The 57,671-nt window shown below is 40.4% G+C and carries 51 protein-coding genes (2 of these 51 only partly in view); 5 read left to right on the top strand and 46 right to left on the bottom strand.

Annotated elements, in window-relative coordinates; genetic code table 11:
* A protein-coding gene (locus FCL54_RS05195) for an Lrp/AsnC family transcriptional regulator (RefSeq protein WP_246055143.1) crosses the window boundary here: on the bottom strand, window positions 1-201 show its 5' portion. Its footprint begins 261 nt before the window's first position; only the first 201 of its 462 coding nucleotides appear in the window; its start codon is at window positions 199-201; its stop codon lies beyond the left edge, outside the window.
* Between the two features lie 200 nt (window positions 202-401).
* On the opposite strand from FCL54_RS05195, the gene FCL54_RS05190 reads away from it, so the two are divergent.
* Window positions 402-1,556, top strand: a complete 1,155-nt coding sequence (locus FCL54_RS05190) for an amidohydrolase (protein ID WP_246055142.1) — start codon at window positions 402-404, stop codon at window positions 1,554-1,556.
* Between the two features lie 31 nt (window positions 1,557-1,587).
* Here the strand turns inward: FCL54_RS05190 and FCL54_RS05185 are convergent, their stop codons facing one another.
* The 13 genes from FCL54_RS05185 to uvrB form a co-directional block, all read right to left on the bottom strand.
* On the bottom strand, window positions 1,588-2,103 hold the full coding sequence (locus FCL54_RS05185) for an acyltransferase (protein ID WP_138123904.1): 516 nt from the start codon (window positions 2,101-2,103) through the stop codon (window positions 1,588-1,590).
* A gap of 3 nt (window positions 2,104-2,106) precedes the next feature.
* Complete coding sequence (gene ppaX / locus FCL54_RS05180) at window positions 2,107-2,748, bottom strand: pyrophosphatase PpaX (RefSeq protein WP_138123902.1); 642 nt, start codon at window positions 2,746-2,748, stop codon at window positions 2,107-2,109.
* Entirely contained in the window at window positions 2,738-3,685 is a 948-nt protein-coding gene (locus tag FCL54_RS05175) for a nucleoside recognition domain-containing protein (protein WP_138123900.1), read from the bottom strand. The genes ppaX and FCL54_RS05175 overlap by 11 nt, the downstream gene beginning before the upstream one ends.
* 24 nt (window positions 3,686-3,709) lie before the next feature.
* Window positions 3,710-4,519 carry a prolipoprotein diacylglyceryl transferase gene (gene lgt, locus FCL54_RS05170; RefSeq protein ID WP_138123898.1) on the bottom strand — a complete coding sequence of 270 codons (810 nt, stop codon included), beginning with the start codon at window positions 4,517-4,519 and terminating at the stop codon, window positions 3,710-3,712.
* Between the two features lie 23 nt (window positions 4,520-4,542).
* Entirely contained in the window at window positions 4,543-5,487 is a 945-nt protein-coding gene (hprK, locus tag FCL54_RS05165; protein WP_138123896.1) for an HPr(Ser) kinase/phosphatase, read from the bottom strand.
* A 324-nt stretch (window positions 5,488-5,811) separates the two neighbouring features.
* Window positions 5,812-7,485: a glycerol-3-phosphate dehydrogenase/oxidase gene (locus FCL54_RS05160; RefSeq protein WP_138123894.1), complete on the bottom strand. Its 1,674-nt coding sequence runs from the start codon at window positions 7,483-7,485 to the stop codon at window positions 5,812-5,814.
* A gap of 118 nt (window positions 7,486-7,603) precedes the next feature.
* Complete coding sequence (gene glpK / locus FCL54_RS05155) at window positions 7,604-9,100, bottom strand: glycerol kinase GlpK (RefSeq protein WP_138123892.1); 1,497 nt, start codon at window positions 9,098-9,100, stop codon at window positions 7,604-7,606.
* Window positions 9,101-9,320: 220 nt separating this feature from the next.
* Window positions 9,321-9,686 carry a phage holin family protein gene (locus FCL54_RS05150; RefSeq protein ID WP_138123889.1) on the bottom strand — a complete coding sequence of 122 codons (366 nt, stop codon included), beginning with the start codon at window positions 9,684-9,686 and terminating at the stop codon, window positions 9,321-9,323.
* A 3-nt stretch (window positions 9,687-9,689) separates the two neighbouring features.
* Window positions 9,690-9,884, bottom strand: a complete 195-nt coding sequence (locus tag FCL54_RS05145) for a PspC domain-containing protein (RefSeq protein ID WP_138123887.1) — start codon at window positions 9,882-9,884, stop codon at window positions 9,690-9,692.
* A gap of 39 nt (window positions 9,885-9,923) precedes the next feature.
* Window positions 9,924-11,015: a DUF4097 family beta strand repeat-containing protein gene (locus tag FCL54_RS05140; RefSeq protein WP_138123885.1), complete on the bottom strand. Its 1,092-nt coding sequence runs from the start codon at window positions 11,013-11,015 to the stop codon at window positions 9,924-9,926.
* Between the two features lie 361 nt (window positions 11,016-11,376).
* Window positions 11,377-11,670 carry a magnetosome magnetite crystal formation protein family gene (locus tag FCL54_RS05135; protein ID WP_425467100.1) on the bottom strand — a complete coding sequence of 98 codons (294 nt, stop codon included), beginning with the start codon at window positions 11,668-11,670 and terminating at the stop codon, window positions 11,377-11,379.
* 427 nt (window positions 11,671-12,097) lie between these two features.
* Window positions 12,098-14,968 (bottom strand): excinuclease ABC subunit UvrA, encoded by a 2,871-nt coding sequence (gene uvrA, locus FCL54_RS05130; RefSeq protein ID WP_138123881.1) that lies wholly within the window; start codon window positions 14,966-14,968, stop codon window positions 12,098-12,100.
* A 7-nt stretch (window positions 14,969-14,975) separates the two neighbouring features.
* Window positions 14,976-16,958: an excinuclease ABC subunit UvrB gene (gene uvrB, locus FCL54_RS05125; protein WP_246055141.1), complete on the bottom strand. Its 1,983-nt coding sequence runs from the start codon at window positions 16,956-16,958 to the stop codon at window positions 14,976-14,978.
* A 312-nt stretch (window positions 16,959-17,270) separates the two neighbouring features.
* On the opposite strand from uvrB, the gene FCL54_RS05120 reads away from it, so the two are divergent.
* On the top strand, window positions 17,271-18,119 hold the full coding sequence (locus FCL54_RS05120; protein ID WP_138124007.1) for a sulfite exporter TauE/SafE family protein: 849 nt from the start codon (window positions 17,271-17,273) through the stop codon (window positions 18,117-18,119).
* Window positions 18,120-18,206: 87 nt separating this feature from the next.
* Here the strand turns inward: FCL54_RS05120 and FCL54_RS05115 are convergent, their stop codons facing one another.
* The 16 genes from FCL54_RS05115 to FCL54_RS05040 form a co-directional block, all read right to left on the bottom strand.
* Complete coding sequence (locus FCL54_RS05115; RefSeq protein WP_138123877.1) at window positions 18,207-18,440, bottom strand: DUF2198 family protein; 234 nt, start codon at window positions 18,438-18,440, stop codon at window positions 18,207-18,209.
* A gap of 18 nt (window positions 18,441-18,458) precedes the next feature.
* On the bottom strand, window positions 18,459-19,649 hold the full coding sequence (locus FCL54_RS05110; protein ID WP_138123875.1) for a PDZ domain-containing protein: 1,191 nt from the start codon (window positions 19,647-19,649) through the stop codon (window positions 18,459-18,461).
* A 163-nt stretch (window positions 19,650-19,812) separates the two neighbouring features.
* A complete protein-coding gene (locus FCL54_RS05105; protein ID WP_138124005.1) occupies window positions 19,813-21,270 on the bottom strand; it encodes a S41 family peptidase in 1,458 nt (485 codons plus the stop codon).
* Window positions 21,271-21,420: 150 nt separating this feature from the next.
* Complete coding sequence (locus tag FCL54_RS05100) at window positions 21,421-22,731, bottom strand: murein hydrolase activator EnvC family protein (protein ID WP_246055140.1); 1,311 nt, start codon at window positions 22,729-22,731, stop codon at window positions 21,421-21,423.
* 60 nt (window positions 22,732-22,791) lie between these two features.
* Window positions 22,792-23,685, bottom strand: a complete 894-nt coding sequence (gene ftsX / locus FCL54_RS05095) for a permease-like cell division protein FtsX (protein ID WP_138123873.1) — start codon at window positions 23,683-23,685, stop codon at window positions 22,792-22,794.
* The gene (gene ftsE / locus FCL54_RS05090) at window positions 23,675-24,361 is read right to left on the bottom strand and encodes a cell division ATP-binding protein FtsE (protein WP_138123871.1); all 687 of its coding nucleotides are present in this window, start codon (window positions 24,359-24,361) and stop codon (window positions 23,675-23,677) included. Before ftsE ends, ftsX begins: the two co-directional genes overlap by 11 nt.
* A gap of 238 nt (window positions 24,362-24,599) precedes the next feature.
* Window positions 24,600-24,992 (bottom strand): cytochrome c551, encoded by a 393-nt coding sequence (cccB, locus tag FCL54_RS05085; RefSeq protein ID WP_138123869.1) that lies wholly within the window; start codon window positions 24,990-24,992, stop codon window positions 24,600-24,602.
* Between the two features lie 57 nt (window positions 24,993-25,049).
* Window positions 25,050-25,910, bottom strand: coding sequence for a YitT family protein (locus tag FCL54_RS05080; RefSeq protein ID WP_138123867.1), 861 nt, complete (start codon window positions 25,908-25,910; stop codon window positions 25,050-25,052).
* 226 nt (window positions 25,911-26,136) lie between these two features.
* Window positions 26,137-27,250 (bottom strand): peptide chain release factor 2 gene (gene prfB / locus FCL54_RS05075; protein ID WP_138123865.1). Its coding sequence is split into 2 segments (ribosomal slippage): window positions 26,137-27,177 and window positions 27,179-27,250, totalling 1,113 coding nucleotides; the frame shifts between segments, so codons are not numbered across the junction.
* A gap of 178 nt (window positions 27,251-27,428) precedes the next feature.
* A complete protein-coding gene (gene secA / locus FCL54_RS05070; protein ID WP_138123863.1) occupies window positions 27,429-29,942 on the bottom strand; it encodes a preprotein translocase subunit SecA in 2,514 nt (837 codons plus the stop codon).
* A 240-nt stretch (window positions 29,943-30,182) separates the two neighbouring features.
* Window positions 30,183-30,395, bottom strand: a complete 213-nt coding sequence (locus FCL54_RS05065; RefSeq protein ID WP_138123861.1) for a hypothetical protein — start codon at window positions 30,393-30,395, stop codon at window positions 30,183-30,185.
* 210 nt (window positions 30,396-30,605) lie between these two features.
* A complete protein-coding gene (gene hpf, locus FCL54_RS05060; protein ID WP_138124001.1) occupies window positions 30,606-31,148 on the bottom strand; it encodes a ribosome hibernation-promoting factor, HPF/YfiA family in 543 nt (180 codons plus the stop codon).
* A 556-nt stretch (window positions 31,149-31,704) separates the two neighbouring features.
* A complete protein-coding gene (locus FCL54_RS05055) occupies window positions 31,705-31,905 on the bottom strand; it encodes a cold shock domain-containing protein (RefSeq protein ID WP_171016687.1) in 201 nt (66 codons plus the stop codon).
* Between the two features lie 138 nt (window positions 31,906-32,043).
* Window positions 32,044-32,601, bottom strand: coding sequence for a ComF family protein (locus FCL54_RS05050; RefSeq protein ID WP_171016686.1), 558 nt, complete (start codon window positions 32,599-32,601; stop codon window positions 32,044-32,046).
* Window positions 32,602-32,768: 167 nt separating this feature from the next.
* Entirely contained in the window at window positions 32,769-34,286 is a 1,518-nt protein-coding gene (locus FCL54_RS05045) for an ATP-dependent helicase ComFA (protein ID WP_138123855.1), read from the bottom strand.
* A gap of 30 nt (window positions 34,287-34,316) precedes the next feature.
* Window positions 34,317-35,165, bottom strand: coding sequence for a DegV family protein (locus FCL54_RS05040; protein WP_138123853.1), 849 nt, complete (start codon window positions 35,163-35,165; stop codon window positions 34,317-34,319).
* A gap of 369 nt (window positions 35,166-35,534) precedes the next feature.
* Between FCL54_RS05040 and FCL54_RS05035 the strand changes: the two genes are divergently transcribed.
* On the top strand, window positions 35,535-36,473 hold the full coding sequence (locus FCL54_RS05035) for a C40 family peptidase (protein WP_138123851.1): 939 nt from the start codon (window positions 35,535-35,537) through the stop codon (window positions 36,471-36,473).
* 45 nt (window positions 36,474-36,518) lie between these two features.
* On the opposite strand, the gene FCL54_RS05030 is transcribed toward FCL54_RS05035, so the two are convergent.
* Both FCL54_RS05030 and FCL54_RS05025 read right to left on the bottom strand, forming a co-directional pair.
* Window positions 36,519-37,226, bottom strand: coding sequence for a response regulator (locus tag FCL54_RS05030; protein WP_138123849.1), 708 nt, complete (start codon window positions 37,224-37,226; stop codon window positions 36,519-36,521).
* A complete protein-coding gene (locus tag FCL54_RS05025) occupies window positions 37,223-38,377 on the bottom strand; it encodes a sensor histidine kinase (RefSeq protein WP_138123847.1) in 1,155 nt (384 codons plus the stop codon). Before FCL54_RS05025 ends, FCL54_RS05030 begins: the two co-directional genes overlap by 4 nt.
* Before the next feature lie 271 nt (window positions 38,378-38,648).
* On the opposite strand from FCL54_RS05025, the gene FCL54_RS05020 reads away from it, so the two are divergent.
* Window positions 38,649-39,290: a YigZ family protein gene (locus FCL54_RS05020; protein ID WP_138123845.1), complete on the top strand. Its 642-nt coding sequence runs from the start codon at window positions 38,649-38,651 to the stop codon at window positions 39,288-39,290.
* Between the two features lie 106 nt (window positions 39,291-39,396).
* Complete coding sequence (locus FCL54_RS05015) at window positions 39,397-40,416, top strand: LCP family protein (protein ID WP_171016685.1); 1,020 nt, start codon at window positions 39,397-39,399, stop codon at window positions 40,414-40,416.
* Window positions 40,417-40,432: 16 nt separating this feature from the next.
* On the opposite strand, the gene FCL54_RS05010 is transcribed toward FCL54_RS05015, so the two are convergent.
* The 14 genes from FCL54_RS05010 to FCL54_RS04945 form a co-directional block, all read right to left on the bottom strand.
* The gene (locus FCL54_RS05010) at window positions 40,433-41,131 is read right to left on the bottom strand and encodes a YveK family protein (RefSeq protein WP_138123841.1); all 699 of its coding nucleotides are present in this window, start codon (window positions 41,129-41,131) and stop codon (window positions 40,433-40,435) included.
* Window positions 41,121-42,638 carry an O-antigen ligase family protein gene (locus FCL54_RS05005; protein ID WP_138123839.1) on the bottom strand — a complete coding sequence of 506 codons (1,518 nt, stop codon included), beginning with the start codon at window positions 42,636-42,638 and terminating at the stop codon, window positions 41,121-41,123. Before FCL54_RS05005 ends, FCL54_RS05010 begins: the two co-directional genes overlap by 11 nt.
* Before the next feature lie 136 nt (window positions 42,639-42,774).
* Window positions 42,775-43,488 (bottom strand): N-acetyltransferase, encoded by a 714-nt coding sequence (locus FCL54_RS05000; protein ID WP_138123837.1) that lies wholly within the window; start codon window positions 43,486-43,488, stop codon window positions 42,775-42,777.
* A 25-nt stretch (window positions 43,489-43,513) separates the two neighbouring features.
* Entirely contained in the window at window positions 43,514-44,629 is a 1,116-nt protein-coding gene (locus FCL54_RS04995) for a DegT/DnrJ/EryC1/StrS family aminotransferase (protein WP_138123835.1), read from the bottom strand.
* A 1-nt stretch (window position 44,630) separates the two neighbouring features.
* Complete coding sequence (locus FCL54_RS04990; protein WP_138123833.1) at window positions 44,631-45,866, bottom strand: glycosyltransferase family 4 protein; 1,236 nt, start codon at window positions 45,864-45,866, stop codon at window positions 44,631-44,633.
* A gap of 28 nt (window positions 45,867-45,894) precedes the next feature.
* Entirely contained in the window at window positions 45,895-47,013 is a 1,119-nt protein-coding gene (locus FCL54_RS04985; protein WP_138123831.1) for a glycosyltransferase family 4 protein, read from the bottom strand.
* Window positions 47,014-47,167: 154 nt separating this feature from the next.
* The gene (locus FCL54_RS04980; protein WP_138123829.1) at window positions 47,168-48,511 is read right to left on the bottom strand and encodes a nucleotide sugar dehydrogenase; all 1,344 of its coding nucleotides are present in this window, start codon (window positions 48,509-48,511) and stop codon (window positions 47,168-47,170) included.
* Window positions 48,512-48,529: 18 nt separating this feature from the next.
* Entirely contained in the window at window positions 48,530-49,546 is a 1,017-nt protein-coding gene (locus FCL54_RS04975; protein WP_138123827.1) for a Gfo/Idh/MocA family protein, read from the bottom strand.
* Window positions 49,547-49,659: 113 nt separating this feature from the next.
* Complete coding sequence (locus FCL54_RS04970) at window positions 49,660-50,991, bottom strand: flippase (protein ID WP_138123825.1); 1,332 nt, start codon at window positions 50,989-50,991, stop codon at window positions 49,660-49,662.
* Window positions 50,981-52,231 (bottom strand): glycosyltransferase, encoded by a 1,251-nt coding sequence (locus tag FCL54_RS04965; protein WP_138123823.1) that lies wholly within the window; start codon window positions 52,229-52,231, stop codon window positions 50,981-50,983. The genes FCL54_RS04970 and FCL54_RS04965 overlap by 11 nt, the downstream gene beginning before the upstream one ends.
* 140 nt (window positions 52,232-52,371) lie before the next feature.
* Window positions 52,372-53,433, bottom strand: a complete 1,062-nt coding sequence (locus tag FCL54_RS04960; RefSeq protein ID WP_138123821.1) for a glycosyltransferase family 4 protein — start codon at window positions 53,431-53,433, stop codon at window positions 52,372-52,374.
* Window positions 53,434-53,720: 287 nt separating this feature from the next.
* Window positions 53,721-55,439: a cell wall-binding repeat-containing protein gene (locus FCL54_RS04955; protein ID WP_138123819.1), complete on the bottom strand. Its 1,719-nt coding sequence runs from the start codon at window positions 55,437-55,439 to the stop codon at window positions 53,721-53,723.
* Window positions 55,440-55,551: 112 nt separating this feature from the next.
* On the bottom strand, window positions 55,552-57,219 hold the full coding sequence (locus FCL54_RS04950) for an N-acetylmuramoyl-L-alanine amidase (RefSeq protein ID WP_171016684.1): 1,668 nt from the start codon (window positions 57,217-57,219) through the stop codon (window positions 55,552-55,554).
* A 12-nt stretch (window positions 57,220-57,231) separates the two neighbouring features.
* Window positions 57,232-57,671 carry the end of an N-acetylmuramoyl-L-alanine amidase gene (locus FCL54_RS04945; protein ID WP_138123815.1) on the bottom strand. Its footprint extends 1,054 nt past the window's final position, so the window shows 440 of its 1,494 coding nt (coding positions 1,055-1,494); its start codon lies off the right edge, out of view; its stop codon occupies window positions 57,232-57,234.

The following is a 57,671-nucleotide window of genomic DNA, read 5'->3' as shown; positions in this document are numbered from 1 at the left end:
GAGGGTAATTGGGTTTACAACTCCTACAACCTCAATAATATTGTTTTCAATCATATTGTTATAGCGTGTTCGAACCGTTTTTTCAGTCACCTCTAAATGTGAAGCGATTTCTGCAAAGGACATTCGCCCATTTTTGGATAAAAACTTTATGATCTTCTTATCCAGTTCATCAATTACTTCTTTTGACACTGTTATAGACAAATAAAATTACTCCTTTCAGTACCTATATAAAAATTAAATACCTTATATAGACCTATTTTTTGATATTATATCCTATTTACATTATTATTTTTATGTTTTACTATTGAAAAAAGTAATTGTTAACATTATAAATATTCAGTTATTTTTTTTCAAGGGTTTTTTGTTAAAAAAATCAGAAAACATCGAAAGGAGTCAGAAAATTGTTACTTATTGAAAACGCAACCATCGTTGTAGGAACAGGAAAAATGATTCAGGAAGGGAAAGTTTTAATCGATGAAGGAAAAATAAAAAAGGTTGGACATTTTTCAGTAGAGAGAGAAGATTTAGAAGTGATCGATGCCTTCGGAAAGTTTGTCAGCCCTGGCTTGATCGACGTACATACCCACTTAGGTGTGCATGAAGAAGGGATTGGCAATGAAGGACACGACTTTAATGAAACGAGTGATCCGATTACTCCGGAAGTAAGAGCGTTAGATGGAATTAATCCTGAAGAAAAAGGATTCGAGGATGCTAGAAGAGCAGGTGTTACAACCGTACAGGTATTGCCTGGGAGTGCGAATGTCATCGGTGGTGAAATGGTAACATTAAAGACTTTCGGAAATATCGTCGATCGGATGGTCATTCGCCAGCCATCCGGCATGAAGGCAGCATTCGGTGAAAACCCAAAACGAATCCATGGTACTAAAGGAAGAGCCCCGATTACCAGGATGGGAGTTGCTGCATTATTCAGAAAAGAAATGCGAAAAGCACAGCAATATTTGGATAAAAAACAGCGGGGAATTACGGTTGAAGATGAGCTTGGACTTGAAAACTTGTGTAAAGTGCTCCGAAAAGAGATCCCAATCCGTGCCCATGCACACCGAGCTGATGATATCGTCACATTGCTCAGGCTTGCCGAAGAATTCGACATTGACATAACGATCGAGCATTGTACCGAAGGACATCGAATTCCCGAGTATATTGCAGAAAAGGGCTTCCATGCTTCAGTAGGACCGACAATGTCTACTAGAGCCAAAGTTGAGCTGTCCGATAAAGGATGGAATACTCCAAGAATACTTGCTGAAGCAGGTGTTCCAATATCGATTACAACAGATCACCCGGTTATCGGAATCGAAAACCTGCTTTCAAGTGCTGCAATGGCAGTCAAGCATGGACTGGATGAAAAAGAAGCCTGGAAATCAGTTACCCTTACAGCTGCACAACACCTTGGAGTGGAAGATCGAGTTGGTTCAATCGAAGAAGGAAAAGATGCCGATATCGTGATCTGGAGCGGTGATCCTTTCGATTTAAGGAACACTGTTGAAACGACGATAATCAACGGGCAGATAGTATACAATAAGAATGGAACATGTTAAACCGCCTTGACATACATAAAGCCGAACTCTCCTAGAGTTCGGCTCCTTCTGTCTTCTCTCGTTCTTCTTTTGTATAAATAACCTGCATCGGATTGCCTCCGACAAATGCCCCGGCAGGCACATCTTTATGGACAAGTGTTCCAGCCGAAACGATAGCCCCGTCCCCAATCGTAACACCAGGAAGAATCGTGCTGTTCGCACCGACCATCACTCCATCGCCGATCACAACATCCCCAAGCCGATATTCGTCGATCAGGTATTCATGCGCTAAAATCGTTGTATTATAACCGACGATGGAATTGCGTCCAACTTTGATCCGTTCCGGGAACATAATATCCATCATCACCATCAGGGCAAACGCCGTCTGCTCTCCTACCTCCATGCCGAGGAAAGTCCGGTACAGCCAGTTTTTCATTTTTAAATATGGAGTATAGCGTGCGATCTGAATAACGATAAAATTCTTAACCACTTTCCAGAAGGGGACGGTCTTGTAAATTTGCCAGAGAGCGTTGCTTCCTTTTACCGGGTATCGCTCCGTGTTTCTCATCCGCTACTTCACTCCCAAAATATCCAGTAAATCAGCCATATTCTCTAAGAGGTAATCAGGATTTTGTTTTTCAATAAAGTCTCTTCCCTTGATCGACCAGCTGACAGCAGCTGTTTTAACGCCAGCATTTTTTCCCGCCTGGATATCAAACTGGCTGTCTCCGACCATCATCGCCTGTTCCGGGCTGGAACCAAGCTGCTCCATCGCCTTGTTAAGCTGCTCGGGATTAGGCTTTGGATTTTCTACGTCGTCAACTGTCACAACAACATCGAAGAATTGGTCAAGGTTCGTCAGCTTTAACCCCATCTCTACCGTGTTACGCATTTTAGAAGTTACAATGGCAAGTTTAAATCCATTTTCTTGGAGCGTTTTTATCGTTTCGAACACACCTTCATACTCAGTGACGAGCAGGTCGTGATTTTCAACGTTATGTTTGCGGTAAACTTCAACCATTTCTTCCGCGCGCTCTTCATCCACACTCGCAAAGCTTTCAACAAGCGGCTCTCCGATAAAGCCGATAATATCTTCCCTGGAATATTTCTCTGGATAGTATTGTCCAAGCGTATGTGTAAATGATGCGATGATCAAATCATTGGTGTTAATAAGTGTTCCGTCTAAGTCAAACAGGAGTGTGTTAATTTTCATATGTTGCTTCCTTTCTGTGTGCGTTGCTCAATTCTTTCCGGTTCCATATAAAGGCGACAGCCATCGTCAAAAGAATAGCTGTAACAAGCCGGATGACCAGCAGCCAGATAATCGGTATTCCAAGCGGAGCAAAGATTAAGGTATCCTCCACTACCGCATGGCAGGCTACAAGAAAAATAAAGGCAAGATGCAGATCTTTCTTGCCAACACCATCTTCTTTCGCAGCTTGAATCATTACGCCCGCTCCATACGCAAGGCCAAATAAGAGTCCTGCAGCAAGTGTCGTCGACGTGTTTCCCTTCATTCCTAGCATTCTTGTGAAAGGCGCGACCCACCGAGAAAATGTATCGAGCCACTTTAAATCCTTTAACACCTGGATAAAAATCATGAGCGGGATAACAATGAGTGCAAGCTGCAAAATACCGAGTGATCCCTTTTCAATTCCTTCAAGCAGGATAGCTCCCCAACTGTCTACAGCTTCCTGAGAGTTGGAAATCAGCCCCATTTGGGCGAGTTCCCCGCCACCATGCCAGACCAGGTTAATGATAAATCCGGATATAATCGCTAAGCCCACACGTACTGCGATCATGATCCAGAGCTTTACGCCAACTCTTGCTGCAACACTTGATTCGATTAAAAGGTTATGAGAAAACGAAAGCATAACTGCAAGAATAAAGACCTCTTTCACCGTTAGGTCAAGCGTTAGAATGGCACCGATCGCTGCATATAAATTCAAGAAATTCCCGATAACGAGCGGAATTGCCGCTTCCCCTGACAGGCCGAGCCACTTCATTAAAGGAGTCATGATCGTAATGATCCAATCCAGAATCGGAGTATATCGTAAAATGGTGACGATAAGCGTGATCGGAAAGATAATCTTTCCGAGTATCCATGTTGTTTGAAGGCCGGCAAGCGTGCCTTTTTTCAATGTATTCATATGTCTCTCCCTCCCGAAGAGATATCAAGCTTCATAATACCTTTTTGTATCTGGTTTCATCCTTCTGTAAATAATCAGTGCAACGCTGACGAGAATCAGCGCAATCGAAATAACCTGTGCGATGCGTAGCGTTTCAGTCAGCATCAAGCTGTCTGTTCTTAATCCCTCAATAAAATACCTGCCGATCGAATACCAGATCACATAGCTGAGGAAAACTTCGCCTCTTTTTAAGTTTGCCCTCTGCAATAAAAATAGAATAACAAATCCAACGATATTCCATAACGATTCATATAAAAACGTAGGATGATAATACGTTCCATCGATATACATCTGATTAATAATAAAGTCCGGTAGATGAAGGTTTTCTAGAAACGCCCTTGAGACCGGTCCGCCGTGCGCTTCCTGGTTCATAAAGTTTCCCCAGCGGCCGATCGCCTGGCCTAAAATAATGCTCGGCGCAGCAATATCCGCAAGCTTCCAGAAAGAAAGCCCCCTGTTCTTCGTAAATACAATCGCCGTAATAACAGAACCGATCAAAGCACCATGAATGGCGATTCCGCCTTCCCAGATTGCGATAATTTGGCCTGGATGGTCCTGGTAATAGTCCCATTCGAAAATAACATAATATATTCTTGCAGAAAGAATCGCAATCGGAACCGCCCATAGAATCAGATCTACAAAAGTATCTTTTTCAAGTCCCTGCCGCTTGCTTTCCCGAATCGCCAAAACCAATCCTAACACTGCCCCAAAAGCAATGATGATTCCATACCAGTAAACAGAAATAGGCCCTAGCTCAAATGCTGTACGATCCAAAGGCTGGATGTTTGCTAACATTGTTCTTCCTCTCTTTCTTCCCCTTAATATTCAGTATCCTCGTAGTCACCTGTCTGGATTTCTCTTGTCAAACGCTCTGAAAACTGCCTGGCTGCATTCATGCCCATATTCTTTAATCGGAAGTTCATTGCAGCGACTTCGATAATAACGGCAAGGTTTCTACCAGGACGAACCGGAATCGTCATCCTTGGAATTTTCGTATCGATTATCTGCATCATATCTTCTTCCAGGCCAAGCCGGTCATAAACCTTCTTCTGGTCCCAGAGTTCAAGCGTGATCACAAGCGATATTTTTTTATAATTGCGAATCGCGCCTGCACCGAAAAGCGTCATCACATTGATAATGCCAAGCCCGCGGATCTCTAATAAATGCTGAATAAGTTCAGGTGCATTTCCAATCAGTGTGTTTTCTGATTCCTGCTTGATTTCAACAGAATCATCGGCTACAAGGCGATGGCCTCTCTTTACTAATTCCAGCGCAGTTTCACTTTTACCAACACCACTCTGTCCTGTTATCAAGACACCCACACCATAGATGTCGACAAGAACGCCATGTATCGCGGTTGAAGGTGCAAGCTGTCCCTCTAAAAAGTTTGTCAACCGGCTGCTTAATCGGGTAGTCGTTACATTGGAACGGAGAATCGGAACTTCTGTCCGTTCTGACGCCTCTATTAATTCCTCTGGCACATCCATACTACGAGAAATAATTATTCCAGGCGTTTCATCTGTACACAGACGATCCATGCGCTCCTTCCGCTTAAGCGGATCTTCTAATCCATAAAAAAAAGATAACTCTGTTTTACCAAGCAGCTGAAGCCTTTCTGCCGGATAATAAGTGAAGAATCCAGCCATTTCAAGGCCCGGACGCGAAATATCACTCGTTTGAATCGGTCGGTGAATACCTTCCTCTCCACTGATCAGTTCAAGGTTGAATTTATCAATCAAGTCCTTCATTCGTACTTTTACCATGATTACCTCCCGGATAGTGAGCATCAGTAATAATCTTTTCTTATTCTAGCACGTTTCAAGCTATTAAAACCAATTCACAATCTCTATTTTATCATGTTGGGAAAATCAGGACATTCTTATTCAATTTTTAAAGGAGAAGAAAGTTCGTTGGTGGGTATCAGGTTAGGATGGATTCTTTACAATCAGTGGCAGTTAACCTTTAACTTACTTTATCTGTGGCTCTAATAAGATTGTATTTGATAGAGTCCTGAGATTCAGATCCTCATTAATTTTTAGCTCAAAAAAGCCAGCACCCTATTGATTGGATGCTGGTTTTCCTTCTTTTTATTTCTTTTTCAACGGAACGACTGCATCGTGCAGCTCTTTTTCGAGAACATCCCGATGAAAATCCTTTTGTTTGTCTGTCCAATTGAAGCGTTTTGCCATATATGCAATGACTGGTTCTTTCCATTTACGCACCCAATCGATATCAAAGTAAAGAGCGCTTGTACGGCGGTTGAAATAATCGATCGGAGTGGCGACCATTTCTTCTTCGATGCCGTAGACGAGCGAGACAAACACTTCAAGGCTCAGGTTGTGAAACTTCGCCTCTTCACCCATTGTCTGTGCGATTTCATAGATTCGAGAAACGTTTGAGCCATAGCGGTCTGCCAGTTTTCCCGCTTCTTCAGCAGTAAACCCGATTTTTATGCCCTGCTGTACCTTGTTTTCTAGATAAGTTTCAAACCCTTTGCCCCCGCCGACATCACCGCCGGAAAGAGTAATATGCTCTGTCTCGGTACCCGGGAAGGTTCGATAGCCCTCTTCTTTAAACTGCTCTGCTGCAATATCTACAACACGCTCAGCCATTTTACGATAACCGGTCAGCTTCCCTCCAGCGATAGTGATTAAGCCAGAGTCGGAAATAAACACTTCGTCTTTTCTGGAAATTTCAGAAGGGTCTTTTCCTTCCTCATGAATAAGCGGCCGAACACCTGCCCAGCTGGACTCTACGTACTCAGGTTTGAGCTTGAGCCCTGGAAACATATAATTAGTAGAATCGATAATATAATCCCGGTCCTCTTCTGTCATACGCGGATCTATTGGATCTTTTGCATACTGTGTATCTGTTGTTCCGACATACGTTTTGCCGTCTCTTGGAATGGCAAACATCATTCGGTTGTCTTCAAAAGGGGTATCAAAATAAACAGCCTGCTGAAGTGGAAAACGTGACTGGTCGAATACCAGGTGAACGCCTTTGGTTAAGAATAGGTGCATCCCCTTTTTGGAGTGGTCCATTTCACGTACCTCATCGACCCAGGGACCTGCTGCATTTACAATCTTCTTTGCCTTTATGTTTTTTCGCTCACCACTCAATAAGTCCTTCACCCTGACACCTTTCACTCTTCCTTCTTCGTAGAGCAGCTCTTCCGCCATCATATAGTTCACAGCTTTGCCGCCACGGTATACTGCTTCTTTTATTACTTCAAGCGTGAGGCGGGCATCGTCTGTTTTGTACTCCACATAATAGCCCCCTCCTTTTAATCCCCTTTGCCTGATAAGCGGTTCCTTTCTTATCGTTTCCGCCCGGTTAAGCATTCTTCTTCGTTCTTTCCGCTTCACGTCTGCCAGGCGGTCATACAGAGCTAATCCCGCACTCGTAGAAAGCTTTCCAAATGTACCTCCCTTAAAAATCGGAAGGAGCATCCATTCAGGTGTTGTCACATGAGGAGCATTCTCATAGACAATCGCCCGTTCTTTTCCTACCTCCGCCACTATCTTCATTTCAAACTGTTTTAAGTATCGAAGGCCGCCGTGCACGAGTTTTGTAGAGCGGCTTGATGTACCGCCTGCAAAGTCCTGCATTTCGATTAATCCCGCGTTCATGCCTCTTACCGTAGCATCTAACAGAATGCCGGCACCTGTTATCCCCCCGCCTATTACAAGGACGTCTAGCTCTTCATCTATCATTTGATCAGCAATGACATTTCGTTGTAATCCTGAAAAAGGCTTCGCCATCCTATCCACTCCTTTATATAAAAAATACTTGTAGTGAAAAATTTGGTTTAGAAAAAAACACAACACTCAAGATAAGCTATTGTTGAGTGTTGGCTAACGTTATTTTGCGGCTTCTAAGTTACTTAAAAGCCATCGCCGCATGAACGGCTTTTTTCCAGCCGTCGTAAAGCTTCTCTCTTTTTTCTTTATCCATCTCTACTTTAAATGCTTTATCCATTTTCCACTTTTGGGCAATTTCATTTCTGTCCTTCCAGAACCCTACCGAAAGCCCTGCAAGATATGCAGCACCGAGGGCAGTTGTTTCATTGATAACCGGGCGCTCGACCGGAACACCAAGCAGATCGCTTTGAAACTGCATTAAAAAGCTATTTTTAACCGCTCCGCCATCGACCCTCAGTGTTTTAAGCTCGATACCGGAGTCAGCGATCATCGCATCGAGCACGTCTCTCGTCTGATAAGCGAGGGATTCGACAGTCGCCCGGATAAAATGTTCTTTAGAAGTGCCGCGTGTCAGGCCAAACACAGCGCCACGAACCTCGCTGTCCCAGTACGGAGTGCCAAGACCAACAAATGCAGGAACCATGTAGACTCCATTCGTTGATTCCACTCTTTCAGAATATTTTTCACTATCCTGATAGTTATCAAACATTCTCAATCCGTCGCGAAGCCACTGGATTGCTGAACCGGCTACAAAGATACTGCCTTCGAGGGCATATTCGACATTTCCGTCAACTCCCCAGGCGATAGTCGTTAAAAGGCCGTTATCAGATTTAACCGCTTTTTCCCCGGTGTTCATCAACATAAAGCAGCCGGTTCCGTATGTATTTTTCGCCATGCCTTTTTCATAACAAGCCTGCCCGAACAATGCCGCCTGCTGGTCTCCGGCCACCCCAGCGATCGGAATATTATGCCCGAAAAAATGGTAATCTACTGTCTCAGCATATACTTCAGAAGAAGGACGAACCTCTGGAAGCATCTTTTTTGGAACATTTAACATCTCCAGAAGCTCATCGTCCCACTTGAGCTCATGAATGTTATACATAAGCGTTCGCGAAGCATTGGTATAATCGGTCACATGCGCTTTTCCGCCTGAAAGCTTCCAGATCAACCAGGTGTCGATCGTGCCAAATAATAACTCTCCGCTTTCCGCCCTTTCTCTTGTTCCCTCAACATGATCAAGAATCCACTTTACTTTTGTTCCAGAAAAGTATGCGTCCAATAAAAGCCCGGTCTTTTCCCTTACCATATCTCCATATCCCTGTTGCTTGAGTTCTTCCACAATGTCCGCCGTTTGCCTTGATTGCCATACGATCGCATTATAAACCGGCTTCCCGGTGTTTTTATCCCAGACCACGGTCGTTTCCCGCTGATTCGTTATACCGATAGCTGCTATATTTCCGGCATCGATATCTCCGGCAGACGAAAGAACCTGTGCGATGACTGACAGCATACTGCTCCAAATTTCCTGGGGATCATGCTCGACCCAGCCCGGATTTGGAAAGTGTTGTTTAAACTCTTTTTGTGCCAGGTTTACAATCTCGCCTTTTTGATTAAAAAGAATCGCCCTTGAGCTTGTCGTCCCCTGGTCTAACGCAAGAATAAGCTTCTCTTCCAACTTAAATCCCCCTATTCCTGGAATAGATATGTATGTAACGTAAGAAATTAACCTCTACCTAACTGTTTCTGCTTCTTTCTTATGTTATCCTGCAAAATTTATAGTTCATTCTATGACTTTTCCCCTGGGAACCGTCTTGATAAACATTAAAAAATCATAAAGCGAAAAAGGCGTACGAATTTGATCGCCAAATCGCACGCCTTCTCCTGTATAAAGAAAATTACTTCTTTTCCTTCAGCGGATCCACAACCGCTTTTTGAATCATTAAGTTTAGTATACCGATAAAAATCGAGGCCAGAATCGCCATGCCGAATCCATCGATCGAAAATGCCTCCCCCATAATTCCTGCTGTCAGCATCAGCGTTATCGCATTGATCACGATAAGAAACAATCCAAGTGTCAGAATCGTCACCGGAAGTGTTAACACGATCAAAATCGGCTTCACGATGACATTCATGATTGCTAAAATAATACTGGCTACAATCGCCGCGCCGAATCCACTCAAATAGAACGAATCGAAAAATCCGGCAACGACGACCAGCACGATGCTGTTAACCAGTAAGCTTATGATCCAACTGCGAAACAAAGGCTACACCTCGCTCTCGTTCGGCATCACAAACGCTGCTATAATATATGCGATTCCAAACGGAAAAAAACCAGTTGCAAATAACAGAATAACGAAGATAACACGGATGATCGTTGAATCGATATTCAAGGAATCAGAAATTCCGCCAAGTACTCCTGCTACCTTCCGATCGTCCTGTGAACGTGCCAGCTGCTTCATGCCACATCCCTCCTTCAATCTTACAAATTTTAATACGGTTTATTCATGCGAAACAGTGATTCCGCCTGCTTTTGAGTTTGCCTCGACCATGTAGGATGGGCTTGTTTCATCACTGGTAACAAACCTGAGCGCACGCTGAGCCATTTCTTTCTTTTCCCTGACTACTTTCATATCTTCCAGGTCGCATGTTACTGAACCGATGGATGACTTCAGGTCACCCTTTACAGCCATACCCTTTGGCAATATAACGTTGATACTGCCGTTTAGCGTTTTGAATTCGCCTTTTCCAGACAGAGGTTCCGTTACTGTTGCCCGGATAGCACCATTTAGAGACTGGGCGTCGATCTCGTTGAACTTTCCTTTGATCGTAATTGCCCCGTTGCCTGTTTCAAGCTCGCATATCTCGCCTTCTCCATCTTCAATCAGAATAGCGCCGTTTGCCGCTTCGATTTCGATGTCTCTCGCTTCAAGCTTCTTAAAGGTAATTCGGCCGTTTGCAGCTTTTGTTTTAAACAAGTTTGCTTGAATAGTTTCTCCAGTAATATCTCCGTTAAACGTTTTGAGCCTAACATCATCATAATCGCTTTCCGGAAGGTAAACCGTTGTTGTTGCCTTTATGTCAGCTCTATCGATTTTAAAAGAAAAGCGGTCGTCATAGACTCGGAAGCTTGCTTCGTTCAGGAATTTTTCTTTTGCTTCCTCCTCGGAAGAAACACGATAAACGTTTGCTTCACACTCTACTTTCACTTCATTCTGATCCCATGGCTTAAGAACGATTTCTCCGTTTCTTAAACTTATATCAAGCTTTTTCAAAGAAACATCCGATTGATGGAAAGTATGGTGTACAACTTCATAAGAACCGAAGTTAAAATCAAGATCCAGATCTTTGATCTTCTGGATTAAGCTTTCAACAAAATTAGAAACTCTGGTGGTAGACGATTTCGCGGCTTTGCTCCACTGGTCGCTCCAATCAGCCGTTTTCGTCTCCTGCTCAAAACTTTCTGCATGGCTCTTCTGTTCTGATTTTACATCTTCTTTTGTACCGAGCGCCTCCAAAAGCTTCGCACCCTCATCTGCCGTGATCTTTCCATCTTCAATCATCTTCAAAATCATCTTACGCTCTTCATTCATCCTAACCGACTCCTTTTTAATAGAATCATATAATAGAATCCTTAAACTGAATGTAAAACTCTATGATTGTGAAACAAAAACCCACTGAGAGATAGCAATAAGACCATTAAGACCAACAGAAAATCCCTTTCTAATCGCCTTCTAAAATTATTCTGTTTTTAAAAGGGACCACGAAGCGACACATCATTGCTCTCCAAAAAAATAGATTAGCAAATCTATTTTATAAGAGCGAAGCGATGCGGCTCGTTGTGTTATAAGCTTCGTCATGCTCGCATGTAAGAAGCTTTTAACACATAAGAGTCGCCAGGAGAGCAAGTTGGGGTTTTAGCCCTCACAATCCTGTACCCGAAAATCCTCTATCTTACCACCTCAATACCTGTATTCCCTTAACAATATTCCATATAAAAATAACAAAATTAAGAACCCCAAACAGGATAAACGCCCCAATAATCCACCCAACATGCTGCCCAAATAAGAAAAACACAACAAGAAGGATACTTATAAACGGCACAAGGTGAGAAACAAACGCCTTCCTGGCATGGTAACTTACCTCTTTATCTCCCGCCACAAAATAAACGATCAACGGCAGCAAAAACGGCGCGAACAACACACTAAAATAACAAAGTGCCGCCAGTATTTTTTCACCATTATTCATCATTCCATACCCCTTTCCATCTCTATTACTTTTTACGGAAAGAACCGTATAGAAGTTTCACTTTCTAATAAAAATTCGAGAAATCTTCTAGCAAACCCTGTTTATTTCAAATAAAGAATTGTGGATAATTTGTGTTTTTTGTCCATACTGAAGGTCTTTTGAATTTCTGTTTTTGTAAAATCATAGATGGGGAGCTATTGGTCTCCACTCCAGGTTGCTCGCTTTCCGCGGGCGGCGAGCCTCCTCGGCCTTCGCCTGCGGGGTCTTACCTGTCCCTTTCCTCCCGCTGGATTCTCGCACCTTCCGTTCCAATCAACTTCACTAGAGCATCTTCCTTTAACAAAAATATAAATCAACAATTTTCTATGAGTGAGTTATAAAAACAACAAACGCCCGGGAGTTATCCCGGACGTTTTGAAACAGTCGATTATCGAACAGATTCGCTCTGCTTTATTTTCTTTTTCATTCGGTTTCGATCTCTCTCCAGGACAGGGCCGAGATAACGGCCAGTATACGATTCATCGACTTTAGCGATCTCTTCCGGCGTTCCTGTCGCTACAATTTGTCCGCCTCTGTCTCCGCCTTCAGGTCCGAGATCAATCAAATGGTCGGCTGTCTTAATAACATCAAGATTATGCTCAATAATCAAAACGGTGTCTCCATTTTCTGTTAGACGCTGCAGAACCTTTAACAGACGTGCGATATCATCGACATGAAGCCCGGTTGTTGGCTCATCTAAAATATATAGCGTCTTTCCGGTTGAGCGCTTGTATAGCTGCGAAGCAAGCTTAACACGCTGTGCTTCTCCTCCGGATACGGTAGTGGCCGGCTGCCCTAATTTTATATAACTTAGACCGACGTCATAAAGTGTTTGCAGCTTCCGCTTAATCTTAGGGATGTTTCTAAAGAATTCCAGCGCTTCTTCTACGGTCATCTCCAGGACATCAGAAATATTTTTACCCTTATAAGTGATTTCGAGCGTTTCCCTGTTATACCGCTTACCGTGGCAAACTTCGCATGGAACATACACATCTGGAAGGAAGTGCATCTCGATCTTAATAATACCGTCTCCGCGGCATGCTTCACAGCGCCCGCCTTTTACGTTAAAGCTAAAGCGGCCTTTTTTGTAACCGCGAACCTTCGCTTCATTCGTTTGTGCAAACACGTCACGGATATCATCGAACACACCGGTATATGTTGCGGGATTCGACCTTGGTGTCCGGCCGATTGGAGACTGGTCGATATCGATTACTTTATCAAGATATTCTAGCCCTTTGATCTCCTTGTATTCGCCCGGTTTATCTTTTGCACGGTTCAGTTTTTGGGCAAGTGCTTTATACAATATTTCGTTGATCAAGGTACTTTTTCCTGATCCGGATACACCTGTTACACATGTAAACAGACCGATCGGAATCTTCGCGTTAATGTTCTTTAAGTTATTCTCTTTTGCACCTTTAATTTCAACGAATCGGCCGTCAGCTTCTCTTCGTTCATTCGGAACAGGAATAAACTGTTTACCTGACAAATACTGCCCTGTTAGGGAATCAGGATCGTCCATGATTTCCGCAGGTGTGCCCGCAGCGGTAATTTCACCGCCATGGGCCCCGGCACCAGGCCCGATATCAATAATATAATCGGCAGCAAGCATCGTATCTTCATCATGCTCAACGACAATAAGTGTGTTGCCAAGATCGCGCATGCTTTCTAATGTGCGGATCAACCGGTCGTTGTCTCTTTGGTGAAGGCCGATCGAAGGTTCATCCAGTATATAAAGGACGCCCATCAACCTCGATCCCACCTGTGTAGCAAGCCTGATCCGCTGTGCTTCACCGCCTGATAGCGTACCCGCAGAACGGCTGAGTGTTAAATAATCAAGTCCAACATTCACAAGGAAGCCAAGCCGATCATTGATCTCGCGAAGGATCATGTTCCCAATCGCACGTTCTTTTTCAGTTAATTCAAGCTCCTCAAAGAATGTGAGTGCTTCCTTAATAGAGTTTTGAGTCGTTTCACCGATATGCTTTCCGTTGATTAACACGGCACGTGCTTCTTTTTTCAACCTGTGTCCTTTACATGTCGGACATGGCTTCTGTGCCATATATCCTTCCATTTGCTCCCGAACATAGTCAGAACTCGTCTCCCGGTATCGGCGTTCGATGTTTACAACAACGCCTTCGAACGGAATCTTGTTTTCCCTCACCTGGCCAAAGTCGTTTTGATATCGGAAGTAGATTTTCTCTCCGTTACTTCCATAAAGGACTTTGTCCATTTGATGGCGCGGCAGTTTACTTACCGGAACATCCATATCGATACCATAATGGTTACAGACGCTTTCCAATAATTGCGGATAATAATTGGAGCTGATCGGAACCCAGGGTGCGATCGCCCCGTCACGGAGTGTCCGATCCCAGTCCGGAACAACAAGGTCAAGGTCAACTTCCAGTTTTGATCCGAGCCCATCACATGAAGGACAGGCACCGAACGGGCTGTTGAACGAGAACAATCTTGGTTCGAGTTCCCCGATCGTAAAGCCGCAATACGGACACGCATGATGCTGGTTAAACAACAGCTCTTCCTCGCCGATCACATCGACGATAACCTGTCCTCCAGCTAAGTTAAGAGCAGTCTCTAAAGAGTCCGCAAGCCTGGATTGCACGCCATCCTTTACGACGATTCGGTCGATAACAACCTCGATCGAATGTTTTTTATTCTTTTCAAGCTTTATTTCATCAGCAACTTCCCTCATTTCCCCGTCTACTCTTACACGAACATAACCCTGTTTTTTTATATCCTCTAGAATCTTTACATGTTCGCCTTTTCTTCCAGACACGATCGGTGACAGGATTTGCAGCTTTGTCCGTTCAGGATATTCCAGGATACGGTCTACCATCTGTTCGATTGTCTGCGAGGAAATCTCAACTCCATGGCGCGGACAAACGGGTCTACCTATTCGTGCAAAAAGAAGCCTCAGGTAATCATAAATTTCCGTAACTGTTCCTACTGTAGATCTCGGGTTCCGGCTCGTTGTTTTCTGGTCGATCGAGATTGCCGGTGAAAGTCCTTCGATCGAATCAACATCCGGTTTATCCATCTGGCCGAGAAACTGCCTTGCATATGCAGACAATGATTCCACATAGCGACGCTGTCCCTCTGCATATATCGTATCGAATGCAAGAGAGGACTTCCCTGAACCGGACAAGCCTGTTAAAACAACAAGCTTGTCTCTTGGAATTGTGATGTCTATATTTTTTAAATTGTGGGCTCTGGCGCCCTTGACGACGATTTCTTCAATAGCCATCTTTTCGTCATCCTTCCGCTTTAAGCTCTAATAATAAGTCTCTTAATTCCGCAGCACGTTCGAAATTCAACTCGCGGGCCGCTTCTTTCATTTCCTTCTCGACATTTTCTATTACTTTCGCTCGTTCCTGCTTTGTCATCTTGCCGATCTTAGGTGCTTCTTTAAACTCCTCATCGGTCTCAGCAGTAACTGTCGCTCGAATTACATCGCGTACTTCTTTCTGGATCGTCTGAGGTGTGATGCCATGTTTCTCGTTAAACTCCTGCTGGATTGTTCGGCGGCGTCCAGTTTCCTCAATAGCCGTATTCATTGAATCTGTTATTTTATCAGCGTACATAATAACATGTCCGTTGGAATTTCGGGCAGCACGTCCGATCGTCTGGATCAACGAACGCTGTGAACGGAGGAAGCCTTCCTTATCTGCATCAAGAATCGCAACCAGCGAAACCTCTGGAATATCCAGACCCTCCCTCAACAGGTTGATCCCAACAAGAACATCGAATACTCCCAGGCGAAGGTCACGGATGATCTCGATCCGTTCCAGTGTTTTTATTTCAGAATGTAGGTACCTTACCTTTATACCCATTTCCTGCAGGTAATCAGTCAGATCTTCAGACATTTTTTTCGTTAGTGTTGTTACAAGTACGCGTTCATTTTTCTCTACCCGGGTATTAATTTCGTCTAACAAGTCATCGATCTGCCCTTCGATCGGACGAACATCGATCGTCGGATCAAGTAATCCCGTCGGGCGGATGATTTGTTCGATCATTTTTGGAGAATGCTCATTCTCATAAGGCCCAGGTGTCGCAGAAACATATACGCATTGATGAGCTTTTTCTTCAAACTCCTCGAACTTCAACGGCCTGTTATCTTTAGCTGAAGGTAATCGGAAACCATGTTCCACGAGTACCTGCTTACGTGCCTGGTCCCCGTTATACATTCCACGGATTTGCGGAAGAGTTACATGGGATTCATCGATAATGCATAGAAAATCATCCGGGAAGAAGTCCATCAGCGTGTAAGGCGTCGATCCTGGGCCTCTTAATGTTAAGTGGCGCGAATAGTTCTCGATCCCTGAACAAAATCCCATCTCCTGCATCATTTCGATATCGTAGCGTGTACGCTGTTCCAACCGTTGTGCTTCGAGCAGCTTTCCTTCTTCATGCAAATGCTTGAGCTGTTCTTCAAGCTCTTTCTCGATCCGTTCTATCGCAAGCTTCATCTTCGCCTCACGGGTTACGAAGTGGGAAGCCGGGAAGATCGCTACATGTTCCCTTTCACCTAATATCTCACCTGTTAACGCATCTACTTCTGTGATCCGATCGATTTCATCGCCGAAAAATTCAACACGGATACAATGTTCATCCCTGGATGCAGGAAAGATTTCAACAATATCGCCGCGTACTCGGAATGTCCCGCGGGTAAAGTTGATATCGTTACGCGCGTACTGGATGTCTACAAGCTCCCTTAATAAGGCGTCCCTCTCCCATTCCATTCCCGTACGCAAGGAAAGCACGAGTTCTCGGTATTCTTCCGGAGAACCTAAACCATATATACATGAAACACTCGCGATGATAATAACATCGTTCCGCTCGAATAAGGAAGACGTTGCGGAGTGTCGCAGTTTATCTATTTCATCGTTTATGCTTGCATCTTTTTCAATAAACGTATCACTTTGTGGTATATAAGCTTCTGGTTGATAGTAATCATAATAACTGACAAAGTACTCAACCGCATTGTTTGGAAAGAATTCTTTGAATTCACTGTAGAGTTGTCCTGCTAGTGTTTTGTTGTGGGCTATGATCAACGTTGGTTTGTTTACTTCTTTAATGACGTTCGACATCGTAAAGGTTTTACCGGTACCGGTCGCACCTAGCAAGGTTTGATGCCTTTTATTTTGGTTTACCTCCGCGACCAGTTCTTTGATCGCTTTGGGCTGGTCGCCCTCAGGCTGATATTTAGAAACCAATTCAAATTTATTATTTTGCACGTTAGCAGCCCTCCGTATATCAGATATCATGCCATTTATTATATCACAGGTTGGAGTATATTCCGCAAATAAATCGAACTGATATTCGCGTTTTTGATGAGCGGGTTGGCATTTTTGCTCTCCCGACTGTCGCTTCGCTCTATCAAAAGAGATTCTACATCTCTTTTTAGGGGAGAGCAAAGAAGTATCGCTTCGTTGTCCCTATTAAAGATGCCAAGATCTTTGTATCGCCGTAAAACGCCTTTCTTTTTCTTTTCCTTTGTTTAAGGTATTCTAAAACTATCAGACTTGGATATGAGAGGATTTTTGGTGATGGTTTTTTTGTGGGCGCTTCCGCTCGGGATTTCAATTGGAATTTTATCAGGATTTTTTGGTGTTGGGGGAGGTTTTATCTTAACACCGGTTTTGTTGCTGTTAGGTTTTCCTCCTATAAATGCAGTAGCTACAAGCTTGCTTTATTCGATGAGCACCTCGGTTTCCGGCATGGTTCGCCACTATAAATACGGCAATATCAGTTTCAAGCCGGCCGTAATCCTTGGGTTAAGCGGAATGGCAGCAACCCAGGTGGCACTTCCGTTCGTATTAAAAATAGAAGAATTAGGATATGACGACATTGTTATCCCAATTCTCTACTTAATTTTATTGGGATATTTCGCTCTGTCGATGTTGAAAAGCAGCCGCTCGGAATCAATCAAACAAACGATGTCTGATTCGATTCCAAAGATTGCATTAATAGGATTTGTTGCCGGACTTGCTTCATCAATCCTGGGGGTTGGCGGCGGTTTTATCATGGTGCCGTTAATGATCAAGTTCCTTGGATTTCCGCCTCGGATGGCTGTTGGCACTTCTCTTGTCAGCATCTTTTTTATCGTAACTGCAGGATTCATCTCTTACGTATTTTCTGCAACCATCAATATTACACTGGGAGTAGCACTAGTTCTCGGCGCTCTCGTCGGTGCCCAGGTCGGCGCTAGTTTAACAACACTTTATGCTAACCGAAGAATCCAATTTTTCTTAAGCATCCTGTATCTCGCAACGTTTCTTAGTGTTTTGTCGAAGCTTTTGGGTGTTCCTGTTATCGGCTTGGTCATTCTTGCAGTCTATGCACTGGCTTTATTTACTTTATTTACTTTTAATAGTCTACGAGCAAAGAGATCATAAAGAAAACACGTCGAGCATTCTCCTTTGCTAAAAAGTTATCCTTTTTCTATACGGTAAAAATGGCGTCTATTTCATAGAAATAGGCGCCTATTTTTTAATTCTGTTCTTCTGTTTTTGTTCGATCTTGTGAGAATAGACAAAGCCGATTATTGCTGAGACTACGGTGATGGCCTGTAAATAAAGAGGCTGCTCCAGCCCATCAAAAAGCGCCCACATGAGTATAAGCGACAGCACAAAACTTACATATTTATTATAAGTGACCCTTGTAAATAAAATAACCACGATTGCTGGCAACAGCGCCGCAATGAGTAATTCTAACATGAAAAACGTTTCCCCTCTCTATTGCCCCGATGCCCGTTTATGTTTCCTTGCATGAACGAACAACAATCCAAGTTCATGATGCTCGTTATGATAAAGGGCTCGTTGTTCAAAGCGCACTTCCCCATTATAATCGAGTACCTCTAATTTGCAAAATGCAGCGTTTCGTTGTAACCCCTGATAAAAATCAGATTCTTCATGTAGAAGCTGGCCATTAACCTTCTGCACGACTTCACCAACTTTTAAATTCATCTTAGAAGCCGGGGATCCCGGAATGATTCCAAGAATAACCAACCCTTCATTTTGCTCTTTGAAATAAGCTGGTTTATTCATTCCTCTATGGTAGATAAGAATAGCTAAACGGCCAACAATTGCAACTATCGCAGCTGTAACGGCCAGCCATTGCATTCCTGTAAGATGACCTGCCAGAGAGGTTCCGAAAACAATAACACCAAGAACAACAAGATGCAAACCATTCAAGCGCATCGCTTCAGCTGGAAGGGTATGATGCACCAGCTTTTGAAATCCAATCCCAAAGGGAACAGCGATGAAAGCAAACGTTTCATTGCCAAAGCTTAAAAGCGGCCACCAGTCAGTTGCAGTCAGGTTCCCGACAGGCAATAGAAGAAAGAACGGTAAAAGCCAGACTCGCCTTACTTCGTGTGCTCCGACAACCTTTCCCCGTTTACTGTGAATGAGTTTAGGAGATGTTTTTACTTTCCCGTTAGTCCAAACCAGGAAGCCTTCTGCAATGATTAAAAATCCTAAAAGGATAATCAAGCCTGATATAGATGTTTCCGGGAGATCTGCAACCCATTTATCCAAAAGTTCGATCCCAGTATTAAATGGTTGTAAAAAGATAGCTGCCACAATCGGCAAAATAAATATAAATGCCGGTGATAAAAAACGTATCTGTTGTATGGCCAGCAAGAGAATTGTACATAGAGAGAGTAACACGATTGTACCAAAGGGAAGGGTGATACCCAGTGCTACCGAGAACGCGGAGAGAACCAGTCCGATTCCTAATCCTGCTGTCATAGTAATAAATACATCATCTAAAACACCGTAAACTCGAGTATGAAAGTCCAGCCTTTCTCTTTTCACCCGTTGAATTCCAAGCCAAAAAGCAGCGATGATTATCAGGTAAAAAAGCGGGTTTATAAGGAACGATACGATTCCTTTTAGCAAGGATGTTAACAAAAGTTCTGCCATTATGCTCTCCTCCAAAAATAACTCTATCTATGTTTTCGCAAGCCACGATTTACTCACGTTCTGTTATGTATAGATATATTTTAACAGATAACAGTGTGAATGAAAGCAATCACTTTTTACTGAGAGAAAAAGAAAATCCGCAGGTTGCCCCACGGACTTATTTTTATTTTTCAGTTGCAAGCTGGATTGCCGTTTTCAATTGAAGATCGTTTTTCTTATCTTTAATTGTTTCAATGATGTTTTCTTGCAGACTTGCAGCTGTCTTTTCGTCGATTTTCCCTGTAACTGAAAGACCCTGTGTTTTTTGGAACGCCTTTACAGCTGTTACGGTTTCTTCATTAAAATAACCATCTGAACGTCCTGGCTCATATCCGAGGCCCTTTAGCATTTTTTGAGCACTTTCAACCTGTTTACTGTTCATATCGAACGTTAATGGTTTTTCTATTGTCAATGGATTTACATAGAAGTAATCCGGTTGTTTTGCTTCGACAGTTGGTTTTATACCTTTTTTATGAATCCAGTTTCCATCTGGAGTTAACCATTTGAACATCGTCAATTTAATGTTACTGCCATCTCCCATGTCAACCGTTTGTTGTACGGTCCCTTTTCCAAATGACTTTTCACCGACTAGATCATAGCCTCCTGCTTCTTTTAATGCGGCAGCGAGAATTTCTGAAGCTGAAGCACTTCCTCTGTCGATAAGACCCACGATTGGATAGTCCTTCTTCTCTTCTAAAGAAGAAACAGAGCGTTGTTTTTCCCCATCTCGGTCTTCGATTTGGACATATGGCTTATTATTGGGAATGATCATTTGGGAAATCGATGCAACTGCATCAAGATAACCGCCCGGGTTTCCACGCACATCTATAACTAATCCATCGATGCCATCTTTCTCAAGCTTTTCTAATTCTTTTGCAAACTCTTCCGCAGTATCCTCAGAGAATGATGTGATTTCAATAATGCCGACCGTTTTCCCGTTCTTTTCCTGTTTGTCAGCATATACTGTTTGAAGTGGAATCTCATCCCTTGTCACTTCAATGCTCATCGTTTCAGACACACCAGGTCTTTGTACTCCGAGCTTTACAGTTGTTCCCTTTTTCCCTCGGATTTTTAATACCGCATCATAAAGATCAAGTCCTTCAATGCTTTTGCCATTGATCGTTAATATTTTATCATTTGGTTTTAAGCCAGCTTTCTCAGCCGGAGAATCTTTGAATGGAGCAACGATCGTTACTTTGCCACCCTCCATGCTGACTTCCGCTCCGATACCTTCAAACGAAGATCCAAGTGACTGGGTAAACTGTTTTGCAGTTTCCGGGTCCATGTATACAGAATAGGGATCATCTAATGTTTCAACCATCCCTTTGATTGCACCTTCAAGCAATTTATCGTCATCCATGTCCTTAACATACTTGTCTTCTATTAGTTCGTATGCCTTTTGAATCTTTCTAAAATCTTCAGGAGAGGCTTCTGAGCTTTTCTCTCCTCCAGCTTCACCTGAAAAGGTTAGTTTGTTTCCAGCCAGCTCTTCTTGTCCAAAATAAGAGAGCCCTACATATGTGCCCCCCGCTCCGATAAATAGGGCCAGAACAACAAGAAGGGCGACAATTTTCCCCTGTATCTTCATTCCACTCACCTCATTTGTTTAAAGAAAAAGCATCACACCATCAGGATGCGATGCCTTTACTCTTTATTCTACTATATGAAGAGCTTGTTTTCATTATGTTTGGTTTTCCATTATTCCGGGAAATCCATTTTTAGTAAAGAATGCTTACGGCAAATAGTTTAAAGGATTAACTGCATTCGTTTTATTAGCGTTCCATGAACCTTTGTGCAGTTCAAAGTGCAAATGCTGACCAAACGAGTGGCCTGTGTTCCCCATTGTACCGAGGTACGTTCCCGCAGAAACAGTTTGGCCTTGTGATACAGCACGGTTTCTCATATGTGCATATACAGTCGTATAGGTTTGTCCATTTATATAATGCGTGATGAATACAACATTACCATAGCTTCCTGATAGATAAGAGCGGAAAACAGTTCCAGCAGCTGCAGCACGAACAGGTACGCTACCTGATTTTGCAATATCGATTCCCGCATGGAATTTGTTCCATCTAGAACCAATCTGGGATGTTACTCGACCTGAAGTAGGCCATGAAAAGCCAGAGTTGCCGACATGCGATGAAACTGGTGCAGGTGCAGGCTCATTCCCTCCTCCACCGGAGTTTGAGTTACTGCTACTTGCTTTTTTCGCCGCGGCAGCTTCCCTCGCTGCTTTTTCTGCGGCCGCTTTTCTTGCAGCTGCTTCAGCCGCTGCTTTTTGGCGTGCAATTTCTTTCTTAACTGCAGCTTCTTGTGCACTTAACGTTTCAGCATTTTCTTTCAGGTCTTCCACATAACTGTGAAGTTCACCCTCTTGCTTTTCAAGTTTCTTCATAAGGGCATCTTTTTCAGCTTTTTTAGCATTGAGATCAGCTTTTAATTTTTCTAACTCTCCCAGCTTTTGCTCGAGGTCATTTAATTGTGCTTCCACTTCCGCTTTTTTCTCTTCTAGAGCAAGCTTGTCTGCTTTATGCTCTTCAAGAATATTTTTATCCTGTTCTGCAATTGTGTTAAGCGCCATTACACGTTCAAGGAAATCACCGAAGCTTTTAGCCCCCATTAACACATCAAGATAATCTACAGTACCGCCATTTTGATACATCGCCTTCACTCGGTCTTTTAAAAGCTTGTCCCTTTCGGCAATGCGTTTTTCCAGGACTTTAATTTCCTCTTGAAGTTTTGCGATATTCTCTTTCGTTTGGTCAATTTCCTGTTGTTTTGCTTCAATTTTATTTTCGGCATCCGAAACAGCAGTGTCCAATCGTTTAATTTCTGCTGCTACCTTATCTTGTTCTTCTTGAACACCCTGTATTTCTGATTCTTTTTGTTGGCGTTCTTGTAAGTTCTGACTCTTTTTCTCTTGAATTTCCTTTAGTTTTTCCTGATTAGAATTTGCTTCTGCAATTTGTGGTGAAAATGCAGCTGTTAGTCCAGACATTCCCAAGCTTACTGTTAGAGCGGCAGCTAAAACTTTACGCTTCAATGTTTTTCCTCCCCCGATTTTCCCTTGAATTTATTGTTCTCTTAATCTATCTCTAGTTATTTACACTCTTAAAAACTTACGCATGGATGTAAAGCTTCCCCAGACTCCGATGATCATGCCGATCAACACGAGCAGCCCTGCCAGTTGAAGTACGAATGGATAAACCGGCAACAGATCAATAAACAGTGTCGGATAACGAGTAGTGATCTCTGTATAAATATAGTCATACCCGAACACTAAAAGTGAAATTGGAATTACGGCTCCAAGAACGCCGATCAATACTCCTTCAATTAAGAAAGGCCAGCGAATAAACCAGTTTGTAGCACCAACGAGCTTCATAATTTCAATTTCTCTTTTTCTAGCAACAATAGTAATCTTTATCGTGTTTGCGATTAGAAACATAGCTGTAAATAACAAACCAATAATTAGGCCCAGGCCTACATTCCTTGAAACATTCATCACTTTAAATAAACGTTCCACAGTGTCTTTGGCATATTCGACCTTTTCAACACTTTTAAAGTTCTTTACTTCTTTCGCAACCTCGATTGTATCCTGTGGGTTAGCCGTTTTAACGATAAATACATCGTTTAGCGGATTCTCTTTTTCAAGTGAAGAAAACGCCTTTCCTTCATCTCCAAGGCTTTTTATAAGCTGCTTTAATCCTTCTTCTTTTGACTGGAAGGTTACAGAAGATACTTTTGGAACACCTTGAATTTTTTGTTTAAGCGCTTCTTGTTGTTGTTCTTTAGCTGTTAGGTCTATAAACACCCGGACCTCAACATCATCCTCAATTTGAGAGCCAACTTCATTTAAATTTAATAACAGTGCTACGAAGACACCAACAAGTAACAGTGTAACAGTCACTGCTGAAACAGAGGCGAATGACATCCACCCATTTCGGGCAAGGTTTTTAATACCTTCTTTCCAATGGCGGCCAAATGTTCTAAGCTTCATAGCCGTATTCACCTCTTATTTCGTCCCGAGCAATCATTCCGCTTTCAATCGCTATAACCCGTTTTTTAATAGTGTTTACAATTTCTTTGTTGTGGGTAGCCATAAGTACTGTTGTACCCTTGTTGTTGATTTCTTCAAGCAAGTCCATGATTCCCCAGGCTGTTTCCGGGTCAAGGTTACCTGTTGGCTCATCGGTTATCAGGACGTCCGGATTGTTAACAATCGCCCTTGCTATCGAAACACGTTGTTGTTCGCCTCCGGATAGTTCATCTGGCAAAAAGCGGGCTTTATTTTTAAGACTGACTAAGTCAAGAGCTTCCATAACTCTCTTACGTATATTTGGCTTACTTTCTTCAATAACTTCTAGAGCAAAAGCTATGTTTTCGTAGACTGATAGTTTTGGCAACAACTTAAAATCTTGAAATACAATGCCGATATGCCTTCTAAGCCTTGGTACCTGACGTTCCTTTAACTTACTTAAATCAGTACCATTTACGACGATCTGTCCTTTTGTCGGTCTTTCTTCGCGGTATATCATCTTAATGAACGTAGATTTTCCTGCACCACTCGGTCCGACAATATAAACAAATTCTCCTTTATCGATTTTAATATCTATGCCATTCACAGCTTTTACCCCGTTTGGATATGTTTTCCAAACATCTTTCATTTCAATCAAGCTTAATCACACCTTACCGCATTCTCGTTGTTTTTATCGTGATGTCTAGCTCTAATAAAAGTATATTGATTGCTTTGTTTACCTAAAAGATATTATAACAAAGAAATTCGCTATTTTAAGACAAATTTTTATTACATTTATGTTTCAATATCTACGAAATATGACACAAAAACGTTATTTTTCCATATTTCTTTTTGTAACAAAAAAGAAACGTTGAAAAACGCTTCTTTTTAGGGGGTTATTCTTTTTTATCCGCTAACCACGCTGCAAGGTTATCTGCCTCATCACCTTCGACAAGGCCAGCAGGCATCTGCCCTTTGCCGTTTTGAATAATAGATACTATTTCATCCTTACTATATTTGCTTCCTATTGCAGATAGTTTTGGTCCGATGTTTCCCTGCAGGTTGTCGCCATGGCAGCTTGAACACTTGGTGTTGTAAAGTGCCTGGGCAGCTTCTGCATCATATCCAGCAGCCTTATTTTCCCCTTCATCTGCAGGTTCTTGCGCTTCATCGGGTGCCTGTTCTTCCTGGTCTGGTTCTTCGTTGCCACCTTGATCTCCGCCTCCACATGCTACAAGGGAAAAAGCAAGAAAGGTTCCCATCAAAATCGACAAAAGTTTCTTTGCCATGCCTACTCACTCCTATACTCAAGCATTTCTTTGATAGGTTAACCAGATCTTCCACTTTTATTCTCTTTTAAACCCCTCACCAAGCACCTCGGTTGCACTTGCCACGATTACAAATGCTGATGGATCAACCGCTTTTACAACCTGCTTTAATTTAGTAACCTCATTTTGATTCACAACACACATTAAGATAGGGCGCTCGTCATTAGTAAAACCGCCTTTTCCAGAAATCTGCGTTACTCCCCTGTTGACTACTTCGAAGATTCCCTTTCTCATTTCGTCTTCTTTTTCAGAAATGATAAGAGCCATCTTAGAATAACTGAAGCCTAACTGGACGATATCAATCGTTTTCCCTGTCAAGTACATACCGATCAAAGCATATAAAGCCTGTTCAAAACTGAAAACAAACGCAGAAGTTGCGACAATCAGTCCATCGATCATGAAAACACAGGCACCAAGTGAAAATCCAGTATATTTATGGATAATTTGAGCTGCCAGATCCGTTCCGCCTGTTGATGCTTTTCCGCGGAACACAATACCCAGACCGATCCCAACACCGATTCCGCCAAACAGCGCTCCCAAAAGCGGATCGAGGGTAACTGCAGGGAAATCTTCCGATAAATAAACGACAAACGGGAGAAAAAGTGTACCAACAAGGGTTTTGGCTCCGAACTGCCGTCCAAGTAAAATAACGCCGCTAATAAACAAAGGAATGTTAAATGCCCACTGAACGTAGGAAGGTTTCCATTGAAACACTCCATATAGAATTGTACTTATTCCACTTACTCCGCCCGATGCGATTTGATTGGGCAGCAAAAAAAGGTTAAAAGCCAGAGCGACAAACGCTGAACCGATCAATACATAAATATATTCCAGGGTTACATGTAATTTAGGATCCATTGTAGTATATTTCTTTTTCATCGCCATCATCATTTTTATCACCGCTTAATTGTCCGTATTCTTAGGTGCTTGTCCTGTTCTGTTTAAGCAAACCTTATTGAGTATATCACCGGCTTTTTTTAGTGTAAACAGCGTCAAATCAACGTGGTAAAGAGGTGAAAATTGATTGATTTTTTCGTCTTTTTATCATCTGTTCTTCCTATTATCTTTTGTAAAGCCAAAAAAAATAACCTCTATAAACTAGAGGCTACTTTGCTTCATTATTTAATTTTGAACGAAGGTAAGCATCGATAAACGGATCGAGCTCACCATCCATTACCGCCTGTGTGTTTCCGATTTCTGTATTTGTACGATGGTCTTTAACAAGGCTGTATGGGTGGAAAACGTAAGAACGGATCTGGCTTCCCCAGCCTATTTCTTTTTGTTCACCACGAATTTCCGCCAACTGGGCTTCCTGTTCTTCTATTCGCTTCTGATATAGTTTTGCTTTCAGCATCTTCATTGCCCGTTCCCGGTTTTTAATCTGAGAGCGTTCTGTTTGGCAGCTCACTACTACATTTGTAGGCAGATGAGTGATTCGCACGGCAGAGTCAGTAGTGTTTACGTGCTGGCCGCCTGCACCACTGGCACGATACGTGTCGATTTTAAGATCTTCTGTTTTGATATCAATTTCAATTTCATCATTAAATTCCGGCATTACTTCACACGATACGAAGGAAGTATGCCTTCTTCCACTTGAATCAAAAGGAGAAATTCTAACGAGACGATGAACTCCCTTTTCCGCTTTAAGATAACCATATGCGTTATGTCCCTTGATCAACAGGGTTACACTTTTAACACCGGCTTCATCTCCAGGCAAGTAATCCATCGTTTCTACTTTAAAGCCTTTTCTCTCCGCCCATCTTGTATACATTCTGAGGAGCATGGAAGCCCAATCCTGAGACTCTGTTCCTCCTGCCCCCGGGTGCAGCTCGAGAATCGCGTTGTTTTTATCATAGGGCTCACTTAATAGTAGAGTTAGCTCATAATCGTTTAATTCTTTTTTTAGAGTCGTGATTTCTTCTTCAAGCTCTGAACGCAAATCCTGATCTTCTTCTTCTTTTACAAGCTCGTATGAAACATCAAGATTCTCATATTTTTCATGAAGCTCTTCAAATTGATTGACCATCTCTTTGATCGCGTTAGATTCATTGATAACAGACTGTGCAGCGTTCTGGTCATCCCAGAAGTCGGGAGATGTCATTTGTTCATCTAGTTCAGCGATTTTTTCCTTTTTAGTCGAGAGGTCAAAGAGACCCCCTGAAGTCATTTAATCGTTTCTCGATGGTTTGAAGTTCACTTTTAATTTCAGCTAATTCCATATTGAACACCTCATCTAATCATTGTCATTAGTACTTTATTATAGCTTTTTAACATTATTCTAAAACCTGCATTAACTAGATAAGCTTTTTCGCTCTTCCTGAAAGTGAAGCCACTCACGAAATCGACCACTTTCTAATCGAAAGAACAGGTAGATGCTGATGCACCTACCCTACGTTCTTACGCATTTGCTCCGTGGCAGTTTTTGTATTTTTTGCCGCTTCCGCACGGGCATGGGTCATTTCGTTTGATGTCCTGTTTTTTGCGGACAGGCTTTTTCTTTGTGCTTCCTTCTTCCTTAGGATTCACTGCTTTTCCTTCGGCAACCTTTTCACGCTGAAGGTTGCTTTCGATCTGTGCCTTCATAACATAAGTTGCAACTTCCTCCTCGATCTCGGCGACCATATCTTCGAACATTTGGAATCCTTCAAATTGATATTCTCTTAGCGGATCGTTCTGGCCGTATGCACGAAGGTGGATTCCCTGACGCAATTGATCCATCGCATCGATATGATCCATCCATTTGCGGTCAACACTTCGAAGTACGATAACTTTCTCAAATTCGCGCAGGCGTTCTGGCTCAATTTGCTGTTCTTTTTCATCATAGATTTCTTTTACTTTTTCCATATAAAGCTCGATCATTTCTTCCGGATCAAGCTTTTTCAGTTGATCAACCGTAACCATTCCTTCATACATAAACGTACCGTTAGCATGATCCACGATCGCCTGCAAATTCCAATCTTCTTCAATTTCTTGCTCTGGTGTATGAATCCGTACAAGGCGCTCTACAACAGAGTGGATCATTTCTTCAACTATTTCACGTAAGTTGTCTGATTCAAGCACTTCTGCTCTTTGCTTATAGATAACCTCGCGTTGCTGGCGCATCACATCGTCATATTGAAGCAACTGCTTACGGGCATCGAAATTGTTACCTTCTACACGTTTTTGTGCAGATTCAACTGCTCTTGAGACAAGTTTGCTTTCAATCGGCTGATCTTCTTCCATGCCCAGGCGATCCATCATGTTCATCATATTTTCAGAACCGAAACGGCGCATTAACTCGTCTTCCATCGAAATGTAGAAGCGTGATGCACCCGGATCTCCCTGACGACCGGAACGACCTCGAAGCTGGTTATCGATACGACGGCTTTCATGGCGCTCTGTTCCAAGAATGAATAATCCGCCAAGCTCTCTTACGCCTTCACCAAGTTTAATATCCGTACCACGGCCGGCCATGTTTGTTGCGATCGTAACCACGCCTCTTTGCCCGGCGTTCTCTATGATCTCAGCCTCACGCCCGTGATTTTTCGCATTTAACACATTATGAGGTATTTTATTCTTCTTCAAGACATCTGAGATTAACTCTGAAGTTTCTACTGCAACTGTACCCACAAGGACCGGCTGCCCTTTTTTATGGCGCTCAGCTATTTCCTCCGCCACTGCCTTAAATTTTCCTATAGTAGACTTATAAACGAGGTCAGGGTTGTCTTCACGAATAATCGGTCTATTCGTCGGGATCACAATAACGTTCATATTGTAGATGTTACGGAATTCCTCTTCCTCAGTTTTTGCCGTACCGGTCATACCGGCAAGCTTTTCATACATACGGAAATAGTTCTGAAATGTGATCGTAGCAAGCGTCATACTTTCACGCTGGATTTCCAGGCCTTCTTTTGCTTCAATCGCCTGGTGAAGTCCATCGCTGTATCGGCGTCCTGCCATTAAACGACCTGTAAACTGGTCAACGATCACAACCTCGCCTTCCTGCACAACATAGTCGGTATCGCGAAGCATAATAACATTGGCTTTAAGCGCCTGGTTAATATGATGGTTTAAAGCAACATGCTTGTAATCATATAGGTTGTCGATGTTAAAGAATCGTTCAGCCTTTGTGATACCTTCTTCAGTAAGCTGGACGTTCTTTGTCTTTATATCGATCGTATAATCTTCTTCTTCTTTCAAAGTTCTGACAAACGTATTGGCCTGTGTGTAAAGGACAGTAGACTTTTCAGCAGAACCGGAAATGATTAAAGGGGTCCTCGCTTCATCGATCAATACGGAGTCAACCTCGTCAATGATTGCATAATGAAGAGGGCGTTGCACCATCTCTTCCTTATAAAGGACCATATTATCCCTTAAATAATCAAATCCAAACTCGTTGTTTGTTCCGTAAGTGATATCCGCATCGTATGCTTCTTTTTTCTCTTCCTTAGACAATCCGCTGATGTTCAAACCAACAGACAGTCCAAGGAAATTATATAATTCGCCCATTTCTTCTGCATCACGGCTTGCGAGATATTCATTGACCGTAATGACATGGACGCCCTTACCTGTTAAAGCATTTAAGTAAACAGGCATCGTAGCTGTCAGTGTTTTACCTTCACCGGTTTTCATTTCAGAGATGTTGCCTTCATGAAGGGAGACAGCACCCATGATCTGTACCGGATACGGCCGCATCTTCAAAACACGCTCAGCGGCTTCTCTAACAACAGCAAACGCTTCAGGAAGAATCTTGTCCAATTTTTCTCCCTTTTCAATACGCGATTTAAATTCTTCCGTTTTATTCTTAAGCTCTTCATCCGATTTCTTCTTCATCTCATCGGAAAAAGCTTCAACTTGATCTGCAATCTTTTGTAAACGACCTAACTGACGTTCATTGCTGTTTGGCAATATTTTCTTCAATATACCTATCATAACTAACGCGCTCCTCTTTCTGTAAGGAATGGATGAAAGATCTATATTGCTTAAAATTAATCCCATTACTATTAATACATGTACTCATTTTAACAATTCCCTCCACTCCATACAAGGAAATTAACAATGCCCGCCCTATATTTTAACATTATTATCCAATTAAGCTTGTTTTGAATTATTAACCTGGCTCTTTTCTAAAAGATTGTTGTTTTTGCACAAAAGCGATAAACTGCGACGCAATTACAGCATTGATTTCTGCTCCGGCAGTTCGCTTTCCGCGGGCAACGCTTCAGCTTCCTCAGCAAAAACCGCTTCCTGTGGGATCTTCAGCTGTTGCTTTTCCCGCAGGAGTCGGCTGCCCCCTGCACCAATCAATTGACGTTTTTCAATGATGTGGAAGTCAAAGCACCGATCGGCGAAGGAAGTACACGTAGACTCCTCGAAAATGAACATCACATTTTCTTCGTGTGGTGGGTGAGCCAAAACCAGAAAGGCGTTTCGTGCGAACGAGGAGGCTCAGCGCGACGTATCAGTCAGCAGTAACTGGCGTCGCAGTTCCTCTCTATTGTGAATCTTATTAACAACAAACCATGCGAATAGATCCATTTATTTTAGTGTTCAACAGCAAAAGAGCACAACCCTATGGGTTGCGCTCTAGTACTTCTATTCGTCTTTTTCAATCAAACCATATTTTCCATCTCTGCGTTTATATACAACATTTGTATCTCCACTAACAGCATTAGAGAAAACGTAGAAATTATGGCCCAGCATATCCATTTGTAAAATCGCTTCCTCTACATCCATCGGTTTGAGGGTAAAACGCTTTTTCTTTACAACTTCTAAATCCTCGTCTTCCTCAACCGGAATGCTCGTATCATTACGGAACATATATTTTACGCTGCCTTCCTGGCGAAACTTGCGATTAACTTTCGTTTTATGTTTACGGATTTGTCTTTCAAGCTTTTCAACAACAAGATCGATTGCTGCATACATATCAGCGTGTTCTTCCTCTGCTCGAAGCAAAAGGTTCGGCATCGGAATTGTTACCTCGATCATCTGTTGTTCGTTATATACTTTCATATTGACGTTCACATCTGAATTCGGTGCAGTATCAAAGTAACGTTCTAGCTTACCTACTTTCTTTTCAGTATAATCTCTTAAAGCTGGTGTCACCTTAATATTTTCTCCGCGAATGTTAAAATTCATCATGTAGAACTCCTCCTTCCGTATACTTATATTTTTCGATATTCCCTACCCCAATACCTTCACAAACTTGTAATTATTTTTGACATTCTTTTCACTTTTTCTTTACCAGTTCGACATGTTTTTCACAAAAAAGGTGAGATGTGTCATAGAAATTAGTTACTTTCTTATTGGCTCTGTCAGAGAGGGTTGTTAACTTTTATTCAGCTTTGCAGTCCTCGCGCTTGTTATGTGTTCTCGAATGCTTACATACAAGCTTTTCCACCTCCGACAATAATAAGAATCTGGTCATTGGAAGAGCATAGAGGTATCGCTTCGTTGTCTCATTTTCTAAGATATTAAAAACCAGAAAAACAATATTATTCATTATTATAGCTTTCTTGTTAATTCACAAAAAAGCTATCTGTATCTTTTGAAAAAGTGTTAAATGAATTATCAATCCTTTAAATAAAAGTTTTATTTCGTGTAAAAATTCTTACATGTAACAGGAAAGGTTAACAAAAATAAAACCCCTGAACTAATTAGTCCAGGGGTATCGTTTGAATATTAGAAAGGTCTATTAAATGCGTTCCACATTTGCAGCTTGAGGGCCGCGAGCTCCTTCTACGATTTCAAACTGTACTTCTTGTCCTTCTTCAAGGGATTTAAAGCCGTCCATGTTGATCGCGGAGAAATGTACGAAAACGTCATCTCCGTCTTCACGCTCGATAAATCCAAAACCTTTTTCTGCATTAAACCATTTTACTTTTCCTTGCATCAATTCACATTCCCTTCAAAAATCTTTGCGGCCTTGCCACACTTCAACTATAAGCCTTGCTATCTCGTTCGTCAAAGGGGTGATTTTGTAGATTATGGGCGAATCTTAGCGTACCGGACAAATACTTTTCGACAAAGCCGTTCATCCCCTTGCAACAGTAAGAGAGTATGCTTTGTTGGCCCCCTTATTCAACAATTCTTTAGCTGCGTTTCTTATCGTAACGCCAGTAGTATAGATATCATCTACCAAAAGGACGTTTTTTTCTTCTAAATCAACATTATCTATGCACTTAAAGAGCGATTGGTTTATTACAGCAAGCCTTTCCCTTCTGTTCTTTTTACTCTGTTTTCCTTCATGGGAATCTCTGATCAAAATCTCTTTTAATTGGACATCAAGCAATTCCGCTAAAACCTTCGCCTGATTGAACCCTCGTTCATACAATCGTTCACTGCTTAAAGGAATAGGGACAACAATAACATCATTCGGGAATTCTAATTTGAAGAGAGTTTTTAGAGGGGACATAAATGGAGAAACCATCACAGCATCACCTCGAAATTTAATGCGAGACAAAATGCCTTTTAGAAAATCATTATATTGGTAAACAGATCTATTTTTAACAAGCACTCCAGCCCATCCCGGCTCATCTTCCCACCTGATGCAATCAAGGCAAAGCTCTCCTTTTCTGAATTCCTTCGACAAATTGTTGAGCATCCTACCACAAATACGACATATTTCCCCGGAAATAGATAGCAATGACTCCCTGCATTCAGAGCAAATACCATCGTTAGTCGACATTCCTAAAAGATAACGCCAGTTAAAGTCATTGAAATATCTACCCTCGCACCATAAACAATAATGATCACCTGTTAAGATATCCATCCTTTTCTTTTCGCCTCCTCGTTCATCGATTGGATATGGTTCTCTGCTCCTATCATTGAAGAAGTTTTACCATAATGAAAGAAAACAACATCTCCGGTCGGATAATCCGCACTTCTGCCAGCCCTTCCAGAGATTTGAACGAGGGCGCTTTCTGTAAAAATGTTATCCTCCGCTCCTAATACTCCTACACTGACATTAGAGACCGTTATGCCTCTTTCCAAAATAGTAGTTGTAATCAATACGCAAGTTTTTCCTTCACGAAATCTTTTTACCTTTTCATGCCTGCCAGGATCCTCAGCGTGCACAGTCTCCACATTCTGAAGCTTAAGTTTCACACTATCAAACACGCTTTCAAGCAAGTTAACTGAGGGTACAAACAAAAACACCTGGCTATTCTTTGCAATCTGCTCAGTTAGCCAATTGTTAACTTGCTCCGGTATCGCTCCTCTTTTCAGATGTTTTCGCCAATTTCCACACCATCTAAACGCAGGTACAGGCAATGGAAGTCCGTGATATCTCGCTGGAATGCGGACCGATGTTATCTCTCCCACATCTGCCTTATTCCTCAAGTCCTTATCGGGAGTTGCACTTAGATAAGCTACAGTTGCATCATTTTTACCCGCTTTTAAAACAGCAAATTTTAATGAATCGTCAATAGAGTACGGAAACGCATCCACTTCATCTACAATCATTAAGTCAAAATGATTGTTAAATCTTAACAGCTGATGGGTTGTAGAAATTACAATTTGGCCTCTTTCTTGTAGTTCTTCGCTCCCTCCATGTAAAGAAACTACTTCCACCATTGGAAAAGCCTTTTTAATTCTTGGTGCTAATTCTATCACTACGTCTGTTCTCGGAGCTGCCAGGCAAATGCTTTGTCCCTTACTGAGTGCTTCCGAAATCCCTTCAAATAATACTTCTGTTTTTCCAGCCCCGCAAACAGCCCATATCAGTAATTTTTCACGGCTTCCAATACACTTTACAAATAAGTCAGCGGCAGTCTTTTGTCCTTTAGAAAGTTTTCCGTTCCACTCCATTTTATAATCTTCATTCCCAAACAACATTTCTGGTCCTACCCATTCTACCAATGGAGTACACTGGCTGATCCGCTTCATCATGATGCAATTCCGGCAATACATACATTCCCTATCACACCTGGCACATAGGAAAGAAGCGAACAAATTGGCCTTATCATTCCCGCACCTTGTGCAGTAAAAACGTTCATTTAGTTGATTGATAGGTTTTACAAACGTTATGTATCCATTCAAGTAATGCTCATAGATTGTATTTATTGAGAAAGGGAGCTCTTCCAAAAGCAACTGTTTGCCGCTAAGATATCGTTGTATTTGCTTTGAGTAAGTGAAAGAAGGAGTTACAGGAGGGGTATCCCAATAAGGGATTTGGCTGATTGAAGCTACAGGGGAATCTACTATTACTTCTTTACTGGAAAGCTTTTCAGGAACCAGTAACGTTTGGCCTTCATATAAAAAGGAGGCGAACTTCATGATGTTGCCTCCAATGATATGTAAATTAATTTATACATGATACCAGCCCAATCCTAGTGCCCCTTCACCAAGGTGCGTGGCAATAACAGGACCAAAGTAACTGACCGATACGTCAACATTTGGATACTTAGAGGTAATTTCCTCTTTTAGCTTCTCGGCTTCTTCCGGTTGATTCGCATGGATAACGGTTGCTTTGATCTTTTTTCCCTTTACAGCATCTTGATCGAACAACTGAAGAATTCGGTTAAATGCCTTTTTCCTTGTGCGGATCTTTTCAAAGGGAACGATCACTTTATCTTTAAAAGTAAGAACAGGTTTTATTTGGAGAAGATTGCCAACTACTAGCTGTGCTGCGTTTAATCGTCCTCCACGATGAAGATGGCTCAAATCATCTACCATAAAATACGCTTCCGGTTCACTACTTTTTATTTCTTCCAGGCGGTTCATGATGGAATTTGCATCTTTACCTTCAAGAGCCATTCTCGCAGCTTCAATAACATAGAAGCCCTGCACCATGCAGCTGATCTCCGAATCAAAGACATAAACTTCTGCCCCTTCCACCATCTGGCCAGCAGAAATAGCCGATTGATAGGTTCCGCTTATCCCGCTTGAAAGTGTAATCGTTATAATCGCATCATGGTTTTTTGAAAGTTTCTCATATGTATCAACAAAATATCCGATCGAAGGTTGCGACGTTTTTGGAAGTTCATTATCACGTTTGACCTTCTCATAAAAGTCACTTGCTGTAATTTCTGCCTCTTCCTCATAAGATTCGTTTCCAAAAATAACGTTAAGAGGCACCATTGTAATTTCCAGATCTTTTCTTATCTCTTCTGGTATATAGGCAGTGCTATCCGTTACAATAGCAACCTTTTTCATAAAAATCCCTCACTTTTCTCCGTGCTGGCTATTCCAACCTAATACTATGTTAATTGTACATGAATTGTAGACTCATTTCACCGTAATTTTTCTTCTCTTTGATTCCATTAGAAAAACTAGTTTAATGACATTTCTATTTTTTACTTTTAAGAGATAAAATAGCATCCATTCTACCATCGTTAGTAAAGAGGCATCACATTTTAAATAAGTTTTAAGAGAAACAGATGGATATGGAAGATTTTTGTAGTAAGAAGGAAGCTATATTTGTCAATACACTGTAATCTCATAAATACACCCCTGTCACAGTAAGCGTGTAAGATAGCAATCAGATAAAACAAGTTTAAAAATTTAACCAGGGGGAATTATTTTATGTTTAAGAAAGTTATTGTAACTTCGGCTTTAGCGGGGACATTATTTTTAGCGCCAAATGCAGGAGAAGCAGCAATGGGAGACTTTACATTAAATAAAGGTATTAGCCACAGTGACGTTACAGAATTGCAAAATGTTCTGAGCGAAAAAGGATATTTTGATTACCATACTTCGACAGGTTATTTTGGAACTATTACTGAATCTGGAGTGAAAGAATTTCAGAGAGATGCTGGAATCACAGTTGACGGTATCGTCGGGCCGCAAACAGTCGCAGCGCTAAAAGGAGCTTCTGTTCAAACAACAACTAGTTCAAATGATTCTTATAGCGGAACTTTAAGACAGGGGTCACGTGGACAAGCAGTATCAAGCCTGCAATCCAAATTGAGCAAAAAAGGATATTACAATTATGCGGTTGACGGAGTATATGGACCGGTTACTGCAAGTGCTGTACGTAGCTTGCAGAGCGATGCAGGGATCGCTGTTGACGGTATTGCCGGACCACAAACTTTCGGAGCGTTAAACGGTTCAACAACTGCATCTGTCGCACAATCAGCTCCAGAAGCATCTGTTAAAGCGGCATCAACTTCTATGTCAAGCGTGATAGAGACAGCGAAACGCTACCAGGGAGTCCCTTATGTATGGGGAGGAACTTCTCCATCTGGATTTGATTGCAGTGGGTTCTTGCAATATGCATTCAAGCAAAACGGAATCAGCCTTCCAAGAACGGTCGCTTCCATGTGGGGTGCAACAAGCAGAGTTTCAAGCCCGTCAGTCGGAGACCTGGTATTCTTTGAAACTTACAAACCGGGTCCATCACACGCTGGAATCTATCTTGGAAACGGAAAATTCATCCACGCTGGTTCATCTCGCGGAGTGCAAATTAGCAGCCTGGATAACCCTTACTGGGCACCGCGTTACCTTGGAGCAAAAAGAGTATAAATCCTATCTAAAAAGAGTATCCGGAATGTTGGATACTCTTTTTTATTACCTGACTTTAACCCAGCCTTTTTTAATGGCTTCTACAACAGCCTGCGTACGGTCGTTCACATTCATTTTTTGCAAAATATTGCTAACGTGGTTTTTAACTGTCTTTTCACTTATATACAATTCTTCACCGATCGAGCGATTACTCTTTCCATCAGTAAGAAGCTGTAACACTTCGCACTCTCTTCTTGTAAGGATATGCAGTGGTTTACGGTACTCCACTTCTTTGTATCCGATCTGCCCTGAATTTTTTCGTCCCTGTGTTGCAAGACGGCGATATTCATTCACAAGATTATGAGTGACTTTAGGATGGATGTATGCACCGCCTGAAGCTACAACCTTCACTGCATCTATCAACGAATCGGCATCCATTTCTTTTAATAGATATCCTGCAGCACCAGTTTTTACCGCGTGAGTAACATAGGTCTCATCATCATGAATCGAAAGAATGATCACCTTTGTATCAGGAGATTGCTCAATAAGATTTCGAGTTGCTTCCACTCCGTTTACATTCGGCATATTAATGTCCATCAATACAACATCAGGATTATGTTTTTGAACAAGGTCTAACGCTTCTTCTCCATCATCACCTTCTGCAACAACCTCAAGCCCATCTTCCATATCTAGGATCCGTTTTACACCTTCGCGAAACAGACGGTGATCATCTATGATTACAATTTTCGTGGACGTTTTAACTGCGTTTGTCATGTCGTGCCCTCCTGTTCATGGATCGGAATATCGATCAAAATATATGTACCCTTATTAGGGGTAGATTGAATCTCTATTTTTCCATTTAATAGTTCTACTCTTTCTTTCATACCTATGATACCAAAAGAATTCTCTTTTCGTTCATTCGTGTTAAAACCAATTCCATTATCCTTTACCTTTAAATGAATATTTTGCTTTTCTATTTCTAAATCGACTTCTATCTCTGTAGCATCAGCATGCTTCAAGGAATTTTGGACAGCTTCCTGGACAAGGCGAAAGATTGCAATTTCCAACCGGACCGGCAAACGCTGTTGACCATCGCCGTGATCAAAATAAATCTCAGTCCTGGACTCATTGTTTATTCTGTTCAAGTATTTTTTTAGCGTCGGTATTAAACCAAGGTCATCGAGTGCCATCGGCCGGAGATCGTAGATTAGCCTTCTAACCTCCTGCAAAGCCTCTTCGATGAGAACCCTCATCTCCTTTATTTCTTTAAAGGCCGCCTCTTTTCCTTTTTTTTCAAAAATTCTTTCAATTAACTGAGACCTTACCAGAACATTCGCAAGCATTTGAGCTGGACCATCGTGAATCTCACGAGACACTCTTCTCCGCTCTTCTTCCTGTGCTTCAATAATCTGCAGCCCAAACTCCTGTCGACGCTGAGCATCTTGTATTGCAGCGCCTACCTGCCTCAGCTCCCCATTTAGATAGCTAAGAACGGTAGATATCTGGCCAATAAAAGAACCAGCCTTTTGGTTGGTAACACGAAAATATTCAAGTCTTCTTTCAATATCATTCTTTTTGTCCTGAAGCTGTACTAGCCTTTGTTGTTCAACCGAAAGTTTAACTTGTATGTGTGAAGCTTTTTCGTAAGCATCCCTTATTTCTTGTTCGCCATATTCATGAAAATGTTTACTTACTTTAACAAGCTTAGCCCTGGCAAAACGGTCTTCTTTTTTTAATCTTTCCAGACTCTTAATTACATTCTGCAACTCTTCTTTTATCAATAAAAGTTCTTTTGAAAGCTCCTGGAACTCATGTTGAGAATGCTCTCCAATATCAAAAATTTTATTTTTACTTTGATTGACCGTTTCAATTGTTTTATTCAAAATAGCATCTAAAACAGCCGGGTCTATTTTATTAGAAGCCATACTATTTCCTCCAATTTCTTTTAAAGCAACCGGAGGACTATAAGTATAGTAATTCAATACTATAAGAGTTCGTCTCCGGTCTGTTGTTTATGACTTATCCCAGTAACATTTGCTGGATTTTTTTGATGGAATTATAATAAAAAGTAAATATAATACCGAAAACACAAAAATATTGGACTTTATTCGAAGTATATATTAGCAAACGTTGTTTCCTTATTATACCATTCCCAGCATAACAATACTGCTCCAAATATTATAGGAGGTCTTCATATTGCTTTCATCTTATTATACAGTAAAAGGTTTTGGAGAAAACGAAATTACTATACAAAAATCAAGATTTATCGCACAGGTAAACCGAGCAACAACTGAACAAGAAGCACAGGACTTCATACAGGACATTAAAAAAACCCATTATAATGCTACACATAACTGCTCAGCATACATGATCGGGGAAAATGATCAGATTCAAAAGGCGAATGATGATGGGGAACCAAGCGGCACTGCCGGAATACCAATTTTAGAAGTTTTAAAAAAACGAAATATTAAAGACACTGTAGTAGTTATTACCCGCTATTTTGGTGGAATTAAACTAGGAGCCGGGGGATTAATCCGTGCATATGGCCAGGCCACTACAGAAGGGCTTAGCCATACCGGTATCGTTGAACGGCGCTTAATGAGAGTTATGCATACAACGATAGATTACACATTGCTCGGCAAAGTAGAAAATGAGATCCGAACGTCTGAATATCTTCTGAAAGAAATTCACTATCTTGAAAACGTTGAAATTGAAATATTTGTTGAAAGCAGTCACGAAGAGTCTTTCAAGGAATGGATCACTAATCTAACAAACGGACAGGCGGTTGTTGAGAACGGTGAATTGGAAAATTTGGAAAGGGATATTAACAACAAATAACCCGTAAAATGTTTACTAATCTTCCTGTTCCGATATATAATTGTATAGTTAATTTATGAATCCCTATAAAAAGGTCTGGAATTTTTATGAAATGAGGGAATGAAATTTGTCTAACTCTCGAATGAAAACTCGAAGAAAAAGGAAAAGGATTAGACGCTGGTTAAAGGTAAGTATATTATTTGTGATTTTAATAATGTTTAGTGTAGTCGGCTATGGCGGATATTTGGCCTTTACCATAAATAAAACAGCTAGCGGAAGTTACGAAGAACTTGATCGCGGTGAGAAATCAGAACTGCGTTATGAAGATGTCACTCTTGGAAAAGACCCTGTAACTATTCTTCTTACAGGTGTTGAGGATTATTCCGGAGGCCAGGGAAGGTCGGATGTTTTAATCTTAGTCGCTATTAACCCTGAAACGAAAGAAAAAACAGTCCTCAGTATTCCACGGGATACGAGAACATATATTGAAAAAATTGATAGAAAAGATAAAATTACCCATTCTTATTCTTATGGCGGAATGGATGCCACCATTCAGGCAGTGCAGGATTTGCTAGATGTTCCAGTGGATTATTATATCGAAACAAACTTTGATGGCTTTGAAGAAGCGGTCGATGCTCTTGGCGGAATCACTTTAGATGTCCCTTTCGATTTTAAAACTTATGATCGCGATGGAAGATGGGTAGTTTTTGAAGAAGGCCCGATGGAGATGGACGGCCGTGAAGCACTTGCCTATGTGCGAATGCGTAAGCAGGACCCTCGCGGTGACTTTGGCAGAAACGAAAGACAACAGCAAGCAATTAAAGCCATGCTTGAAGAGGCAGTTTCTGTCGGATCTATTACAAAAGTCGATAATATGATCGAATCGGTTGGCAGAAATGTAAAAACAAATATCTCTATGAAAGAGTTATTTGGAATGAGGAATTTTTATAAAGAGCTTCAGAACAAAAGCATGGACACAATTGACCTAAAAGGCGAAGATGCATATATTGATAATGTATATTACTTTGTTCCTTTTGAAGATTCAATTGAAGAAGCAAGCCAGGAGCTTAAAAGTGTATTAGAGATAGAAGACAACGATGTCGTACAAAGTTCTGATGAAGAATCAGATGGATACTCAAACGAATAGAAAAAAGCCCAAAAGGTTATTCCTTTTGGGCTTTTTCTTCATCTCTGAATATTTCAGGTAACGCTAAAAGTATAATGTTTATCATGATACCGATCAACAGCCCGAGGATAGCTCTCTGTACTGGGTCATTTGATGTTTGTGACACTTCAACAGGTTGCTTGATGAGAGTGGGTCTCATCTCTGACATACTTTCATATATATTAGAAATTTGCTTACTTTTATCTACTTTCTCATATTCAGTCTCTATATCTTTTATAGCTTTCACTTCTTCTTTGTAGATATCATATTTTCTATCAAGTGCACTTCTACTGTATTCCATAAATTCGTCGACAAACGAAGTTAGAGATTCTTCTATTTGATCCCTGTTACTTCCTGGTAGAGACAATATTATCGTTTTATGGCTTCTATCGGTACTGACACGAAGTTTGGAAGCAAACTGTTCAGCATTATATGCCCCATACTCTCCTTTATATAATATTTTATCTTCCTGAAATACTGTGGGACTGTTTAACGCTTCCTCCAAAAAACCAATGTTGGTCGCGGTCGTATCATCGAAGTTCCCCAACATAATTTCCGATTCAGCCGTATATGTAACCGGTACTCTTGCAGCCATAATATATGCTACTGAAGCAGTTAACAGCGGAATAATGATTAAAACAATCCAAAACCTTTTCATTCTTTGCAAAGTTCTCTGGACAATATTGTTATTTAGCATTTCCGTAGTTTACCTCCTGGCCGTTATAAGGCGCTTCTTCCACTAAAAAATTCTTCTTTTTATCGGTTAATCGTTTATAGTTTATAAAGCCTAATGCAAAGGCGATTAAAAGCCAATTATAATTTAAAGCTAAAAAAGAATTTGGACTAATGCTTGCCAGCAAAAAGGCAATCAAAGAAGAGACTAAAGCTTCACTAATCATCCTATCAGTACCAGAACTTGTTCTGTTGGCTTTATATAAGTTCCATATTAAAAAAATATATAACAACACATAACCGCTAAAAATTAAAATTCCATGATGCACAAGAATCTCCATCCACCAGTTATGCATATTGTATTCTCCAAACGTGTCATAAGCGGAGAGGTTCTTCATATAAAACTCCACGTTTCCTGATCCAATTCCTAAGCCAAATGTGTCTCTTAAGAAGTCAAATGCGTTTCTTATAAGATTGATTCTTATATTGACAGAATCACTTCCGATATCCGAAGATGCTAACAAAGTTCCGAGCTGGTCATCAAACTTTCCGACTATAGCTCTAAATCTACCGGATAACATCCCCAGGCCAAAACCAATAACAGCAAGAAAAGTTACTTTTATCTTTGCCCTTCTTTTGATTAAAAATAAGAACCAGAAGGCTAGCCCAAGCATCACTGAAATATAGTTAGCCCTTGAATCTGTGAGCATGATGACATACATAATTAGTGCGAGGAGCACAAATCCTGCACCTCTCTTAATCATTGTTTTAGCATGATTAACAAAGGCCAGTACAAAAAAGAAGCTTATCGCCAGAAAGCTGGCATAGTCGTTTTCATTAACAAAAACCGCTGTAGGAATACCTTGTTGGTAACTAGAAACATGATTAATACGGGAGACAGGCAAATGCTGATGTGTAAAGTGATTCCATAAACCAATCCCTACCAGAACAGCTGTCATCACAATCCATATATAAAAGAAATTATAATAGTTATTTTGATTATGAAAATAAAAAGTCACAAGGAATACAATTACAATTCCAAACGAAAGAAAGATGAAGTCCTGTAATCCCCCTGTTAGGGACCTTACCCATAAAAGCGAAAGAAGAGCATACAGCAGCCAAAAAATTAAAAAGAAAATAGGTTTTTTCACTTTTACCTTAGACCACATTCTCATGTATTCTTTTTCCTTTACAAAAACAGAAAAAAACAAAACACACATTACTAATAGTAGGATTCGATAAGGAAATAAACTAAGCGGGCCAAGATCTAATGTGAAAAATCCAGCTCCAATAAAGGAAGAAATAATTAATAAATAAAGAAAAGTAATGGATAACGGGTCATTTTTAATTAAATACCACATGTAAGTTTTTTTTATCAGCGATAAAGAAACAGCAAATATAGCAGCTATAGTTAGCACTTTTAATAGCGGGATAACATCACCGTTTATGAGCTTATAAATAGCAAAAAGGGAGAGTATTACTATAAAAAAAATCTGTACTTTAAGTTTAGAAGCCAAAGAAGCATAATTCATATTTAAATACCCTCTCTTTGGAATAATAATGTCATCATTTTCTGGAAGTCCACACCATGTTAAAACTGGAAATTAACTTTCTGTTCTTTAACGAAAGGGCTGTTGAAGTTTTCCAACAGCCCTTCAATTAAGTTAGTTAACCCTGGTTCTTCAACAATTGATCTTCAGGTACGTTACGCAGCTTTTTGGCCGGTGCTCCTACAACAAGTTCTTCCTTCTTCACATCTTTCGTTACAACACTCGCTGCAGCAACCGTTCCATCTTCCTCAATCGTTTTACCGGGTAAGATCGTTGAGTTTGCTCCAACCCGTCCGCCATCTTTGATCGTCACACCTTTAAATTTATCATAGCGTTCCTTTGAACGTGCCATATAGTTGTCATTTGTAGTAACAACGCATGGAGCTATAAACACATAGTCTCCGAGCTCTGAATAGGCAGTTATATATGAATTGGTTTCAAGCTTGCACTTGATACCGACTTTACAATCGTTCTCAACCGCAACACCTCTGCCAACGATTGTCTTTTCTCCAATTGTCACTCTTTCTCTTATCGTGGCAAGATCTGCAACAAACACATCCTCTGCCAACTCTGCATTTGCGTAAATAATCGAAGAAGTACCGATTGTCGATCCTGATCCGATAACAGTCGGCGGTAGCTTTTTGGACTCTGGGAGGATGGAATTTTTAGCACGTGCAGGCTGTTTTCCTATCACAACATTATCCTGAATCATCACATTGCTTCCAATTTTTGAACCTTCATATATAATGACATTGTTTCCTATAGAAACATTTTCTCCGAATTCGACGGATTCACCAATTACAACATTTTGACCAATAGAAACTGGTTCCATACAATCATTCCTTTCAAAAGGATTACTATTGTTCTTTATAAAATTTCTCAATCATCTCAACTACGTATTCCTGCTGTTCTTTCTTCAATTCCGGGAACATTGGCAGGGAGATTACTTCCGCACATGCCTTTTCTGTTTCTGGCAGATCTCCCTCTTTGTAGCCCAGTTCTGCAAATACTGGCTGTAAGTGTAATGGCTTTGGATAGTAAATCATCGTTGCTACGCCATTTTCCTTTAAGAAAGCCTGCAGCTCATCCCTTTTATCCACCCGAATAGTGTATTGATGGAAAATATGATAGTTATGCTCTTCAACATAAGGTGTTGTAACCTTGTCACCAAGCTTCTCATGTAACAATTTTGTATAATAGGCAGCATTTTCTCTGCGCTTTTTATTCCACTCATTTAGATGCGGAAATTTAACATTTAACACAGCTGCCTGAAGCTCGTCCAATCGGCTGTTATAACCAAGCACATGGTGATAATACTTTGGTTTACTGCCGTGCACTCGGATTACCCGCATCTTTTCACCGACTTCTTCATCATCCGTAATAATCATTCCTGCATCCCCATAAGCACCTAAGTTCTTTGTAGGGAAGAAGCTGTAAGTTGCAGTTGTGCCAAGTTCTCCTACTTTCTTTCCTTTATACTCAGCACCAATTGCCTGTGCAGCATCTTCAACAATGGCAAGATTATGCTTCTTTGCAATTTCAGCAATTGGCTCCATATCTGCCATTTGCCCATATAAGTGAACAGGAATAATTGCTTTTGTTTTTTCAGTAACTGCCTCTTCGATTTTTGCTGGATCAATATTAAAAGTCTTAGGATCAATATCAACAAAAACAGGTACTGCACCTATCCGGGCAATAGCACCAGCTGTCGCAAAAAATGTGAAAGCAGGAGCGATCACTTCATCCCCAGGTTCCACCCCGCACCCTAACAAAGAAATATGTAGAGCGTCACTTCCATTAGCAACACCGATACCGTGGTTTGCATTGCTGTATTCTGCAACATCTTTTTCAAGTTTTTTCACGTTATCTCCAAGAATAAAACGCGCACCAGACATTACCTCTTCAAGAGAACTGTTTATTTCTCCTTTTAATGATTGATATTGTTCTGTTAAATCTAGCATTGGCACTTTCATTTTAATACCCTCTTTCAATCGTATTTTCAAGCTGGCATACAGATAAAAATCTTTCAGCCAGTTTCTTAATGTCATGGTTATCTTCCACGTACGCCTGAGCCGATTGTCTTATTTTAATTCGCTCTTCATCCGTAAGCTTGAGCAGTTCATTCAATCCCTCAGCGAAAGCTTTCGGATCTTCGGGAGGTACTGTTTTTCCAGCTCCTGAATCTCCTACAATATCATTATAAACTTCGCCGGCAAACAGAATTGGTTTTCCGACCAGTAAATAATCATTCAACTTGTTTAAACTAATGCCATATTTGTATAATGGCGTATCAAGCATAGATACCATTAACACATCACCCAAGGCTAATGTTGAAAGCACTTCATCTTTCGGTATACCTTCAAAAAAGTACACATTTTCATAATCATTTGCCATCTTTTTAAGATTTTCTTTCTCCGGTCCATCACCAACAAAGACATATGCTACTTGGTTTTCAGGCAAGTATTCTGCACTTTTCACTACTGTTTCAAGTGAATTAGCCATCCCGTGGGATCCGACATACATTGCCACCTGACCATGCTTCTCTTTTATTTTTTTAATCTCCACCTCTAATGAAGGCGTGTTTTCTAATAGTTCTATTCTATTCAAATCAATCCCATTAGGAATGTGATAAATTTTATCGCTATCGATTCCCAGGCTGCTAATATAATTTGCGGCCCCAGGTAAGGTAACGATTATTCGATCTGCTTTTTTATAAACAAATTTTTCAATTATACCAAACATAACAGCAACCGGATGCCTTTCACTCATTGCACCAAAATCAATTAAGGTCCTTGGCCAAAGGTCTCTAATCTCTACAACATATGTAGACTTTTTCCACTTGCTCAAATAATAAGCTGCAAGGCATGCAAACAAATGAACAGATGAACCTACGATAACATCTGGCTTTTCCTCTTTTTTAACCCCTCTGATTAGAGAAGTAAATAAATAACTGATCATGTTAAGTATACGTAGTACACCATTTCCTTTATAGGGAAGCGTCCATACCCATTCAAAGATGACATCATTGACATTTTCTGTATAGTTTTTTCTTTTTGGATCTCGCCATTTAAATAAGTAAGCTAAAAAGCTACTAGCGAATATTGTTACCTTATGCCCTTTTTCTACAAGCTCTTTTGAAATATCATAATGCCTGGTTATCCCAATATCAGAAGGCTTGAGTGCGACATGGTTTAATATCCAAATCTTCAAGAATCATTCACCACCTCAAAAAAGCCCATCAATCCAAATTATTATAAAGATTTATTAGTGTTTCACTTTCTTTTTCCCAATTGTACTTTTCTTCAATCGCTTTTCGTCCGTTCCGTCCCATTTCTCCCGCAGCCTCTGGATTATTGATCAACCACTTTATCGCATCAGCTATTTCCTCTAAGTTTAAAGGATCTACACAAATTCCGCACTCATCACCTTCAACGATTTCTTTCCATAACGGGAAGTTAGAAGCGATCACTGGAATTCCTGCAGACATGTATTCAAACATTTTAATCGGCAAAGAAACGACATACCTTGGCTCAGGATGGATCAAGACTAACCCAATATCTGACTCGGAAAGCGAGCTCTTTACTTGATCTCTGTTCAAATAACCAAGATGATTTACATAATTCCATCCGGTAGTGGTTTCCAACTCAGTTTTTAACTGCTCCGGAGCAAATTTGCCTGCTAACGCTAACTCTGCTTCTGTAGAACTGTTTACTTTTTCCATAGCAGCAACCATTTCTTTTATTCCTCGCAGCTCTGTTATACCACCGATATAAATTACTTTGTTTCCCTGTTTTTCCACATTGCTGTTCTCTGAAGCTTGTCCAATAAGCTCATTTAAAATAGGATAATTATGAACGGTGACAGTATTGGAGTTGTAGGTCTTAAAACGCTTACTGATGGTAGGTGTTGCAGTTACTACCGCGCTAAACCTTTTTGAAGCATATCTTTCCACTTTCTCAACTGTCGTAGAAATAAGCTTTCTAAGCGGCTTTGGTATCCACTGCTTTGACAAAACCTGTTCCGGCACATCTTCATGAACATCATAAATGACATGTTTTCCTTTTTTAGAAAGCTTTAGCCCGACCGGAATCAATTCCGGGTCATGAAAATGATAGACATCAGCATCAATTTTTAAAGCAGTTTCAAAGACTCTTTTGGGTGATTTAAATATTCGCTGGATAGGATTATTAACGATGGACTCAACACCGACAACATTTACACCGTACAGGCTTCTACTGTCTGTATTTGCCACTACCAGTGAGACATCATGCCCTGCTTTTGCTAATGTCTGGCATTCTTTTATAAGAATGCGTATATCTTCAGCTGGATGAACGGATGTTAGATGACATACTTTCATGAATCACACTACCTTTTCTTCCTCATGTTTAAAGAGGCTGACCTATCGGGTCCAGACTCTCCGATTAACACCTTCAGTGGATTCCATTGCCCTGTATAAGATATGGTGTTGGAGATCCTGACCCTGAACTATAAAGTCAACCTCTCTTATTTACTTAAAGTCTGTAATATTTTTTTACATTTGCAAGCGATTCCTTCATTGCGTTCCTTGTATCAAAAATAACCTCGCTATGCTCTGCTATCATGTTATAATCAAACGCCGAATGGTCAGTCGTCACCATTACTAAATCTGCGTTTTTCAAAACATCTTCCGTTAATTCAATCGGTTTGATAACTTCTTCTCCTAATTTAAATGATTCAACATGTGGATCAACAACTTTCCAATCCGCTCCTGCTTTATTCATTTCTTCAAGTATTGGCAGTACAGGGGACTCCCTTACATCCTCAATGTCTTTCTTATAAGAAACACCAAGCAATACAACTCTAGCGCCATTCAACGCCTTTTTCTCTTTATTTAAAATTTGCATACAACGGTCAATTACAAAATCAGGCATGCTATTATTGATTTCTCCTGCAGTTTCGATTAAACGAGTATGATAGTTGTACTCTCTTGCTTTCCAAGTTAAGTAAAACGGATCGATCGGTATACAATGCCCTCCAAGCCCAGGTCCAGGATAGAACGGCATGAAACCATATGGCTTTGTGGCAGCTGCATCAATAACTTCCCAAACGTCGATATTCATCTTATTACAAAGAATCGCCATCTCGTTAGCAAGGGCAATATTAATGTTTCGAAAAGTATTCTCTAGAATTTTTTCCATTTCGGCAACAGCTGGACCAGATACCTCATGCACATCTCCTTCAAGCACATTACGGTAAAGGGCAGCAGCGATCTTTGTACATGAAGGGGAAATGCCTCCAACTACTTTTGGCGTATTTTTAGTATTAAACGTCTTGTTACCCGGGTCAACCCGTTCAGGAGAATACGCAATAAACAGGTCTTCTCCAGTGATGAGGCCGGTGTTTTCTAGGATCGGTTTTAAAATCTCTTCTGTTGTTCCTGGATATGTAGTACTTTCCAATACCACAAGCATTCCTTTATGAACGAATTTTGCAATTTCTTTAGCTGAACTTTCCACATAAGAGGTATCTGGCTGTTTATATATATCCAGGGGGGTAGGTACGCAAATCGCTACAGCATCTACTTCCTTAATCTTTGAGTAATCCGTTGTAGCAGTGATTTTTTTATTGGATGTTAATTCGGCAAGCTCTTCATCAACCACATCACCAATATAATTGATCCCTTTATTAACCATATCAGTACGCTTTTCTTGTACATCGAATCCAATAACATTATAACCGGCCTTTGCCTTTTCAACTGCAAGCGGTAAACCAACATAACCTAATCCCACAACACCAATCGTAGCGCTTTTGTCTTCAATCTTATTTAACAACTCAGAAGCAATCTGATTTAATTGTACTTCTTCTTTAACTTCCATCTTCTTCAGCCTCGCTTTTTAATTAATTTTAACCGGAGTGTTAGTTTCTGCAGACTCGTAAAGAGCCAGAACAAGGGACAGGGCTTTTCTTCCATCCTCCCCGGATACAACTGGTTCTCTGTCTTCTACTATTGCTTTTGCCATGTCTTCAATTATCCATTGGTGGCCCGGTTTTCCAAATGGGTCAGCTTTAACGCCTTCAATGATATCATTACTACTTTCATCGTTAATATCCTCGATATTAAGATGTTCAATAAAATTAGCGGTTCTTCCACCAATCTTTATCGACCCTGTTTCACCGAAGACGCTCAATGTTTCTTCTAAATTCTTAGGATAAATGGTTGTTGCTGCTTCAATTACACCTAATGCCCCGTTTTTAAATCTCACAACACCTGTTGAAACGTCCTCCGCCTCTATATCCCTTAGCCGAGTTGCACTCATGCTAAACACTTCTTCTGCATCTCCCATAACCCACAAAAGGAGATCCAAATTGTGAATCGCCTGGTTCATTAATACTCCGCCATCTAAAGCCTTAGTGCCTCTCCATGGTGCCTGGTCATAGTATTCTTGATTTCTGTTCCAGCGAACCGTAGCATTGGCATGGCTTAGCTTTCCGAGCTTATCATCATCCATTATTTTTTTTAATTCCATCATTACCGGCCTGAAACGGTTCGGATGAACGACGGATAGCTTAACATTATTCTCTTTACATGCCGAAATGATAGTATCTGCGTCTTCAAGCGTAAGTGCGATTGGCTTTTCAACTACTATATGTTTTTTTGCATTTGCAGCTTGAACAGCAATCCCTGTGTGATGGCCACTCGGTGTACAAATGTTTATAACATCCAAATCTTCCCTTGTTAACAATTCTTTCAAGTCTGTGTATGGTTCAACATTATACTTTTCTACAAAAGGTTCCATCTTTTCAGGGATGGTATCACATACCGCAATTAAATTTGCTCCTTCAGCATTTGATATTGCTTCAGCATGCTTATTAGCAATGTGACCGCAACCAACAATCGCAAAGTTAATCATTTATAACGACTCCTTTTATTGTTTTGATTATTGTTTTGACGCTTTATAATTTTATTGAATTTATTTTTTCGAGCAATATAACATTCGCTAAAAATGTAGCCGCTTAGTCGGCTTTAACTCTTTACAATTTTATACTTTACTTGATTATATAGCCTTTTGTAAAATGCAAAATCGCTTTTTTGGATAAAAAGAAAGTTTGCATAATCTTCACCAGTTACCTTCTTAAAAATAGCAATCTTTATGATAAAACTGATAATATATGTCACACTTGTCGCTATCGCTGCACCTGACACACCGATTTGAGGAATCAGAATAACGTTTAATACAACGTTAAAAGGAACATTAAAAAATGAGACATACATGTTTAATTCCGGTTTTCCTCTCGCAGCAATATCGTTTGATAAAATTTTCTCTACAGATAAAACTGCAATCCCTGGAAGCAAGAGTTTAAGTAACGGTGAGCTCTCCTCATACCTGGGATCGAATAAAAGGTCAATAACGAAATCCGACAAAAAGAAGACTGATAAAGAACCTATTAAAATAAAAGCTAAAACGTTCCGGCTAATTATAGAAGTTAACTGGTTCCTCTCCAGATCATCTTTCAAAGAAGAAATCTTAGGGAGAAGTACACTTGAAATAGATTGGGCAAATATAGAAAGCCTCTCACCTATATTTACAGCTACTACATATATACCAACTGCAGCAGGTCCTATAAAGAAACCGAGCAAAATAATGTCTGCACGATAATTTAAAAAAGTCATGACGTTACTAACATGCGCCTTAAGTCCGTATGTTAATGATTGTTTCATGTACTGTTTGGATAATATACTTTTTCTTAATTTCAATCCCTCTTTATTGAACAGCAAATATAAAATAAAAGCGGTAGTTCCAATATGGCCGAGGATGAAGGCTACAATTGAACCTGCCAATCCAAAATCAAACACAATTATGAATAGCGCAATAAAAGCCAAAGTCGACATTTGCGTCACAATCAATATAGTATTAAAGAACTTGAAATTCTGTAACCCCTGAAATATGGTTTGAAAAAATATATTTAATATCATAAACGGCAAACCAATTAAGCTAATAAAAAGGAGGTAGGATGGTGTGCCGGAGAATAACCGGTCTGAGAAAAACAATATAACTAAGAGCCCGATCAACAGACCGATCAAACTCAATACTCCGCCTATTATTAAATTATTTTTAAAAACAGAATGCAGGTCAATCTCGCCTTTACTTACATAATAAATAGTAGAAGTGTTTACACCCATGTTTAAAAAAGTCATCAGCATTTGAGGAAGTAAAATGATCAAAGCGTATTTACCCTGTCCATCCGGTCCCAAAAAACGGGCCAAAACCACTAACAACAGGACCCCGATGAAAATGCTTGTTACCTGTCTGGTCAACGTTATAAAACTGTCTCTGGCAAAACTGTTACCTTTCATATCTTTCTCCCATAGCTTTTAGTTCTTTTGCAAAGGTTGCATAGTTCTTGCTGGCACTATACATTTCTTTCCACGTCTGATAGGCGTTTTCACCCTTTGCTTCTTTTACCTCTTTTGAAAGCAATCCAAACTCTGTGATTTTTTGAGCAAGATTTTCAGGCGATATATTTTTTTCTAATAATATTCCGTTATTGTTGTTCACCAGTTCAGCGGTGCCCCCAACATTGGTAGCCATTACTGGGATTCCAAAACTGAATGCTTCCATTATTGTCACTGGTATCCCTTCACTTGAACTTACATTAATAAATAAATCAGTCTTCTCAGTCTTATAATTTTCAAGGACCTTCTCATTTGGCAATCCACCAAGAAAATTGTATTTTACGTTTTCTGGGAGAGACTCAGCTTCTTGCTGGATTTGTTCCTTTAGATCACCATCACCTATATGTCTCCACTCAATGTTGATTTTACATTGTTGTAACGCTTTAACAAGCAGGTCAATTCTTTTAACTGGATTAATGTAAGAACATGAAATTATTCTGAGCGTACTGTCCTGTGATTTTGAAGCTAAATTATCCACTTTATTCGTACCTAACCTGCTAACATCTAACTTCTCGGCTGCACCTTTGTATTTTGATGCTAAATACTTTTGGCCATCGCTCGATATCAGGTAAACTTTATCCAGTTTTTGTATAACCGTTTGTTGTAATGGCAGATATTGTGGAGTTTGTCTATATTCATATAAATCACCGCCATGAGCACGGGTAACTGCTGCTACATTATATCGGTCCCTTAGCATCGCCAGTGCTATTGCTCCAGGATTCATCCAATATGAGTAAAATACCAGGTTCTCCTTTTTTTTCTTTAAAAAAGTATTCTCAAGGTATTTCTCGACTCTCAATGCTGCACTTATCCAATTCATAAGAACTAGAAGTCCACGTGGTCCAGCCGCTTTTGCACGTTTAAAATCTTTCCTGAACCATTTGTAAGCTTTGGGATCAGAAAGGAAATTGGAAACACGTTTCCCATAGGAATTTAAAGGAAAAAATGAATGAACTGTAACATTTTCCGGCAAGGGTCTTTGTACTTTCATTTTAATATCCTTATTATTAATCGGAATAATATGGACAGTTTCGAATTCCTGGCACAAATATTCTAACTCGTTAGCTAAAAATTCTTCACCAGGAGGGTATGGGAAACGATGAGTGACTAAAATTAACGTTTCCGGTTTGTTTTGAACCATTTTTAAAACTCCAATCAACAATTGATATGTATAACGAGATATTTTTTGGGGAAGGATTAAGATTCATAGTGAGTTTTTCTCATGTCGTATTTAAAGACCGTTTGTGCATAGTATACACAAACGGCCTTTAAAACTTTTGTTTATTGACGTCCAAAGACTTTTTGGTAAATTTTCATAAATGGCCTGTATTTTTCATTAACCAGCCCGCTCATCTCAGCGATTATTTCAATAACAACAAGCAACCCGAACATTATGATCATAGAGCCCCATAATGTAGTTGAAGAAAATACAAGGGCACTTACACTAAAGAGTACCGCAAGCCCATAAATAACTAATACAGTTTTCCGATGAGAAAAGCCAAGTGCCAGTAACCTGTGATGCAAATGGGATTTATCAGGTGCGGAAATAGGCTGCTTGTTAACTAATCTCCGAATAATTGCAAAGGTCGTATCAAAGATCGGTACACCAAGAATAATGATCGGCACAACAAAACTAAATAATGTAACACTTTTGTATAATCCTAAAAGAGAAAGAATCGCGATTGAATATCCTAAAAACAGGGCTCCTGTATCCCCCATAAAGATTTTAGCGGGATGAAAATTATAAAACAGGAATCCAATTGTTCCACCGAGAACAATAAGTGCAAACGTTAGGATAAGCACTTTCCCCCAAATAAAAGCCATAACAGCGATTGTTAAAATTCCAATTGAGGATACTCCTGCAGCTAATCCATCCAGCCCATCGATCAAATTAATCGCGTTCGTGATTGCGACAATCCAAAATACGGTGATCGGATAAGCCCATATCCCAAGGTCGATTCGATCGACCACAAATGGAATTGAGATAAAATCTATTGTCAAGCCCGTTGATACAATTATTCCTGCAGCAACAATTTGCCCGATAAGCTTAAACTTTGCAGATAGCTCATAAATATCATCGAAGACACCAAGCAGTATGATCAAAACAGCCCCAAGAATTATTCCATTCATTTGTTGTTCATAAAGCCCGGCAGTAAAGTACCCGGCAATGACTCCTATAAATATTGCAAGGCCTCCCAGGCGAGGCATAACTTTTGCATGCACTTTGCGGTGGTTCGGTTTATCTGTAGCTCCAATTTTTATAGCAAACTTTATAATAAACGGAGTAATAATCAGGACAGTAATAAGAGCAGCGAAAAATGCTAAAACAATCCGGATGTCCATCTTTAAATCTCCTTTAATAACGATATTTTCACCCAATTATCGTATCATACCTCAGGTTAAAATCAATTAGTTTTTTTGTGAACTTTTTTCCCTAATCTTAAGTTTCGAATTGATATCTTTCTTGTTGTGGGTTTACCCGATTTTAAATTTAAGGAAACTCTTGCTTAGTTTTAGAAGTAAGCATTAGGTTGATTCGCTTTTTCAACGACTTCCTATAACTTACAAATAAATAGTAATAAATATATGTTTTTTACGTGTTTAAATAAAAAATCCCCTGTATGGGGATTTTAATAATAGTAAGAAGTATACATATTCCGGGAAAGAGTATTAAATTGTGACGGAACGGAATGATAACCGTTAGCGTAGATGCCTTCCTCTGGAATAAAATATTTATATTCATCAATCGATCGATTAATATAATCATGATCTGATTGATCGCTAATTTCTTCATGTTGCTTTTCTATATCTAACTTTTTACCCGAAAAACGATCTGTATACATGGAAACAAAATAAATTGTTTTATACGGATTTATTCGTCCCCGCAATTCAAGCTCTTCAAGCGCCCGTCCTAACAAAGCATGCGGAGGATGAGCATCATCTTTAGACATTGTCCTAAAATCTGCGTTCGGAAATTTATTAATATAAACATTCATTTTTTCAATTACATTATCTTTTGAAAGGGAAGTATTAGGTATAGTATCTACAAACAAATGGTCTGAAGCAACTCCCATTGCTTTAGATGCTCTTAAGAAATCATCAACCCTTAAATCTCCAAACTCTTCTTTTGAGAGATGGCCATGAAGATACCCTTCCTTAACGGGGTCATGATAAGTGCTATGGAACCAGCAATAAACAGGTTTCCCTGCAAGTTCAGAATTTATTGATTGTTCGTCATAACTGCCATTTTGAATATCACGCGCCCCAGAATCTTCCCCTTTAGATAGCAAAACAAGATATATTGGACGATTACTTTTCATGGCATTTCTAATATCCACAGCATAGGTTAATACTTCATCATCCGCATGTGGAACGAAATAAACAACTGGGTCATCAGTCGGACGATGAAACATAATGTAAGATGCTACACTATCCGATATGGATGCATTACCGCCTAAAAAGGAAAATTTTTCAATATCTTCTTCCATTATTATTTGTTCTGTTTGAGAAGATAATCGGTTTGGTGACGTTAACAAAAGTGCTGCATTATCTTTTGCTGCCATTACTGAACCTGTCAAAGCATCTGCAAAGGAAAGACCGGTGGAGATATATGCTTTATCAACCGACAAGTTAAGCGTACTTATTACGTTAGCGGATACTTCAAAACGATCTTTGCCATCAATGCGAATCTTATTAGAGAATTGATTAGCGATAGAGTCGCTAACACTGCCTCTCCCACCTACTATAATAACTTTTCCTTTTCCCGTAATATCTTTTTTTGTTACGGCTGGCAAATCATTTTCTCTTGTTAAAAGTATTGGATATCCCTTTCTTGCAGCATAGGGCGCAATTGCGAGTGCATCAGGAAACTTTAATCCGTTTGCCAGGGTGACCGTTGATGTTTGCCCCAACTTTTTCGCTATATTATGAGCAACCTCAAATCGGTCTTCTCCTGTTATTCGTTCTGTTGATACACCTAAATCTTTCAGTTCTTTTTCTACAGTTCCGCTAACACTTCCAGGTCCTCCTATTATGCTTACTTTAGAAGGAGATAACCTTTTAATTTCATCTTTCGTTGCCCCGGTTAATTTGTTAGGATGCGTTAATAAAATTGGAGCATTAAGTTTATAGGCTAATGGAGATGCTGCAAGAGCATCAGCAAAAGCAAGATAGTTAACTATGATTACATTTTCCGCTTTTGGCCAGCCACGTTTGGATACATTTACAGCCACTTCAAAACGGTCTTTGCCATCAAAACGAATCGGCATTTCACTATCAGCATACTTCACATCTGCAAAAGTCAATAAAAATAACAATATTACTAAAACACTAATACATGCCTTACGCATTATTAAATTTCCTCTCCCTTTAAATTAAATAAACATAAACTTCGAGAGACGGGCATGCTTTTCTGGCAAAAATATTGAGGGAGCTGCATCATAGCAACACCCTCACATCAATTTATTTCACCAAAAAATCTTTGATCGTATTTGCTAGAATCTTTGCTCGTTCATGTTGTATGTTTTGGTTTGCTAAAAGGTTTACTTCATATGGATTTGACATGAACCCTAACTCTACTAAAACTGATGGCATTGTTGTCCATCTTGTAACATATAGATTATGGTCTTTTGTATAACCACCCTGTGAAAATTCTTCTGTACGAAGAGCATTATACAAAAGCGGAACTAACTGTTTACTTTTTACGGCTGCCGGGCTTGGAGTTGGGTCGTAAGCTACGACGTTTCCAAAATAACTCACAGTCTTGATTTCTCCATTATCTTTATAGAAAAATCTTTTCCCTTCCGTATCTTCTTTTACATATTCGTAATTTTTCCCATCCATCCTTATATAAACATCGTCTGTCTCTATCGCCGGCCTATATGAGCTCCAATGAACGCTTACTCCTCTTGTAGCCTCTGAATAAGAGGAATCATGGTGAATACTAACAAATAAATCTGCATTCTGGGAATTTGAAAATTTAGAACGATCTTCCAGGGATATATAAACATCATTTCCAGGTTTTCTAGTTAGAATGACATTTGCTCCTAAATCTTTCAAATAACCAGCAGCTTTTTCAGTAAATTGGATATTTAAATCCTTCTCCTTGTATTTACCATCCGAACTGCTTGCACCGTTATCAAATCCTCCATGGCCAGCATCAAGGACTACAGTTTTTCCGAATAACGGCAGTTTATTTGAAAGCTCTAATCCGACGGAAGTTTTTACTGAGCCAGTTCCACCCAAAATTGTAAATTCTTTAATTTGTTTTTCTTGAATAATATCTTTAGTTGCTTCAGGCAAAGAATCAGGACGTGTTAATAAAAGGGATGCCTGTTGATTTGCAGCCAGTACAGATCCAGTTAAAGCATCAGCAAAAGATAAACCGGTCGCAACAAAGGATTTAGTTGGTGCCAAATTTAAATCTCTTATAATGTTTGCCGCTACTTGATAACGGTCCTTACCACCTATTCTTTGATGACCTGGCAACTGATCATAAACCGCTTTTCCGACACTACCCTCTCCTCCAACAACAATTGTTTTTGAAACAAGGGCTTGTTTTGTTTTATCAGGCAGTTTTTTTTCATAAGTCAATAGAATAGGATATCCTTTTTGAGCTGCGTACGGTGCAATAGCTAAAGCATCAGGGAAATTCAACCCATTTGCAACTACTGTTGCAGCCGGCGTTCCCATTCGCTTTGAGATGTTATAGGCAACTTCAAAGCGGTCACTTCCCCCAATTCTTTCTACACTGCCAGAAAGGGCTTTTGCTTGAGATAAAACAGCATCACTAATACTTCCCTTTCCGCCAACTAGGATTACCTTTTTAGCGTTGAGCCTTTTAATCTCCTGGCTTGTAATGTCGCTTAGCTTCTCAGGGTGGGTTAAAAGAATTGGCGCATTATGTTTGTATGCAAGCGGAGCAGCCGCTAACGCATCTGCAAACGCTAAATAGTTTGCTAGAATAACAACATCAGAATTTTGCGGCCATCCTTCTTTCGAAACATTGACAGCAACTTCAAAGCGATCTTGTCCCGCTATTCTTGAAACCTGGTTTTCTTCAGCGAAACTAGTAGTTCCGAACAAGAGTAACAAAGGAATAACTAGTAAAATACTCCAAACCTTTCGCACCACAAAACCTCCTTAATTATTGTAAAAATTCACTACGCCACGATAGATCGCTTCAGCAGCTTTTTGGCGATAAACAGGATCAGCAAGTTTCTTTGCATCTTCTTCACCAGTTACAAAGCCAAGCTCTACAAGAACACTAGGGATTTTAGTATATTTAATAACATAATAATCAGCTTGTTTAACCCCGCGATTTCTGTGATCCATTGCTAAATAAAGCTCTTTTTGGATAGAAGTAGCAAGCGCTTCACTTTCAGCTGCTTTATATTGATCCTGCCAGTACGTTTCGCTTCCGTTAGCATAAATAGTTCCTGCTGTATTCGAATGGATACTGATAAAGGAATCAGCGTTTGAGTTATTAGCGATATATACGCGCTCTGATAATTCTAAGAATGTATCATCATCTCGTGTCATTACCACCTCGGCGCCGTTTTTCTGAAGTACATCTCTTAATC

Source organism: Exobacillus caeni (genome assembly GCF_005747095.1).
Classification (GTDB): Bacteria; Bacillota; Bacilli; order Bacillales; family Guptibacillaceae; genus Exobacillus; species Exobacillus caeni.
Note: the sequence above shows the minus strand (reverse complement) of the source record. Positions and strands in the feature narration are given on the sequence as shown.

What these genes read in the sequence shown, in the direction of transcription:
- FCL54_RS05185 (WP_138123904.1), bottom strand. Translation starts at nt 2,103, where the DNA reads ATGAGAAACACGGAGCGATACCCGGTAAAAGGAAGCAACGCTCTCTGG.
- ppaX (WP_138123902.1), bottom strand. Translation starts at nt 2,748, where the DNA reads ATGAAAATTAACACACTCCTGTTTGACTTAGACGGAACACTTATTAAC.
- FCL54_RS05175 (WP_138123900.1), bottom strand. Translation starts at nt 3,685, where the DNA reads ATGAATACATTGAAAAAAGGCACGCTTGCCGGCCTTCAAACAACATGG.
- lgt (WP_138123898.1), bottom strand. Translation starts at nt 4,519, where the DNA reads ATGTTAGCAAACATCCAGCCTTTGGATCGTACAGCATTTGAGCTAGGG.
- hprK (WP_138123896.1), bottom strand. Translation starts at nt 5,487, where the DNA reads ATGGTAAAAGTACGAATGAAGGACTTGATTGATAAATTCAACCTTGAA.
- FCL54_RS05160 (WP_138123894.1), bottom strand. Translation starts at nt 7,485, where the DNA reads ATGGCGAAGCCTTTTTCAGGATTACAACGAAATGTCATTGCTGATCAA.
- FCL54_RS05145 (WP_138123887.1), bottom strand. Translation starts at nt 9,884, where the DNA reads ATGAAGCAGCTGGCACGTTCACAGGACGATCGGAAGGTAGCAGGAGTA.
- FCL54_RS05140 (WP_138123885.1), bottom strand. Translation starts at nt 11,015, where the DNA reads ATGAATGAAGAGCGTAAGATGATTTTGAAGATGATTGAAGATGGAAAG.
- FCL54_RS05135 (WP_425467100.1), bottom strand. Translation starts at nt 11,670, where the DNA reads ATGAATAATGGTGAAAAAATACTGGCGGCACTTTGTTATTTTAGTGTG.
- uvrA (WP_138123881.1), bottom strand. Translation starts at nt 14,968, where the DNA reads ATGGCTATTGAAGAAATCGTCGTCAAGGGCGCCAGAGCCCACAATTTA.
- FCL54_RS05120 (WP_138124007.1), top strand. Translation starts at nt 17,271, where the DNA reads ATGGTTTTTTTGTGGGCGCTTCCGCTCGGGATTTCAATTGGAATTTTA.
- FCL54_RS05115 (WP_138123877.1), bottom strand. Translation starts at nt 18,440, where the DNA reads ATGTTAGAATTACTCATTGCGGCGCTGTTGCCAGCAATCGTGGTTATT.
- FCL54_RS05110 (WP_138123875.1), bottom strand. Translation starts at nt 19,649, where the DNA reads ATGGCAGAACTTTTGTTAACATCCTTGCTAAAAGGAATCGTATCGTTC.
- ftsX (WP_138123873.1), bottom strand. Translation starts at nt 23,685, where the DNA reads ATGAAGCTTAGAACATTTGGCCGCCATTGGAAAGAAGGTATTAAAAAC.
- cccB (WP_138123869.1), bottom strand. Translation starts at nt 24,992, where the DNA reads ATGGCAAAGAAACTTTTGTCGATTTTGATGGGAACCTTTCTTGCTTTT.
- FCL54_RS05080 (WP_138123867.1), bottom strand. Translation starts at nt 25,910, where the DNA reads ATGAAAAAGAAATATACTACAATGGATCCTAAATTACATGTAACCCTG.
- secA (WP_138123863.1), bottom strand. Translation starts at nt 29,942, where the DNA reads ATGATAGGTATATTGAAGAAAATATTGCCAAACAGCAATGAACGTCAG.
- FCL54_RS05065 (WP_138123861.1), bottom strand. Translation starts at nt 30,395, where the DNA reads ATGTTCATTTTCGAGGAGTCTACGTGTACTTCCTTCGCCGATCGGTGC.
- hpf (WP_138124001.1), bottom strand. Translation starts at nt 31,148, where the DNA reads ATGAATTTTAACATTCGCGGAGAAAATATTAAGGTGACACCAGCTTTA.
- FCL54_RS05045 (WP_138123855.1), bottom strand. Translation starts at nt 34,286, where the DNA reads ATGAAGTTCGCCTCCTTTTTATATGAAGGCCAAACGTTACTGGTTCCT.
- FCL54_RS05040 (WP_138123853.1), bottom strand. Translation starts at nt 35,165, where the DNA reads ATGAAAAAGGTTGCTATTGTAACGGATAGCACTGCCTATATACCAGAA.
- FCL54_RS05035 (WP_138123851.1), top strand. Translation starts at nt 35,535, where the DNA reads ATGTTTAAGAAAGTTATTGTAACTTCGGCTTTAGCGGGGACATTATTT.
- FCL54_RS05030 (WP_138123849.1), bottom strand. Translation starts at nt 37,226, where the DNA reads ATGACAAACGCAGTTAAAACGTCCACGAAAATTGTAATCATAGATGAT.
- FCL54_RS05025 (WP_138123847.1), bottom strand. Translation starts at nt 38,377, where the DNA reads ATGGCTTCTAATAAAATAGACCCGGCTGTTTTAGATGCTATTTTGAAT.
- FCL54_RS05010 (WP_138123841.1), bottom strand. Translation starts at nt 41,131, where the DNA reads ATGCTAAATAACAATATTGTCCAGAGAACTTTGCAAAGAATGAAAAGG.
- FCL54_RS05005 (WP_138123839.1), bottom strand. Translation starts at nt 42,638, where the DNA reads ATGAATTATGCTTCTTTGGCTTCTAAACTTAAAGTACAGATTTTTTTT.
- FCL54_RS05000 (WP_138123837.1), bottom strand. Translation starts at nt 43,488, where the DNA reads ATGGAACCAGTTTCTATTGGTCAAAATGTTGTAATTGGTGAATCCGTC.
- FCL54_RS04995 (WP_138123835.1), bottom strand. Translation starts at nt 44,629, where the DNA reads ATGAAAGTGCCAATGCTAGATTTAACAGAACAATATCAATCATTAAAA.
- FCL54_RS04985 (WP_138123831.1), bottom strand. Translation starts at nt 47,013, where the DNA reads ATGAAAGTATGTCATCTAACATCCGTTCATCCAGCTGAAGATATACGC.
- FCL54_RS04980 (WP_138123829.1), bottom strand. Translation starts at nt 48,511, where the DNA reads ATGGAAGTTAAAGAAGAAGTACAATTAAATCAGATTGCTTCTGAGTTG.
- FCL54_RS04975 (WP_138123827.1), bottom strand. Translation starts at nt 49,546, where the DNA reads ATGATTAACTTTGCGATTGTTGGTTGCGGTCACATTGCTAATAAGCAT.
- FCL54_RS04970 (WP_138123825.1), bottom strand. Translation starts at nt 50,991, where the DNA reads ATGAAAGGTAACAGTTTTGCCAGAGACAGTTTTATAACGTTGACCAGA.
- FCL54_RS04965 (WP_138123823.1), bottom strand. Translation starts at nt 52,231, where the DNA reads ATGGTTCAAAACAAACCGGAAACGTTAATTTTAGTCACTCATCGTTTC.
- FCL54_RS04960 (WP_138123821.1), bottom strand. Translation starts at nt 53,433, where the DNA reads ATGGACATCCGGATTGTTTTAGCATTTTTCGCTGCTCTTATTACTGTC.
- FCL54_RS04955 (WP_138123819.1), bottom strand. Translation starts at nt 55,439, where the DNA reads ATGCGTAAGGCATGTATTAGTGTTTTAGTAATATTGTTATTTTTATTG.